This is a genomic window from Streptomyces sp. NPDC093085, assembly GCF_040683935.1.
Taxonomy (GTDB): Bacteria; Actinomycetota; Actinomycetes; order Streptomycetales; family Streptomycetaceae; genus Streptomyces.
The window spans coordinates 170,641-228,311 of the sequence record NZ_JBFBFB010000004.1; the positions used below are offsets into that span (position 1 = coordinate 170,641).

Sequence of the window (57,671 nt, forward strand, 5' to 3'; positions counted from 1 at the left end):
GCGGTTCGATCGTCAACGTCTCCTCGATCGCGGGACTCGTCGCGAACGTCGGGGCGCCGAACCTCGCCTACGTCGGCAGCAAATTCGCCTCCCGGGGCATGACCAAGCTGGTCGCGGTGGAGTACGGCCCCGACAACATCCGCGCCAACTCGGTGCACCCCGGCTACATCAAGACCCCCATGATGGTGGAGGCGACCGACGAGAACGGCGGCGGAATCGCCGATGCGGTCCCGCTGCGCCGGATGTCCGAGGCGGACGAGGTCTCCAGCCTCGTGCTCTTCCTCGCCTCCGACGACTCCTCGTACATCACCGGCACCGAGCAGGTCGTCGACGGGGGCCTGACCGCCCAGTGAGGCACCCGGGCCCTCCGCCGTGACACCGGGCCGGGCCGGGTCAGGTCAGGTCAGGGACGGCTCGAAGTCCCAGTAGGGGCGGTTACGGGAGCGGGCCGCGACCGTGTGGACATGCTGGGAGCCCAGGGTGGCGACCAGGTCGTCCAGCGCCTCCTGTTCGGCCTTCTCGGCGCGCCGGGTCTCCCGCAGGGCGCGCAGGTCGGCGGCGTACGCGATCCGCGCGGAGAGCGTCAGCGGGTGGGTACGGCCGAGGGCGTCGGCGGCCCGGCCCATCGTCATCCGGCTCAGCTCCGCGGCGCCCTCGGCGTCGCCGGTGATGTCGCGGAGCGCGGAGGCGTTGACGGCGCACCCCAGGGTCCACGGGTGGTCGGCGCCGACGGCCCGCTCCATGTCGGTGAGGGCGGACTCGGTGAGATAGCGGGCGTGGTCGCGCTCGCCGACGTTGCGCAGGATGAGCGCGTGGTTGGAGCGGGCGCCCGCGACATACGGGTGGCCCTCGCCCAGGGTGGCCAGATATCCGGCGACGACCTGGTCGCTTATGCCCTTGGCGTGGTCGATGTCGCCGTGCTGGCGGGCGAAGCAGCTCTGGCCCGCCGCGGCCATCATGGTCAGCGGGTTGGCCTCGCCGAGCACCCGCTCGCACCCTTCGAGCACCTGGGTGAAGAGCGCCTGGGCGCGGCCCCGTTCGCCCGCCCGGTAGTGGCAGAACGCCAGATTGAGATCGGCGCTCAGGGTCTTCGGGTTGTCCCGGCCGAGGACGGCGCGGTGGATCCGGGAGCTCTGCGCCTGGAGCGAGCCCGCCTCGGCGTACCGGCCGAGCAGGCGCAGGTCGGTCGCGTAGTTGATCTCCGAGGAGAGCGTCAGGTTGTGGCGGGCGCCGAGCAGGTGTCTGCGGGACTCCAGGGTGCGCCGGTTCAGTTCCAGGGACTCCCCGTACCGGCCGAGCAGCCGGAGCGAGACGGCGAGGTTGTTCTGGGCGCTGAGGGTTCTGGAGTCCTGCTCGCCGAGGAGGCCGGTGAAGGCGGTGAGGACGTCCCGGGAGAGCTGGTGCGCCTCCTCGTACCGGCCGAGGCCGCGCAGGTCGGCGGCGAGTCCGCCGGCCGCCCGCAGATGCTCCAGGTCCTGTTCGCCGCGCTCCTCGCGGAGGTGCTCGACGGCGGCGCGGTCGATGGCCTCCGTACCGGCGTAGTCCCCGGCGGCGCGGAGCAGGTTGGCGTAGTGGTGGCTGACGTCCCAGACCCTCGGGTGGGTCTCGCCCAGGAGCCGCTTCCAGGAGCGCAGGGCGCGGCGGCCGAGCTTGGTGCCCGCCGTGTACTCGCCGGAGAGGTACAGGTAGTTGAGGCAGTCGAGGACGAGGGTGTGGACCCCGGGGTCGGTGCTGGTGAGGACGTCGGCCCACTTGAGGTGCGGGGCGATCTCCGCGTACCGGGGCCAGAGCCGGGTGTCGTGCGGCCGGCCGGGGTCCGCCTGGACCAGGGCCCGGCGGACGACCTCCCGGAACTCCTCGTGGTCGCCCGGGGGCATGTCCTGGTGGACGATCTGGTGGACCATGCGGTGCATGTAGAGCGCGTCGCCCGCGGCGCCCGCGAGCCCGGGGTCGCCGAGCGTCTCGTGGCTCTCGCGCTCGCCCCCCGCGGCGGCCCGGACGACCGCGTACTGGCGGAGCTTGTTGATGGCGCGGGCCCAGCGCACCGGGTCGTCGACGAGGCCGCGCAGCTTCTCGGGGAGGGTGTCGGCGGGGAGTTCGCGCACCAGCCGTACGGGGATGGCGCCCGGTGCGAAGAAGGTGCAGAGGCGGAGCAGGTCGACCGATTCGGGGACGGTCTCGCGGAGCTTGTTGAGCAGTATCGACCAGCCGGTCTGGAAGGCGACCGGGAAGTCGCTGGCGACCCGGACGACGCTGGTGTCGACGCCGGAGGTGAGGAGTTCGATGTACTCCTCGACGGACATGTCGGAGTCGTTGAGCCATCCCGCCGTCTGGTCGAGGAGGAGCGGCAGGTCCTCCAGGGCCTCCGCGAGCCGGCCCGCCTCCGCGTAGCCGAGGCGCGGGGCGCGGCGGCGGATGAACGCCACCGACTCGATCCGGTCGTAGACCGGGACCTCCAGCAGGGTGCTGTTGTGCTGGCGCCACTCCGGGTTGCGGGCGGTGATCAGCACATGGCCGGGTCCGGTGGGGACGAGGTCCCAGATGTTCTCGGGTTCGTCGGCGCCGTCCAGGACGAGGAGCCAGCGGCCGTACGGTTCGCCCCGGCGCAGGGCCTCCCGGGCGGCGCGCAGCCGCTCGCCGTACTCGACGCCGGTGGGCAGGCCGAGCGCGGTGGCGAGTTCGGCGAGGCGCTGGCGGCAGGTGACGCGCTGGTCGGCGGAGACCCACCAGACCACGTCGTACTCGACGCCGAAGCGGTGCGCGTACTCGGCGGCGAGCTGGGTCTTGCCGACCCCGGACATGCCGTGGAGGGTGACGACGCCGGCGCCCCTGGCGGCGGACTGGAGGATGTGGTGGGCGGTGTCGAGGAGCGGCTCGCGGCCGGTGAAGCGGGTGTTGCGGCGGGGCACGCCGCCCCAGATGTCGGGCGAGTCGCCGGGGTAGCGGGCGCCGCGCAGGGGCCCTTCCTCGTCGCGGTCGCCGGCCGGTTCCGTGGGGAGGTCGAGCTGGGCGAGGAGGCGGCGTTCGGCCTCGGACTCGCCGACGGAGTCGAGGTTGACGGCGCCGAAGACGGAGCTGGCGATGGGGAGGGACTCCGCGTCGCTGGTGACGGAGACGCCGACGAAGCGGTCCCGTTCGGCGGCGACGACCTCGCGGAGGGCGGCGTTCCACTCCTCGTGCTCGCGGGGGCCGAGGGCGAAGTACCACTGGCTGAGGACGACCAGGACGGGGCCGGGGGCGAGGAGCAGATCGCGCAGGCACTGGGCGAGCGTCATCTCGTCCGGCGGGTCCCACCGCTGGTAGGAGACGGTCTGTCCGCGCCGTTCGAGGCATTCCCCGATCCAGGCCGCCCAGGGGCGGTTGTACCCGGCGAAGCTGATCGTGACGACCTGTCGGCCCACGGGCTCAACTGACGTGTGTGTACCGGGCATTCGACCGTCTCCCTGCATCGTCATACGCCCTTTTAACATACCCGCGCACCGTGTGGGCCGACCCTGGGCGCGCGCCGTTTCACGTCGCGTTCCGCTGGAGCCAGATGGAGCGGGCGGTCCGCACGTAGGAGACGGCCCGCGCCCGGTGGCCGGGGGGCGGGGGGTGGTCGGCGAGCCGGTGGTAGACGGCGATCATCTCGTTGACGAGGACGCGCCCCTCCCGGGTGAGCGCCCCGGATCCGGCGAGCACCGGGAGCACGGCGCCGACCTGTTCGGCGGCGCGCGCGTGTTCGGTCCACGCCCGGTCCCGTACGGCGAGCCGGTCCGAGGTGAGGGCGACGCGCTGCCAGTGGCGGGCGAGGGCGAGATGCGAGTACGCGCCCTGGAGGAGCCCGTCGAAGGGGCGCGGGTCGGGGCGCCAGGGGGCGAAGTGGCGGGGTGTGGCGTCCTCGTGGTGGAGGCGGGTGAGGGCGGCGAGCGCGGCGAGTTTGGTGTGCTGGAGTTCGTGGACCAGGGTCGCGGCGAAGGCGGTGGGGGTGGCGGGGTGGCTGGTGAGGACCGCGCCGAAGGCCTCGCGGCGGGTGCCGCTGCACTGGGCGGATCCCGCGCCGGGGGCCGATCCGGCGGGCGGCGCGAGCGGGACGAGGCAGCGCAGCAGGGCGGCGGCCTCCCCGGCCCGGTGCGCCCCGCCGGTCTCCAGCACCGCGGCGACCCCGTCCCAGGAGCGGGCCCACTCCGTACGGTGGCGGGGGTCGAGCCGGAGCACGGCGGAGAGCCCGAGCCGGGGTGCGGCGGGTCCCGCGCCCCGGTACGGGTCGATGTCGTCCAGGGGCACGGGGGTGCCGCCGGGCGCCGGCGCGGGCAGGGTGACCACGGGCCGCCAGCGCGCGTCGTGGCCCGCGCCGCCCCCTTCCTCCCCCAGGGCGACGGTGACGGGCGGGTCGTCCCGCACCCGGAGCGTCAGCACCTCCCCGGCGAGGGCGACCTCGACCGGCACGGGCTCCTCGCGCCCGGTGCGCAGGGCGCCCAGCGTGGGGAGGACCAGGGTGCCCCGGCGGGCGGTGAGCCGGACGGTGAAGTCCTCCCCGGCCCGGATCGCGGCGGCGGCGGCGAGCGCGCTGAAGTGGCCCAGGCCGGCGGCGAGTTCCGGCGCGCCGGCGGCCCCGCCCCCGATCAGCGCCCCCAGCGTCTGCTGGGCCCAGGGCCCGACGAGCGGATAGAGCAGCACGCTCCGTACGGCCGTACGGTCGCGCCGCTCGGCGGCCTCCAGCAGCCCCCAGTCGTCCCGGAGCCGGGCCGGGGCGGCGGGCGGGGAGAGCGCGGCGGGGGCGGCGGTCGCCGTGTCGAAGAGCGCCCGCAGCAGCGCGAGGCGCCGGGTGTGCTGGTCCCGTACGAGCAGCTCCAGCGCCCCGGGGCCGCCTTCGGTGCGCCCGAGTTCGCGCAGCGCGTCCTCGGGGAGGGCGGCGCTCACCGGGAGTTCCCGCGCACGGGGGCGGGGTTCACGGCGGGGGCCGGTGCGGGCGCGGGGGCCGGTGCGGGCGCGGGGGCCGGTGCGGTCGCGGGGTTCGCGGGGGCCGGTGCCAGGGCGGGGGCCGCCGCCTCCGCCAGCCTGGCCGCGATATGACGGATCAGCCGGGCCAGGTCCGCACAGTAGACGGAGCGTTCGGTGAAGCCGTGGCCCGCGCGGTAGCGGTGGGCGTAGTGGCCGCCGCCGCAGACCGTGAGGAGGGGGCAGGCGCGGCAGGCGGGGGCGAGCGCGGCGGCCCCGGCGTGCCGGGCGGAGATGCCGGGGTGGCGCAGGGCCTCGTCGAAGGAGTGGTGGTGCACGTCGAGCCCGGTCGCGGCGGCCGTGTCGTACGCGGACTTGAGCGAGTCGACCTGCTCGATCGCCCCGTCCGTCTCCACGACCACCGCGTTGACCGGGTCGAGGCCCAGCGACTCGGTGGCGCCCGGCAGCCCCAGCAGCAGCGCCAGGCACTCCTCGAAGAGCCGGACCCGGGTCTCCCTGCGCCCCGCCCGCCACCAGCGGTCGAAGACGGCGGTCAGCCAGTCGCCGTACGGGGTGGGGCGGCCGGGGTCGGCGAGTCCGGCGGCGGGGAGGCCGGGCGGCGGGGCGCTCCAGTTGCCGTGCGGCAGGAGGAGGTCGATCCTCGGCGGGGCCAGGGCGAGCAGCGACTCGTAGAGTTCGACGGGGTCGGTGCCGAGGTCGACGACGGTGAGGATGCCCGCGTACGCCTCCGGGTGGCGCGCGGCGAGCAGCCGGGCCCCGCGCGCGGCGGCGGCGAAGGAGGGCCGGCCCGCGTGGTCGACCCGGCGCGCGTTGTGCGCGGGGAGCCCGCCGTCGAGGCTGATGCCGACCCGTACCCCGTGCCGGGTCAGGGTGGCGGCGGCGCGGTCGGTGAGCAGGGTCGCGTTGGTCTGGACGGTGGCGTGCACCGTACGGCCGGGGCCCACCCGGTCGCGTACGGCGTCGGCGAAGGCGCCCAGCCGGTCCGCGCCGACGAGCAGCGGCTCCCCGCCGTGCAGGACGAGGGAGAGCGCGCGCAGCCCGTGGGCTCCGGCGTGTTCGGCGATCCGGTCGGCGGTGCGCGCCAGGGTCCCGGGGGAGGCGGCGGCGGGGCGGGTGCGCCAGGTGTGGTCGGGGCCCGCGTAGAGGTAGCAGTAGCGGCAGGCGAGGTTGCAGCGGCCGTGGACCTTCACGATGAACTGCGCGAAGGGGACGGGCCCGGGTAAGGGGCCGGTTACGGGCGCGGGCCCGGCTCCGCCCCGTATCCCGCTCGCGGACACCCCGTACCCCCTGCCGTACGCCGTCGCCGGGCGGCCCCGTACCGGCCCGGCCGCCCCGCCCTCGTCGCTCCTGTCCGGGAACGGGCGGTTCACAGCATGCTGGTGAAGCCCCAGAGCATTTCGCGGGGCCCCGCTGCCCGGTCGCGGAGGTCGTCCATCACCTCCGTGAGCACCGGATGGTCGAGGGTGCGCAGGGCCGCGAGGTCCAGGCCCAGCAGGTCGGGCAGGTCACCGGCGCCCCCGGGCGGCAGGTCCGCCCCGGTCCCCGTGGCGTGCGCGGCGTCGCTCATCACGTCTCCCCTTCAGGTCTCGTACGGCGCGCCGCCGCTCAGCGCTCCAGCTCGGCCAGCCGGTCCGTGGTCGTCCGGGCCCGCTCGCCGCCGCCGTCCGGCAGCTTGCGCCACTCCGTGCGGGCCGACCGGTACGCCTCTCGCGCGGCCCGGGGCCGACCCGCCTCCTCATAGGTCATACCCCGCCAGTGGCCCGCCTCAGCCCTCAGCGCGACGGCTTCCTGCCGCAGGACCGGATTCTCCTGTTCCTCCTCGGCGTTGCGGGCCGCGTCGACCGCGTCCCGGAACGCCTCCGCGGCGTCGTCGAGCCGGACCGGGATCCGCAGGGTGCGGTACGCCTCGAAGTGGGCGCGGCCCAGTTCGAGCCAGCAGCGCGCCGCGGTCAGCCGGTCGCGGGCCTCCTGCGCGGCGAGTCCGAAGAGGTGCGAGGCCTCGCGCAGGTCGATCCGGTCGCCGTTGATCCGGTGGCGCAGCATCAGCGCCTGGCCCAGCATCAGCAGCCGCTCCGCCTGGCGGGCGGTGCCGGAGGGGGTCTCCGTGCGGCAGTCGCGGAGCACCCGGACGGCCGCGCCGGTGTGCGGGGCGCCGTCGGGGAGCCCGGCGCGGCGCAGCAGGGTGGCGCCCCACTCGGCGAGCAGGTCGGCGCGGGCCCGGGAGTCGCGGGCCGTGGTGCGGGCGGCGCGGGCGAAGAAGTCGGCGGCCTCGTCGAGTTCGCGGGGGTCGGCGGGGGCCGGGGAGCCCTCGTACCGGGCCACCCTGACCCGGGCGGCGCGCAGCCGCAGCGAGCCGAGCAGCCGTTCGTCCCGTACGGTCGCGAGCGACTGGTCGACCAGGGTGCCGGCCTCCTCCAGGCCCTCGCCGGAGCGGAGCAGCGCGTCCACCAGGTCGAGGAGGATCCGGGCCTGGGTGCCGACGGTGTGGCCGCCGGGGGCGAGGGCGGTACGGAGCGAGCGGGCCGCCTGGGAGGCGTAGAGCTGGGCCTGTTCGGGGTCGGTGGTGGCGCCGGAGAGCCGGAGCAGGGTGCGGCCGTGGGCCAGGGGCAGCCCGGTCGGCCGGTTCTCCTGGTCGGGCCAGACGTCGGCGAACGCCTCCAGCATCCCGATGGCGCCCTGGAGGAGCGCGCTGTCGCCGCCGAGCTGCCACTGGGACTCCAGGGCGCGCACCCGGTCCAGGGTGAGCCGGAGCGCCTCGCCGGGGTCGAGCCCGGGGGCGACGCAGGCGACGGTGTACTCGCGGTCGGCGCGGCGCAGCAGCTCCAGGGCGCCGCGCCGGTCGCCCCGGCGGCGCCGGTCGTCGGCGGCGGCGTGCAGCACCTTGGCGAGGACGGCGCGCTCGCGGACGGCGCGCGGGTGCGACGCGGCGCGTTCGGCGGCGCGTTCGGCCTCGCCGAGGAGTTCGCCGCCGCCCTGGACCTCCCAGAGGCGGAGCAGACAGCGGGCGAACTCGGCCCAGAGCGCGGGGTCGGAGCCGCCGGCCGCCTCGCGTTCGGTGGCGCCGCGCAGCAGTTGGACGGCGTCGATCAGGTACTGGACCATGTGGTCGGTGTCGAACTGGGCGACCAGGTCGCGGGCGCTCTCGACGGCCGCGTTGACCGGCTGGTCGGCGCTCTCCGTACCGGTGGCGTCGAGTCCGTACGCGGTGAACTCGGCGGGCAGCGGCATGAACTGGCGGAGCACCCGGGAGGCGACCTCGGCGAAGGGGTGCGGGACGCGCGGGCCGCCGCCGCCCGGCTCCGGGTCGGTGCCGAACTCGTCGCCGAACTCGGGCTCCTCGTCCGGGTCGACGCCGGGGTGGAGCGGTGCGTGGCGTTCGTTGCCGAGCTGGGCGAGGGCGAGGGCGGGGAAGTTGGGGCCGCCCCGGCCGAAGCGCTGCTCTATGTACTCGGAGCAGTGTTTGAGGACGAGGACGGCCTCGTCCCGGCCGAGCGGGCCGAGCAGCGCCTCCTGGACGCCGGGCGCGAACTCGTACCAGGGCCCCTCGTCGTCGTCGGGCCCGTCCCCCTTGCCGCGCGTCAGGAGCCCGCTGAGCAGCACCTCGGCGAGTTCGGACGGCCCGGAGTCGGGGAGCATGGTGCGCTGGACGAGCTGCATGACGGGGAGACAGAGCGGGGCCGCGGCGAGGTAGACGGCGAGCTGCCCGGCGACCGGGGAGGCGGCCGAGCGGAAGCGGCTGACGAGCTGGAGCGAGGAGAGCCGCTCGCCGGGGCGGGGCGCGGGCGCGGGCGGCTGGTCGGCGCGGACCCAGCCGACGGCGCCGGAGATCCGGCCGGCGCCGGTGCCGGAGAGCAGCCGCGCCCAGGCGCCGAGCGCGCCCGCGACGGGCGGCAGGACGGGGACGGCGAGAGAGCCGGGGCGGGCGGGCGCGGCGGCGGCCGCGTCGCCGCCGACCTTGAGCACGGTGGCGCCGGCCGGGCCCTCGCCCCGGGAGAGCACCCCGTAGGTGACGGGGAGTCTGGTCCGGTTCCACATGCGCTGCGGGAGCGGCTGGAGGACGGCGGTGGGCGCCTGGCGGCCGAGCTGGTGGAGGAGGCGGTGGGCGTGTCCGCTGTGCCAGAGGGGGCCCGCGCAGTCGCTGACGAAGACGGTGACGCGGCGGCCGGTGGGGTCGCTGAGCCGGTCGGCGGAGCTGAGCGGGGCGGCGGCCGGGTCGGGGCTTCTGCTGACGGTGGGCGCGCCGTCCGGGCCCTGGTGGAGATAGCTGGTCCGCACATCGCGGAAGGCGCCCAACTGGCCGAAGATCTGCTGGAGTTCGGTGGAGAGCCGGTCCCAGACGCGCATCGACGAGGAGGCGTCCATGACGAACTGGAGGACGGCGTCCCGGCGCGGGACACCTCGGAACACCGGAATGATCAGGCCGCCTGCGCGGGCACTCAGCTCTACGGTCGCCACCTCGTCAAGGGTACGGCGCACGGGCGCCGCGACGGGCCGGTACCGCTGAAGCGGCCGAAGGACGCGCTGGAGTTCGAGGGGCGCGGGGAGCGCGGGGGCGGCCGGAACGCCCACCGCGATCCCGGTGGCGCCGCCGGGGCGCGGGCGGGCGGCGCGCGGGGTGCGCGGGGGAGGGGCGGCGTAGAGCGCGATACGGGCGTCGTCGGCGGAGGGGAGGGACGGCTCCTCGGGCGCGCCGGCCGGCTCCGTACCGTCGGCGGCCGGGCGGACGAGGGCGGCGCGCGGGTCCTCCCCGGCCGCCGCTTCCCCGGTGGGGGTGTGCGGCCCGCCCTCGGCGGGCGGGGCGCCGGTGCGGCCCCGGCTGGTCTGCTGGGCGAGCCAGAGGGCGTCACAGAGCTGCTCGGCGTCCGGGTCGAGGCCGGCGCCGCGCAGCCGGGCGACGAGCGCGGCGAGCCGCGAACCGTCGTACGCGGCCGGCTCCGGGGCGGGTCCCGGGGCGGCCGGGCCCCGGGCCGGTCCCGAGGGCGGCGGAGGCTGCTCGTCCGCCGGACCGTACCCCACCGTGACGTCGGGCATCAGCGCATCACCTCGGCCGGTCGAGTCGCTGGATCAGAAGGTCGGCGAGGCGGTCCCGGCCGGCGGGGGCCGCGGTGTCGGTGAGGTAGATCGCGTTCAGGAGCTGGTCGGTGGCGATCAGTTCGCTGCGCGAGCGCTCCAGGAAGTGCGCGATCAGGTCGTCGCCCGCGCGCGCCGCCTCGTCGCCGAGGTGGGCCCGTACGAAGGTGGCGAGCCGCTGGTGGTCGGGGCGGTCCAGCACCAGATGGATACAGCGGCGCATCAGGGGCGGCGGGAAGTCGCGCTCCCCGTTGCTGGTCAGGACGGTGAACGGGAAGGCCGCGCACTGCACCCGGCCGCCCCGGATCCGTACCTTCCGGCCGTCGTCGGTGAGCACCTCGGCCTCCCCGTCGGGCAGCCGGTCGGCGATCCGCTCCAGCTCGGGGATGGCGAACTCGCCCTCCTCCAGCACGTTGAGGAGGTCGTTGGGCAGGTCGATGTCGCTCTTGTCCAGCTCGTCGATGAGGAGGACGCGCGGCTTCTCCGAGGGGAGCAGCGCGGTGCCGAGCGGGCCGAGCCTGATGTAGCTGCCGATGTCCGCCGACGGGTCCTGGGCCGCTCCCTCGCCCGACGCCGCGGAGTGGGCGGCGATCTGGACGTCCTGGAGGCGGGCGATGGCGTCGTAGTGGTAGAGGCCGTCCTGGAGGGTGGTACGGCTGACGATGGGCCAGCGCAGCACCCGGCCGAGCCCCAGTTCGTGGGCGACGGAGTGGGCGAGGGTGGACTTGCCGGCGCCGGGGCTGCCGGTGACGAGGAGCGGACGGCGCAGGTAGAGCGCCGCGTTGATCATCTCCAGCTCCTCGGCGCCGGGGCGGTGCAGTTCCGCCTCGTGCCGGTAGCCGCCGAGGCGCCGGTCGGCGGAGCCGTCGCCGGTGGACTCCACGTCGCCGCCGCTGCCTTCGCCCTCGCCGCCGTCGCCGCCGCCTTCGCCGTTCTCACCGCCGCCGCCCCGGGCGGGCCAGGTGTCGCCGCGCCCGGCGAAGTCCCGCCAGGGCGGGGGCGGCGGGAGCTGGGCGATGCCGTCGTGCGGTTCGCCGGCGCCGCGGTAGATGAGCCACTCGCTGGGTTCACTCATGGTGATTCCTCGTCATCACTCGTCCGCCGGGGGCGGCAGCCGCCGAAGGTGTTCCACCGGGGCGCTCGGGACCGTGCCCGGCCGGGCCGCGCCGTGTGCCCGACTCCGGTCCTGGCCCGGCCGGAGTCCGCCGTGTGCCGGTCCATCTGCCCCTCGACCGGCCGGTCCATGCGCCCGTCCGGGCCGGCCGGTTCACGGCGCCTCCAGCAACTGGCCGTATCCCGGCAGGGGATGGAGCGGATCGTCGTAGAAGAGGGCGGTGCCGTCGGACCAGAACGCCTCCGCGCGCCCCTCGTGCACGTCCCGCCGCAGCTCCATCAGGATCCGGGGCAGCTCCTCCGCCCCGGCGGCCTCGGCGACCGTGTTGACGGCCCTGCGGTGGAACTCCGCGCAGACCGCCTCGGCCCCGCCGCCGCCCCGCCGCAGCAGGGCGACATGGAAGCCGCCGCGCACCAGCCGGCCGAGGCCCGCCGCGGTCTCGCCGTCCGGCCGGGCCGCGTACCGGCAGAGCACCGGCACCGTCTCGTACGCCAGGGAGCGCAGCCAGCCGTCCTGCGGTACGGGTACCCGTAATCCGTCCTCGCAGTCGACGACCTGGGCCCGTACCGCCGGATCCGCCGTACGGGTCCACCGCGTCCAGTGCTCCCGCGCCTCCTCCTCGGCGAAGGGCGGCTCCCGGTCGGAGGGGCGTACGACGACCGGACGGAGCGCGCCGAGCGGCGGTTCGTCGGGCGCGGTGCGCCAGTTCTCGACCTCCAGGCCGAGCTGGTGGTGGACGACGGCGACCTGGAGGACGGCCGGGGAGTCCGGCTCGTCGCTCCGCCGGAACGCCTCGGCCAGCGAGGCGGCGAGCCGCTCCGGGAGCGCGGGCCCCGGGGTGCCCCGGCTGTCCTCCCTGACCGGTACGACCTCCCCGCTGTGCCGGGCGACACCGACGCGCCAGTCGTAGCTGTCCTCCTCCCAGCCGCGCGGCTCCAGCTCCAGCAGGACGTACGAGCGCTCGCCGACCCGGGGGCGCGCCCCGTAGGCGGGGGCCGCCTTGCGCTGGGCCCGGTCGGTGCGGTGCCGGACGGTGGACCAGAGCCGTGCGATCTCGTTGCGGAAGTCGCGGGAGAGCCGGTCCTCCGCCGTGTAGTTGACCCAGTTCCAGAGCCGTTCCTCGGCCGCCGCGGTGTCCGCCGTGACATAGGGGCGCTCGGCGGCGAGGACGCTCATGCAGTAGCGCAGGACGAGTTCGAGCGCGGCGGCGCCGCCGCGTGTCTCGTAGAGCGCGCCGAGCCCGTCCCGCCAGCTCCGGGGTGCCGGGGTGCGCTCCACCCGGTGCATGCCCGGCAGCCGGACCAGGATGTCGAGCAGGCTGTGGGTGGAGACCGGCGGCGGCAGCTCGGCGAGCCGGCCGAGGAGCAGGATCCGCTGCTGCGGGCTGAGCGCCCGGCCGGCGCCCGCGCCCAGCGAGGTCTGGATGTCGGCCCAGGTCCAGTTGGTGTCCCTGCGGCTGGTCTGGAGGTCCGCGTGGTACCGGTCGTGGGCGTGGAAGACCGCCTGGTACGTGTCGTCGGTCTCGCCCTGGGCCATCGCGGCGGGCACCGGCAGCGAGCGGAGCCGCTCCACCCCGATGGACGTTCCGCCCATGCCCGCCTGAAGCTGCGACTTCAGTACGCCGACCACCTCGCCCCTGGCCAGGTCGACGGCGGGGCCGCCGGACATGCCCGGGGCGAGCACGTCCCCGCCGAGCCGGACCTGCTCGTCCGGGTCGGACCAGGCGCCGACGGTGCCCTGGACGGTGAGCTGGCCGCTGAGCCGCTTGATCCGGCCGCCCACCTCCGTCCAGCCGGAGTAGAGCACCGCGCCGCTGCCGAAGAACCCGGCGGGCCGCTCCGTGACGTACATACAGGCGTGCTCGACGGGCCGGCGGAGCCGGACGAGGGCGAGGTCGGGGGCGGGCCACTCGCGGCCCCCGCGGGGCGCGCCGGGGGGCGGCTCGGGCAGCGCGGCGACCACGGTGCCGGCCACGGCGGTCTCGCCGCTGCGGGGACCGGTTTCGAAGACCACGGTCACGTCCCGCCCCTCCCCCCGCAACGCCACGTGCGCGCATGTGAGAACCCAGCTCGGGGCGATGAAGAAGCCGCTCCCCAGGAAGCTTCCGCTCTGCCCTTCGGACGCTCCCCGAACCTGCCCGTCGGTCCGGTCGAAGGCCTGCGTGTAGGCGTGCTCGTAGGAGCGTCCCGGAGGCTGTCCATGGGCCTGTCCGTTCGGCCCGGGACCCCCCTCAGGGGCATACCCGCCCGCCGGGCGATGGATGCGCACGGTCGCCGCCATGACGAGGTCGTGGAGCGCGCTCCGGGTGTCCTCGGTAACGCCCGGCGCGAGCCTGCCGAGTCCGTCGATCATGCTCCGCCCCCGGCCGGGGGCGTGGAACCGCCGGGATGCGCCGGTGCGCCGGTCGACGCGCCCCCGGCGCTCCCGCCACCGTCCCCGGCGCTCCCTCTGCCGTCCCCGGCGGCCCCGGCGGCCCCGGCGCCGCCGCTGCCGTCGTCCCCGGCCGTCCGCGCCGGGGGCACCGCCTGAGGTGGCGCGGTGAGATCGGCGGGTGGTCCGCCGCCGGTCCAGGTGAGGGTGACCTTGATACCTCCGTTGGCCTCGCCGTCCGCCAGCAGTCCGACCACCTTTCCCGCTTTCGCGGTGAGTTCGATCCCGAATTCGACACTGACCTCGTCGGGCCTGACCGCGCGCAAGGGCCCGACGAGCGACCGCGCGACGCTGGTCACCACGGCTTGCAGACTCTCGACCCTGGCCTGTACCTGGTCGGCCACCTGGTCCGCGAATCCGATGTCCGAGTACCGCAGCCCGCCGCCGGCCGGCCGGGTCAGCTCCTCGGCGCCCGAGATCCGGGCCCAGACGGGCGTGCCGTCCGGCATTTCGATGCGCGTGACACTGGCCTCTCCGTCACCCATGACATCCTCATTTCCCCCAATTCCCCGCAGATTAGCGCCAGTACGGGGCCAATGCGAGGCACATAGGGGAGGACGACGCAGGTGGCCCGATCGGTTCTCTCCCCCTTACCCCTGATGACCAGGGATTAGGCTGATGGCCATGTATTTCACGGACCGCGGGATCGAGGAACTGGAGAAACGGCGCGGGGAGGAGGAGATCACCTTCGAGTGGCTCGCCGAACAGTTGCGCACGTTTGTGGATCTCAACCCCGACTTCGAAGTGCCGGTCGAGCGACTGGCGACCTGGCTGGCACGGCTGGACGACGAGGACGACGAGGACGACGAGGACGATGAGTAACGAGTAAGCGGACGAGGAGTGCGGAGCCCCCGGAACGACCGCCTCCACACCCGCCCTTGACTTCCCCCACCCGCGATATATCGTGTTCTCAAGAGAGACGCGATATGTTGCGTCGCGCCGTGTCCCGGGAGGTCAGCACCGTGACAGTCACGACATGGGAAGTCGCCGGTTCCCGGACGCTCACCCTCGACTCCCCGGTGCGCAGAGTGCACGTACGGATCGAGAACGGCGCGGTGAACGTGGTGGGCACGGACGAGGCGGTGCCCGAGGCGCCCGGCTCCACCCGGGTGGAGATCTCCGGCGTCGAGGGCGCTCCGCTCATCGTGACGCGTGACGGCGAGTCGCTGACCGTCGCGTACGAGGACCTGCCCTGGACGAGCCTGCTGGGGTGGCTGGAGCGGAAGGGACGGAAGGGGCGGCTGCGGAGCGCGGTCGTCTCGCTCGCGGTGCCGCCCGGCACGGACGTCGAGGTCGCTGTGGTCGCCGCCGAGGCGGTGGTCACGGGGATCCGGGGGTGTACGACGGTCCACGGGGTCAGCGGCGACACCACGCTGGTGGGCCTGGACGGTGAGGTGCGCGCCGGTACGGTCTCCGGGAACGTGGAGGCGCAGGCGGTCACCGGGGCCCTGACGTACCACTCGGTGTCGGGCAGCCTGACGGTGGTGGCGGGCTCCGGGCAGACCGTACGGGCCGACTCGGTCAGCGGCGACATGGTCCTCGACCTGGACCCGGCGGGCCGGCCCGCGGACATCAGCCTCACCACCGTCTCCGGGGAGGTCGCGATCCGGCTGCCGCACCCCACCGACGCGGAGGTGATGGCGAACACGGCCAGCGGCTCGGTGACCAACGCCTTCGAGGACCTGCGGGTCGGCGGCCGGTGGGGCGCCCACACGATCACCGGGCGGCTGGGGGCGGGCGCGGGGACGCTCCGGGCGAACACGGTGTCGGGCGCGATCTCCCTGCTCCGCAAGCCACCCTCCGAGGACGCCCCTTCCGAAGCCCCGGCCCCTTCCGAAGCCCCGGCCCCTTCCGACGCCCCGGGTCCGTCCGGCACTCCGGGTCCGTCCCTGGCAAAGGAGCTCTGAGATGCCCCCGGTCTTCGCCCACGGCCGCCTCCGCCTCTATCTGCTGAAGCTGCTGGACGAACGCCCGCGCCACGGGTACGAGGTGATCCGGCTGCTGGAGGAGCGCTTCCAGGGGCTGTACGCGCCGTCGGCGGGCACCGTCTACCCCCGGCTGGCCAAGCTGGAGGCCGAGGGGCTGGTCACGCACGCCACCGAGGGCGGCCGCAAGGTCTACTCGATCACCGAGGCGGGCCGCGCGGAGCTGGCCGGGCGCGGCGCCGAACTGGCCGATCTGGAGCTGGAGATCCGCGAGTCGGTCTCCGAACTCGCCGCGGAGATCCGGGAGGACGTACGGGGCGCGGCGGGCCGGCTCCGTAACGAGATGCGCGCCGCCGCCTCCCACACCCGCGCCACGGCCGCCCCGGCGGACTCCACGGGCGCCCGGGGCGAGAAGGAGTCCTGGCGCAAGGCCAACGAGGAGATGAAGCGCGCCAAGCAGGAGTGGAAGGAGCAGGCCCGCCGGGCGAAGGACGAGTCCCGCCGGGCCCGCGAGGACGCCCAGCAGGCCCGCCGCCAGGCCAAGGAGGCCCAGGAGAAGGCGCGCCAGGAGATGCAGCGCATCGCCCAGCAGGTCCAGGACCAGGTGCAGACCCACTTCGTACGGGGCGACTGGCCCAAGGGCGTCCGGGAGGGACTCTCCGAACTGGCCACCCAGCTCGGCGGCCTGACCAGCACGGCCTGGCCCCCCTACGGCCGGGACCACACCCCCCGCCCCGCCCCCGAGCCCCCCGCCGAACCCCAGGAGACCCCCGGGCCCCGGAGCGCCGCCGAGCCCCAGGAGGCCCCTGCCCCCTCCCAGGACGCCCCGGACGCCCCGGAGTGGGCCCAGGACACCCCCGACACCGGCGACCCCGCCCGCGACCTGGACCGGCTGCTGGACCGCTTCCGCGACGACATCCGCGACACGGCCCGGGACCACGGCGTGACCCAAGCCCAACTGACCGAGGCCCGCCGCCACTTGTCGAAGGCGGCGACCCGCATCGGCGCCCTGCTGAGCCCACCGGAGAAGTGAGGAGCCGGGTCCGAGATCCGGGTCCCAGGGCCGAGTTCGGGATCCGGGTCCGAGGACCGGGTCCGGGGCCGGGGTCCCGGTCCAGGGCCGGATCCGGGCCCGAAGACCCGGGCCGTAGTCCGGGTCCGGGGCCGGGGTCAGGACTCCAGGTGCTTCAGGGTGTTCCGCAGGCCCGGCAGCGTTTCGCGGGCCTCGTCGGTGTCGAGAGCCGACACCTCCTCGATCAGGGCGCTGACCCGCCGTACCGCCTCGGCCCGGAGGCCGAGCGCCTTCTCGGCCCAGGCCGCGCGGACCAGACAGCCCACCCGCTCCGACACCTCGCCGAGGGTGGCGAGCGCGGCGGCGCCCTTCTCCAGCAGCCGCACCGCCTCCCTGCGGACCTCGGCCTCCTCGCCGTCCGCGGCCCCCTCTCCGTCCACGGCCTCCTCGCCGTCTTCGGCGTACTCGTCGTCGTCCTCGGTGTCGAGGAGTTCGAGCAGCAGCTCGCCGGTCTGGTACCAGCAGCGGGCCCGCTCCAGCAGCAGCTCCCCGCCGTCGCCCTCGACCGTCGTCAGGGCCCGGGCCATCAGCTCCTTCGCGGCCTCCGCGTTCCCCTCCCGGGCTTCGAGCCAGGCCACGGAGCGCAGCGCGCGTACGGCGCCGACCGGTTCGCCGAGCCGCTGCCACACCTCGGCGGCCCGGTGGAACGCGGCGACGGCCTCGTCGTGGAGGCCCGCGCCCGCCAGGCACTCGGCGGCGAGGGTGGCCGACCGGGCGTGCGGCCGCTGGTCCTCCCACCCCTGGGTCGCCTCGGCGGCCCGCAGATACTGTTCGGCCGCCCCCCGCTGGTCGCCCAGCCTCCGCAGGATCGAGCCGAGGGCGTCCCTGGCCCGTACGGCCTGCCCCTCCCCCTGGCGGAGCAGGTCGGGCAGGGCGGACTCCAGCACCTCGGCGGCCTCGGCGGCGCGGCCCGTCTCGCCGTACGCCTGGGCGAGGAGCAGCCGGGCGTAGGCGCCCGCCCCGGCCGACTCGCCCGCCGCGTCCAGCCAGTGCGCGGCTTCGAGCGCGTACTCCGCGACCTCGGCCTCCTTGCCGTACCCCTGGTGGAGGAGGTCGGCGAGGGTGAGCCTGATCCGCCCGAGCTGGTCCGGGTCGACCAGCTCCGCGCCGTGCTCCACGGCGGAGCGCGCCGCCGCCTCCGCCTCCTCCGGGCGGCCGAGCGCCTGGAGGAGCGTGGCCCGCCGGGCGAGGGGCTCGGCGGCGGACCAGGGGCGTCCCTCGTCGAGGGCGTGCCGCACGGCCGCTGCGAAGTGCGACTCGGCCCGCTCCAGGTCACCGGCGTCCCAGGCCAGCCCCGCCCGCTGGTTCTCGGCCTCGGCGAGCAGGTCACCGATCCCGGCGTCCGGCTCCTCGGCGGCCCGCGCGGTGTACGCGGTGACGAACTCGGCCAGCTCCGTGCCGAAGCGCCGCTGGTCCGCCTCGGCGGTGGCGGGGTCGTGGCCGCTCTCCTGATGCCGCAGCAGGGCGCCGAGCCGGACCCCGGTCAGCGCCACGGTCGCGATCCGGCGGGTCCGCACGGGGTCCTCGGGCGCGAGCGCCTCCGCCGATCCGGCGGCGGTGGCGAGCAGCCCGCGTATCTCCTCGGGGGGCGCGCCGCCCTGGGCCGCGGCGATGGTCACCCGCAGCTCGCAGAAGGCGGCGCGGCCCGCGTCCCCCGCCGCCCGGTAGGCGGCGACGGTCTCATCGAGGAGCCCCCGGGCCTCCGCGTCGCCCGCACGCCCGGCCCGGACGGCGCGGTGCTCCAGCAACTCCGCTGCCAGCAGCGGCGGAAGGGCGCCACCGGCCGGTGCGCCGTCCGGCCCCGCCGCCCCGTCCCGCGCCACCAGGGCCGCGATCCGGTCCCAGACCGCCTCCGCGCGCGGGTGGCCCCGGAAGCGGAGCGCCCGTGCCTCCTCCGCGAGGTGCTCCGCCGTCTCGGCGGGCGCCGCGTCCTCCCGTACGGCCCGCACGGCCGGCTTCGCCGGGGCCGGGCGGAGCCGGGGTGCGCTGATCCCCAGCGGCAGGGCGTCCACCAGCGGTCGCCGCGCCAGCCGGCGGGCGAGCCCGGCGGAGACCACGTCGTTGCCGTTGCGCGCGTCGAAGCGGGCGGCGAGCCCGGCGGCGTCCTCGTCCAGCAGCGCGCGGAGTCCGCCGACCGTCCGCCGCTCCCCCGCGACCTCGCCGGGGACGGCGCGCTGGTCGGCGAGGCCGAGCTCCGTCAGCCGGCGCAGCAGGGTGAGCACGCCCCCGATGAACCGGAGCCGGGCCCGGGGGTCGCCGTGGGTGTCCAGGTGCGTGGCGTGCTCCGCGAGGATTTCGAGGCCCCGCCCCTCGTTGCCGGTGAGCGCGCAGAACTCGATGTGGAGGCCGATCGAGGGGAGCAGGCTCTCGTTCCCCCGGGCCAGCCGGTATCCCTTGAGGTGGTGGGAGCGCGCCTCGTCGAGCCGCCCGGTGCGCACCAGCGGGAGCAGCGACTCGGCCAGCGTGCGGTGCGGCTCCTCGGCGCAGGAGAGCCCGCCGGTGAGGACCGGCTCCCAGGTCTCCAGGGCCTTCGCGTCGTCGCCCCGGCGCATCCGGTAGGTGCCCTCGTCGTTGAGCTCGCAGGCGCGGCAGTTGGCCATCCGGTCGCGCTCGGCGGCGAGCCACGCGGTGAACGCGCCGGCCGCCCGCTCCGGGTCGCCGTGCTCCTCGGCCACCTCGGCCTCGGCCTGGCGCACGGGGCGCTCGGAGAAACCGGCGGTGCGGTAGCGCCGCGCCATCTCGGCGAGCCAGTGCTCGATGGTGGCGAGCGGGATCTCGGGCTGGCTCAGCATTCCGGAGCTGACCCATTTAAAAATCCAGTGGAAGGTGTGGGTGTCCCCCGCGTGGAAGCCGGACGGGTCCCGGTCCCACTCCTGGAGGAGCCGGGCGAAGGGCACCAGCATCTTGGCGCGCTCGCTGCTGTACTCGTACGCCTCGACGAGGCCGAAGAGCGCCCTGCGGAGCAGACCGGGGTCGCCGGTCCGCTCGGCGGCGGCGACCAGTTCCTCGCCGCGCGCGTTCCGCACCGGGCCGTTGGGGGCGTGGTAGTTCTCCCGGAGGGCGTCGTAGATCGCCTCGGTGGAGAGGTCGGCGGTCACTGGTCGCCCTCCTCGTGAGCGGCGCGCGGGGCGTCGGCGGATGGTGGCACGGTCGGGGCGGATGGCGCGGTCGGATGGGTGGCCCACTCCAGGAGGTCCAGGAAGGCCCGGTTGAGCAGGGAGGTGTCGGCGGGGCGGAGGGGGCGCTGGGACATCAGCAGGGCCTGCCCGTAGAGCGATTCGACGGCGGTGCCGGCCAGTTCGCCGTCGGTGACCGCGGCGATCCGGCGGACCAGCGGGTTGTTGTGGTTGAGCACCAGCCTGGCCCGGGGCGCCGAGCCGCGCAGGGCGCCGAGGATGCCGCTCCAGAGCTGGTCGGCGCCCTCCTCGGCGGCGGCGCGGTCCCGCTCGTGGCGGGCCTCCCGGTCGTCCAGGAAGAGCGCGGGCACGGTGAGCGGGTGGAAGGAGCGCAGCGCGACATCGCACCCCAGCGGGTCGAGCCGGGTCCGCGCGGTGGCGAGGAAGGAGGCGAGTGCCAGCTCCGCTTCGGGCGCGACCGGGTCGAGATGGGCGGTGACGGAGCCCGCGTCGAGTTCGGTGACGGTGACGCCCTCCCTGACCGTGGGGAGCAGGGCGAGCAGGTCGGCGTCGTATGTGTACCCGGCGTTGACGACACCGAGGCCATGCGCGGCGGCGATGGGCGCGACCTGCCGGAACTCCTCGACGGTCCGGGTGAAGTGGATCCGGGGGTGGGCGCGGGCGAAGTCGTCCAGGGTGACCTGTCCGTCGCTGGTCTCGAACGGCAGCCACGGCAGCATCAGGGCGAACAGGTCCGGGTCGTGCCGGGCCATGGACTTGACGCCCAGGTGGTGGACGGAGAGGAAGGCCGCGAGCCGGTCGGGGTCGCCCGCCGCCAGCTCGCCGAGCCAGCCCCGGATCCGGCCGCCGAGCGCCTCCCGTACGGCGGCGAGCGTGTCGTCGTCGTACAGGTTCTCGCGGGAGGCGGTGGGGCGCAGGGTGTCGGTGTCGAGGACGACCCGGACGAAGAACGCCCAGTCGGGCAGGAGGTTGTCGGCCCGCTCGGTGAGGAGCATGCCCTTGAGGTAGACGCGGTGGGCGGCGCGCTGGGCCGGGCTGGTGGCCGAGGGCAGCACGTACGCGACGCCGCGCACCCCGGCGACGGGCAGGTCCAGGTCGATGGAGTCGAGCGGGGTGAAGCCGAAGACCCGCGCGCAGTGCCCGGCGAGCGCGACCCGCCGGGCGGTGGGGGTCGGATACGGGCGGTCCCAGGCGGCGGGGCGCTCGGTGAGCGGCCGGCCGGTGGCGTCGGGCCCGGTGAAGGTGGTCTCGTACGGCAGCAGGGAGCCGAAGTCCGCGGCGAGCGCGGCGACACGGGCCGGTTCGGTCCACTCCTCGGCGCCGGGGCGCGGCGTGAGGTGGACGGTGGTGCCGGGCTCGGGCCGCGCCTCGTGCGGCAGGGTCCGTACGGTGTACGAGCCGTCGTCGCGGGCCAGCCACTCGACGGGCGGCGCTTCGGGGGTACGGGCGGACCGGGAGACGACCCGGATGGTGCGGGCCACGACGAAGCAGGCGAGGAGCCCGATGCCGAACTGGCCCAGGAACTCCTGCCGGGCGTTCTCCAGGCCGTCGCGCTTGGAGCTGCGGCCGATGGTGGCGAGCAGGGTGTGCACCTCGTCGGCGGTGAGGCCGATGCCGGAGTCCGCCATGACGACGGAGGAGCCGTCGGCGGTGAGCCGGATCCGCGCGGGCGCGCCCGGGTCGAGCCGGAGGCGGGCGGTGACGGCGTCCACCGCGTTCTGGAGCAGCTCGCGTACGTAGACGCGCGGGCTGGAGTAGAGGTGATGGGAGAGCAGGTCGACCAGGCCGCGCAGGTCCACCTGGAAGGTGTTGACCTCGGGCCCGGTGCCGGTGCCGGTGGCGGCGGTGCCGGTGCCGGCAGCGTCGGTGTCGGGTACGGATACGGAGGACTCGGGTGCGTCAGGGCTCATGGCTACAGGGGGCGTCCGCACGGCCCGGACGGGCGGCCGTGGGCGCGGGGTCGGGCGATCGCGGGGTCCCCCCCTCACGAATCGCGATGGGCCCGGCCCTGGCCCCGGTGGCGGCGCACGGGTGCCCGTACGCCGCCACCGGGGAGGACGCGGAATTGACCACCATCCTAGGGAGACCCACTGACAATGCCCACGCCGTTTCCCCGGCGCCAGGGCGTCAGGAGAGCGCGTCCGCCGGGGGAAACGCGGGTGTCAGGGCGTCAGGACCACCTTCCCGAAGAGACTCCCCGACGCCATCTTCTCGAAGCCCTCCCGCGCCCGGTCCAGCGGCAGCACCTCGTCGATCACCGGGCGCACCCCCTTGACCGCGCAGAACGAGAGCAGGCCGGCCAGTTCGTCCCGGGAGCCCATGGTCGAGCCGGCCACCTTCAGCTCCAGGAAGAAGATCCGGGTCAGCTCGGCGTGGTCGGGGCGGTCGCCGCTGGTCGCGCCCGCGATGACCAGGGTGCCGCCGGGCCGCAGGGACTTGACCGAGTGCGACCAGGTGGCCGCGCCGACCGTCTCGATGACGGCGTCCACCCGGTGCGGCAGCCGCGCGCCCGGTTCGTACGCCGCCGTCGCGCCCAGCGCCACCGCCCGCGCCCGCTTCGCGGCGTCGCGGCTCGTCGCGTACACCCGGAGCCCGGCCGCCGATCCGAGGACGACGGCCGCCGTGGCGACGCCGCCGCCCGCGCCCTGGACGAGGACCGAATCCCCGGGCCGTACCCCGGCGTTGGTGAAGAGCATGCGGTACGCGGTGAGCCACGCCGTGGGCAGGCAGGCGGCCTCCTCGAAGGTCAGCTCGGGGGGCTTGGGCAGCACATTGGCGGCCGGTACGGCGACCCGCTCGGCGAAGGTGCCCTGGTAGTGCTCGGTGAGGATCGAGCGCGGCTCGGTGGAGCCGGAGCCCGCCCCGCCGATGACGGAGTGGACGACGACCTCGTTGCCGTCCTCGTCGACCCCCGAGGCGTCGCAGCCGAGGATCATCGGCAGCTTCTCCGGCGCGAGGCCGACCCCGCGCAGCGACCAGAGGTCATGGTGGTTGAGGGAGGCGGCCCGGACCGTGACGGTGGTCCAGCCGGGGCGTGGCTCCGGGTCCGGGCGGTCGCCCAGCACCAGTCCTTCGAGGGGGCGGGCGGGGTCCGTATGGGCTGCGTAGGCGGCGAACATGCCCCGACGATAGGGCCCGGCGCATCCGTCCCGCAGCAGGGAGGGGGCGCCGGGCGGACCGTTCCCGGCCCGTCCGGCGCCCCCTGGCGCGCGTTTCGTATACGGCTGCGGACGCCCTCGGCGGACGCCCGCGACGGGACGCCCGCGACGGGGACGCCCGCGCCTACCGGCGTCCGCTCAGCGCCGCGCCACCCCCTCGGCGCGGGCCGCCGCCGCGACCGCGGCGGTGACGGCCGGGGCGACCCGTTCGTCGAACGGGGACGGGATGACGTAGTCGGCGGCGAGTTCGTCGCCCACCACGTCGGCCAGCGCGTTCGCCGCCGCGATCTTCATGCCCTCGGTGATCCGGGAGGCCCGGACCTGGAGGGCGCCGGCGAAGATGCCGGGGAAGGCGAGGACGTTGTTGATCTGGTTCGGGTAGTCGCTGCGGCCGGTGGCCACCACCGAGGCGTACCGGTGCGCGACGTCCGGGTGGACCTCGGGCGTCGGGTTGGCCATGGCGAAGACGAACGCGCCGGGCGCCATCGAGGCGACGGCCGGCTCCGCGACCGTACCGCCCGAGACGCCGATGAAGACGTCCGCGCCGGCCAGCGCCGCGTCCAGCGTGCCGGAGAGCCCGGCGCGGTTGGTCAGCTCGGCCAGCTCGCGCTTGACGTCCGTCAGGTCCGTACGGTCGGTGGAGACGATGCCCTTGCGGTCGGCCACCGCGACATCGCCGACCCCCGCCGCCAGCAGGAACTTCGCGATGGCCACGCCCGCCGCGCCCGCGCCGGAGATGACGGCGCGCAGGTCGCCGAGGGGGCGCCCGGTCAGCTTCGCCGCGTTGCGCAGGGCGGCGAGGGTGACGACGGCGGTGCCGTGCTGGTCGTCGTGGAAGACCGGGATGTCCAGCCGCTCCTGGAGCCGGCGCTCGATCTCGAAGCAGCGCGGCGCCGAGATGTCCTCCAGGTTGACCCCGCCGAAGGAGGGCGCGAGCCGCACGACGGTCTCGACGATCTCGTCCGTGTCGGTGGTGTCGAGCGCCAGCGGCACCGCGTCCACCCCGCCGAACTGCTTGAACAGGATCGCCTTGCCCTCCATCACGGGGAGCGAGGCCGCGGGCCCGATGTCGCCGAGGCCGAGGACCGCCGTGCCGTCCGTCACCACGGCGACGACCTGCGAGGTCCAGGTGTAGTCGTGCACCAGCTCGGGGCGCTCGGCGATGGCGCTGCACACCTTGGCGACGCCGGGGGTGTAGGCGAGGGACAGGTCGTCCTTGTCCCGCACCGGAACCGTGGCCTGGATGGCCATCTTGCCGCCCCGGTGGAGCGCGAAGGCCGGGTCGAAGGGCTCCTCCGGGGAGCCCTCCGGGCTCTCCGTATTGCTGCTGTCACGCTGATTGACGATCTCCGCTGCCATGTGGGTGACCCCTTGTGTCTTCATCAGTTGAGGGTGTGCACTCCCCTGCCAGGGAGGAGTGCCGGGCACCGTGTCCGTGCGTACGGGCATCCGTGCATGGATACGCATGCGGGGATACGTACGTACGGAGCGGGCGCGTCGCACAAGCGCGCCACGGCGGTGTCCGTGCGCGGTCCCTCGCCGTGAGATGACTCATAGCGGTGTGATGCCGACGATATGCCGACCAATCCCGACAGATCAGGAAAGCGCCATGATTCACACCCGGCAAGGGATGCGGACCGAAGATTCTACGGCCGCAGGAAAGCGTTTCGACAGAAGGTCCGGCCGTGATGGGCTGCCTCGTCGATGGCGGCGATGCGAAGGGGGTTTCCCGTTACCCGATTTTGACATGCCCGGCGACCTTGGGAGGACCGTCCGAATGGCAAGATGCCACTCATCACACTCGGTCGCGACACTCGAAGAAGCGTGCTCGGCCATTGGCAGCAACCTCACCGCCGGAGGACCCCGATCATGACCGCTAGCACGACCTGTCGTACGACCACCGCGAAGTCCCGGATGGCCGCGGCCGGCGCGATCGCGGTCGCGGGCGCGCTGCTCCTGACCGGCTGTGGCGACCAGACGAAGAGCGGGTCCTCGGGCGACTCCTCCGCGGCGGCGGAGAAGGCGCCGCTCTTCGACAAGCTGCCCAAGGAGATCCAGAGCAAGGGCGTCATCAAGGTCGGCTCGGACATCTCGTACGCCCCGGTGGAGTTCAAGGACAAGGACGGCAAGGTCGTCGGGATCGACCCGGACCTGGCCGACGCCATGGGCAAGCAGCTCGGTGTGAAGTTCGCCTTCGAGAACGCGACCTTCGACACCCTGGTCACCGGTCTGCGGGCCAAGCGGTACGACATCGCCATGTCCGCGATGACCGACACCAAGGACCGGCAGGACGGCGTCGAGGACGGCAAGAAGGTCGGCGAGGGCGTCGACTTCGTCGACTACTTCACCGCCGGGGTCTCCATCTACACGCCCAAGGGCAAGGACCAGGGGATCAAGACCTGGTCGGACCTGTGCGGCAAGAAGATCGTCGTACAGCGCGGCACGGTCTCCCAGGACCTCGCCAAGAAGGAGGCCGCGAAGTGCCCGGCCGGCGAGAAGCTGACCATCGAGGCCTTCGACAACGACCAGCAGGCCCAGACCCGGCTCCGCGGCGGCGGCGCGGACGCGGGCTCCTCGGACTCCCCGATCGCGGCGTACGCGGTGAAGACCTCGGGCGGCGGCAACGACTTCCAGCTCGTCGGCGAGCCGGTCGAGGCGGCCCCGTACGGCATCGCGGTCTCCAAGGACAACAAGCAGCTCTCCAGCGCGCTCCAGGCGGCGATGGACACGATCATCAAGAACGGTGAGTACGCGAAGGTCCTCACCAAGTGGGGAGCCGACGCGGGCGCCGTCACCGAGGCCACCCTCAACGGCGGTTCGTGAGCGGACGGCGGACAGGGCGCGTGAGCAACCGCGTGAACAGCCGCTTGAACAGCCGCGTGAACAGGCCGCTGAGAGGCATACATCTGTGACTACCGACATCGACACGGCGGGCCGGCCGGAGCCGGCGGGCCCGCCGCCGGCCGCCGTACCCGAGGCGATCAAGGCCATCCCGGTCCGGCACTACGGGCGGTACGTGGCGGGCACGGTCGCCGTCGCCCTGCTGGCGCTGCTCGTCTACGCCTTCTCCCAGGGGAAGGTGAACTGGGGCGCGATCCCCGACTTCTTCTTCAACGACCGGATCCTCTCCGGCGTGGGCCACACCCTGCTCCTCACCGTCCTCGCGATGGTGATGGGCGTGGTGCTGGGCGTGATCCTCTCGGTGATGCGCCTGTCGAAGAACCCGGTGACCTCGTCCATCGCCTGGTTCTACATCTGGTTCTTCCGCGGCACGCCGGTCTATGTGCAGCTCCTGGTCTGGTTCAACCTGGGCCTGGTCTTCCAGTACATCAACCTCGGCCCGATCTACAAGGACTACTGGTCCTCGTTCATGACGCCGTTCCTGACGGCGCTGCTGGGGCTCGGCCTCAACGAGGCCGCGTACATGGCGGAGATCTGCCGGGCCGGGCTGCTCTCGGTCGACGAGGGGCAGAGCGAGGCGGCGCACGCGCTCGGCATGAGCCAGGGCAGGACGCTGCGGCGGGTGGTCATCCCGCAGGCGATGCGGGTGATCGTGCCGCCGACCGGCAACGAGGTCATCAACATGCTGAAGACCACCTCGCTGGTCTCGGCGGTCCAGTACCCCGATCTGCTCCGCGCCGCGCTGGACATCGGGCAGACCTCGGGCGCCGCCGCGGAGATGCTCTTCCTCGCTGCGGCCTGGTATCTGATCCTGACCACGGTCTTCAGCATCGGGCAGTTCTATCTGGAGCGGTACTACGCGCGTGGCTCCAGCCGCAGCCTGCCGCTCACGCCGTGGCAGAAGGTACGGAAGAACGTCTCCGCGCTGTCGACCTTCCGCACCTCCTCGACCTCTTCGACCTCCTCCGCCTCCCCGTCGTCCAAGGTGGCCTCATGAACGCCATGGTGCAGGCCCAGGCCGTCCACAAGTCCTTCGGCGCCGCGCACATCCTCAAGGGCATCGACCTGGAGGTGGCGCCGCGCGAGGTGTTCTGTCTGATCGGCCCCTCGGGCTCGGGGAAGTCGACCTTCCTGCGGTGCATCAACCACCTGGAGAAGATCAACGCCGGGCGGCTGTACGTCGACGGCGAGCTGGTGGGGTACCGGCAGAAGGGCGACAAGCTGTACGAGCTGAAGGACAGCGAGGTCGCCAGGAAGCGCCGGGACATCGGCATGGTCTTCCAGCGCTTCAACCTGTTCCCGCACATGACGGCGATCGAGAACGTCATGGAGGCGCCGGTGCAGGTGCGGGGCGAGGCGAAGGCCGTCGCCCGGGCCCGCGCCGAGCGGCTGCTGGACCGGGTGGGGCTGGCCGACAAGGCCGCCAACTACCCCTCGCAGCTCTCCGGCGGCCAGCAGCAGCGGGTGGCGATCGCCCGCGCGCTGGCGATGGAGCCGAAGCTGATGCTCTTCGACGAGCCGACCTCGGCGCTCGACCCGGAGCTGGTCGGGGACGTGCTGGACGTGATGCGGGACCTCGCCGCGGACGGCATGACGATGATCGTGGTGACGCACGAGATGGGGTTCGCCCGCGAGGTGGGCGACGCGCTGGTCTTCATGGACGACGGCGTGGTGGTCGAGTCGGGGCATCCCCGCGACGTACTGACCGATCCGCGGCACGAGCGGACGAAGTCATTCCTGTCGAAGGTCCTCTGACGGGGAGAGGGGGTGCCGGCCCCGGCCACCACCCGCCGGACACCCCCTCACGCCCCCGCTTGTCCCTCCGTTCCCGCGCCTCCCTCCGTCCCCGCTTCCCCCGTCTCCGCGTCTCTCCCCGTCCCCGCCTCTCCCCCCGCGCCGGCTACTTCAGGGCGAGCACGAGCGAGTCGCTGGGCGAGGCCCAGACGGCGCGGGCCTCTCCGAACCCGGCCGCGCGCAGGGCCCGTACATGCCACTCCAGCGACGGCGCGTCCCCCTCCTCGTGCTCGCCGAAGATCCGGAAGCGCTCCTCGGCGGGGCCGGCGAGGACCGGGTCGCGGCGGGCCAGCTCCCACCATCCCGGCCAGTCGACGGCGCCCGCGGCCCTGGCCCGCTCCATGGCGCCGAGCCGGTGGACCCGTTCGGCCTCGTTGATCCGGGGGGTGGCCGGGTCCGGCATATGGTCGGCGTTCATGAGCACGCCGCCCGCCCCGACCACCCCGGCGAGCCGCCCGTACAGCGCGGCCAGCGGCTCCTCGGGGATCCAGTGCAGCGCGGTGGCGGTGAGCACGGCGTCGTACGTCGCGTACGGCAGCAGCCCCGGCCAGCCGGGGTCCGTGAGGTCGGCGGTGACGAAGGAGACGCGCTCGTCCCCGGCGAAGGTCCCGCGCGCGATGGTGAGCAGCGCGGGGTCGAGGTCGACTCCCGTGCAGACGGCTCCGGGGAACCGATTCACCACTCTGGCCGTGATACTTCCCGTACCGCAGGCGAGGTCCAGCACCCTCGGTGCGGGGCCCACGGTGGCCTCGACCATGTCCAGCATGATGCGGAAACGCTCCTCCCGGTCCGGGAGGTACCACTCCTGCTGCCGGTCCCAGCTCTCCTGCCAGCCCCGCCACTCGGCCGCCGTCCGCGCCCCCGCTCCCGTACCCGCCGTCCCCGTCGTGCCCGTCCCGGTATCCGCCATGGAAACCCCTCCCGCCCTCCGGTAATACCCTGGGGCCGTAACGGTCCATTACCACCCCCGACGCCCCCCGACCCTAGACCGCTTCCGTAAGGACTACAAGTGGAACTGGCCTCTTACTCGGACTATGCCGTACGCCTGGTGAACACCGAGGAACCGGCCCGCGGCACGGACACCCTCACCTCGGTGGAGACCGTTCGCTCGCTCTTCGCGGCCGGTTCACCGGCGGCCCGCCGCGCCACCGAGGCGGACGTGACGCGTCTGCGCTCCGTACGGACCCGGCTGCGCGCCGTCTTCACCGCCGCCGACACGGGCGAGCCGACCGGGGCGGTGGACCTGCTCAACTCGCTGCTGCTGGAGTTCCCCGTGAGCCCGCAGATCTCCGGGCACGACTATCTGGACGACGAGGGCCGGCCCCGCTGGCACATGCACCTCGTGGAGCACCCGTCCAACGCGACGGCGGGGTACGCGGCGATCGCGGCGATGGGGCTCGCGTTCCATCTGACGGAGTACGGGGTGGACCGGCTCGGCCTCTGCCAGGCCGCGCCGTGCCGTAACGCGTATCTGGACACCTCCACCAACCGCTCCCGGCGCTACTGCTCGGACCGGTGCGCGACCCGCGCCAACGTGGCCGCCTACCGGGCGCGCAAGCGCCGCGAGAGCGAACGCCGCCTCACCGACGGGGCCCCGGACCCGGCGAGCACCGGCCGTACGCCCAGGAGCAGCCAGGAGAGCACCGCGCGCGCCGACCGCTGATCCCCCAGCGGCCGGTACCGCGCCCGGACCACCCCGAGCAGCAACTCGTCGGGCACCGCCCCGAAGACCCGGCTGTCGCCCTCGGCCCCCGGGTTGTCCCCGAGCACCCACCAGCCGCCCTCGCGCCGCTCGGCCAGCCGCTTGACGATGAGCAGGTCCTGCTGGAGCGGATGCCGGAGCACGGCCACCTGCCCGGCCCTGACCGGAGCGCCGTAGCGCACGAGGAGCTGATCGCCATGCCTGAGCGTGGGATACATGGAAGGCCCGGTCACCTCCGCGATCCCCCAGGGCACCCGGGCCTCCCGCCCCGGCACCCCCCCGGCCTCCCCGAGCCCACCCCCCGGCACCCGCTCCGGCTCCTGCCCCAGTCCCGTCATCCGGCACCTCCCGGTCCCACGGTACGTTCCGCCCCCGGTCCCCCGTGGCCCCGGACTTTTGTCCTAAGCCCTGGGGGCCCCTCGCGAAATCCGACCTCTCACGGAGTAATCTCCCACCTGAGAAGACGATCACGAGGAAGGACCGCTCCATGCTCTCCCGCCTGTTTGCGCCCAAGGTGAAGGTCAGCGCCCACTGCGACCTGCCCTGCGGCGTGTACGACCCCGCCCAGGCCCGCATCGAGGCCGAGTCCGTCAAGGCCGTCCAGGAAAAGATGGGCGCCAACGACGACGCGCACTTCCAGGCCCGCGCCACCGTCATCAAGGAGCAGCGCGCCGAGCTGGCCAAGCACCACGTCTCGGTGCTCTGGAGCGACTACTTCAAGCCCCCGCACTTCGAGAAGTACCCGCAGCTCCACCAGCTCGTCAACGACACCCTCAAGGCCCTCTCCGCCGCGAAGGCGTCGACCGACCCGAAGACGGGCGAGAAGGCCCTCGAACTCATCGCCGAGATCGACCGCATCTTCTGGGAGACCAAGAAGGCCTGAACCCGGCCCTTCCCGGCCCGCACCCGTCCCCCGGCCGCCCGACGCGGCGTGCCCGAGGGGGCGGGTGCGGTCTGTTTTCCGGCCGCGCTGTCTCCAGCCGGTCAGGACGGGGGAGTTCGCGCGGGCCGCCGCCCGTGTCAGGTCACCCCATGCCGTACAGGTAGCCCTCGTGCAGGCACGTGCCGAAGAACATCAGGTGGGCCAGGAGCGGCAGGTGGGCCGCCAGCCGGAGGCCGAAGCGGGAGAGGGCGGTGGGCTCCAGGGCGGCGACGGTGCGGGCCTTGAGGGAGTAGCGGAAGCCGAGGATGGCGAAGAGCGCGCTCACGAGGAGGAACGGGCCGCCGATCCCCAGGGACAGGAAGGACGGCAGGATCATGGCGTACGCCCAGACCAGCGGGCGCTGGAGCTTCCAGCCCGGCTGGCGCGTCCCGCCGGGCCGCAGCGCCGCCGGGGCGGAGCCGGGCCCGGAGCCCGGTAGCTTGGTCGCTCCGGGGGACGGCGTGGTCGCCGGGGTGGCCCGGGCGGGCCCGGCCGCGTACGGCGGGTAGCCGTACCCCGGGCGGGCCGGGGCCGCCGGGGGCGGCGGGGCCGCGGGCGGGCGCGCTGCCGGGAACGCCGGGGCGGGGGCCGGGGATACGGGGGCCGAGGCGGGCCGTACCGGGTGCGCCGCCGGCCGTACGGGGACCGGGGCCGCCCCCTCCTGGTCCGGGACGGTCGCCGGGGCCCCGGCGAGGCGTGCCGGGTCGAGGGTCGTGGCGGCCCCGCGCAGGTTCTCCCGTACGCGGACGACCTCGTCCCGCATCGACCTGGCGTCCGGGAAGCGCTCGGCCGGGTCCTTCCGCAGCGCCCGCGCGATCACCGCCTCGACCTCCGCCGGCACCCCGATCCCGCGCGAGGCCAGCGTGGGCACCTCACCCGTCACATGGAGGAAGCCGATGGAGATGTGCGACGCGCCGTCGAACGGAACGTTGCCGCTGACGAGTTGGAAGAGCAGCACACCGACCGCGTACAGGTCGGTCCTGCCGTCGACCGTCAGGCGCCCCTCGAACTGCTCGGGCGACATGTACTGGGGTGTCCCGATCGCACTGCCCGCCATGGTGAGCGCCGTCCGCGCGCCCTCCTGGCCCGGCGCGTCCAGGATCCGGGCGATGCCGAAGTCCATGACCTTGACCGCGCCGCCCTCCGCCACGATGACGTTGGAGGGCTTGATGTCCCGGTGCACGATCCCGGCGGTGTGACTGGCGATCAGCGCGGAGAGCACCTCGGCGGTGAGTTCGAGGGCCCGGTCGAGACCGACCGCGCCGGGGATGCCGCCGGGCCCCACCGAGCGGGCGAGCAGCATGTTGAGCGGGTCGCCGTGGACGAACTCCATGACGAGGTACGGGATCACCTGGCCGTCGGCGAACCGCTCCTCGCCGGTGTCGTGCACCGCGACCACGGAGGCGTGGCTGAGCCGGGCCACCGACTGGGCCTCGCGGCGGAACCGTACCCGGCACTGCTCGTCATGGGCGAGCTCGGTGAGCATGCTCTTGACGGCGACGGTCCGGTTGAGCGCGGTGTCGTGCGCCCGGTGGACGGTGGCCATGCCGCCCTGGCCGACCTGTTCCCCGATCCGGTAGCGCCCGCCGGCCAGCGCCACCCCTGTCCGGATCGGTCCGGTTACGCCCACCATGCCGCGCCGTTCTCCCTCCAGTCACCCGGCCAGTTCACCCGTACCGCCGTCACCTTCAACTGCCGAACGGTGAAAGGCCATACGGGCCAGAGGGTATCCGATCGCGCCCTCACTCCCTGGCGGGCAGTTCCGCCACGGCCGTGATCTCCACGAGCTGCCCGGTGTACCCGAGGCAGGCCACGCCGAGGAGCGTGGAGGCGTGCGGCCCCAGGGTGAGTCCGCCCGCGCGGACCACCTCCCAGACCCGGCTCAGGTCCGCCGGGTCCGAGGTCGCGACGGAGACCGTGGTGGACACGACGTCACCGAGGCCGCATCCGATGGCCTCCAGGGCGCTCTCCAGGTTGGCGAGGACCTGTTCCGTCTGGGCCACGAAGTCCTCCGGGCCGACCAGCTTGCCGTCGCCGTCGAGCGGCACGGCCCCGGCCAGGAACGCCAGTTCCCGCTCCGGCGCCACGACCGCGACATGCGCGTAGTCCGGCGGCGGGAAGAGGCCGGGCACGGTCATCCGGTGGGCCATCTCGCATCGCTCCTCGTATCGCCCCAGGGGTGTCTGCCTGCTGATACGTTCCAGCACCCCGCCCTGCTCAGCGTGATCGCCGCCACTCGTCCCGGCAGAGGGTTTCCCTCTACGCTGCGGGCCGCGGAACCGGCGGGGGAAGGACGGGGAACGGACCATGGGGTTGCGGATACGGGGCGTCGTGCTGCCCGAACGTGTGGAGCGCGTCTTCCGGACCGACGGCGAGGTGCTCCGCGAGGACCCGGCGCCCGGCTCCGGTGAGTTCGCCGTCGACGGCGGCTGGCTGCTGCCCGGCCTGGTCGATGTGCACACCCATCCCGGTACGGAGGGGCTCGCGGATCCGTTCGACGACGCGGTCTTCCGCCGTCACCTCGCCGAGCACCGCGACGCGGGCGTCCTGCTGGTCCGTACGCCCGGAACCGCTGCCCGTGTTCCCGGCTGGACGGCCCACGACCGCGCCCTGCCCCGGGTGCGCTCCGCCGGGCGGTGGCTGGCGACGCCCGGGCGGTTCTTCCCGGGCGTCGGGCGCGACATCGGGGAGGACGGACTCGTCGCCGCCGCCGTGGAGGAGGCGACGGCCGCCGACGGCTGGTGCAAGGTGGTCGGCGACTGGCGGTGGGACGAGCCGGCCGTACCGCTGGAGCTGCTCACCGCGACCGTACGGGCCGTCCACGCGGCCGGCGGCCGGGTCGCCGTGCACTGCCAGACCGCCGAGGGCAGCCGCAACGCCGTGCTCGCCGGGGCGGACAGCCTGGAACACGGGATGCACCTCGACCCGGATCTGCTGGACCGGATGGCCGCGCAGGGCACCGCCCTCGTCCCCACGCTGAGCGTCTTCGCGGCCGGGGCGGACCGGCGGCGGGCCGACGCGCCGTCCGCGCGCCGGGACGACTGGCTCGCCGGCTGGGCGGCGCTGCCCGGCACCGTACGGGCCGCGTACGAGGCGGGGGTCACCGTCCTCGCCGGTACGGACAGCCTGCCCTGCGGGACGGTCGCCGCCGAGTCGTCCTGGCTGGTACGGGCCGGGCTGCCGCCGGAGGCCGCGCTCGGGGCCGCGTCCTGGGCGGCGCGGGAGTGGCTGGGGCTGCCGGGGCTGGTGGACGGGGCCCCGGCGGATGTCGTCGCGTACGACCGGGACCCGGTGGCGCACCCGGAGGTCCTGGCGCACCCGAGCCGGATCGTGCTCAAGGGGCAGGTCGTGCGCTGAACCCTCCGGCCGGGCTCAGGCCGCGCCCGCGTGGAGCAAGGGGCTCTTGTGGCGGGTGAGCCAGCGGCGGTAGTCCGCCGACCGCAGCGCCGCCTCCCGGTACGCCGCCGTCAGATCCGTGAACACCTGTGCGTCCAGGGCGGGTTCGCCGGGGCCCCCGAGCCCGGAGGCCCGCGAGAAGAGCAGCAGCCGTACCGCCAGCGGGTCGTCCCGCAGCGGACGGATCGCCATGTCGTCGCGCGGGCGCGAGGTGGGCTGGCAGGGGGCGACCGCCTCGCCGACCGCGATCAGCGACGCGGCGGTCAGATAATCGCCGTGCAGTACGCGGGGGTTGAGCCCGGCCGCGCCCAGCACCCGGCGCACCCCGTCCCACTCGCCGTCCACCGCGGGGTCGACCATCCACCGGTCCCCGGCGAGATCGGCCAGCTCCACGACGGTGGAGCCGGCCGCCGGATGGTCCCGGGCCATGGAGATGAACTGCGGCTCCCGCTCCACCAGGACGCGCCGGACCAGCCCGTCGGGGACGGTCAGCGGGCACCCCTCCACCTCGTGCACGAACGCCACGTCGAGCTGGCCCGCCGCGACCATCCGCAGCAGCGCGCCCGGCGAGACGTCCATATGGAGCGAGATGTCCGTACCGGGCATCCGCTGGCGCAGCCGGCGCAGCCAGCCGGCGAGCGCGCGGCTGGCGGTGGAGCCGACGCGCAGCCGGGGCCCGGCGCTCCGGTCGGCCGCCGCGCGCGCCTCGGCGACCAGGGTGGCCATCCCGGCGACCAGCGGCCGGGCCCGGCTGAGCACGGAGCGGCCCAGCGGGGTCGGCCGGCAGCCGGTGCGCTCGCGGGCGAAGAGCTCGGCCCCCAGCGCCTTCTCGATCCGGCGCAGTTGGGTGGTGAGGGAGGGCTGGCTCATACCGAGTTCCCGGGCGGCTTTGTGCAGGCTGCCGGTGTCGGCGATGGCGCACAGGGCGCGCAGGTGTCTCACCTCCAGCTCCATGTACCAGAGAGTAGAACGGCCTCCAGGGCCGCACCAGATGGTCAGACCGCCGCAATCACGCCCGATCCGATGAAATACGGCCGCGCCCGTGGTGCGGGTGATGCTCTGGTGCTATCGGCGACTGACATCATCCGCCCCGGGGCGAACTCATCGAGACTCTGCGGTACCCGAAATCCCGTGCACGGACGAGCAGGAAGCAGGAGCCCCCCACATGCGACACCCCAAGTCCGTTCTCTCCGCGGTGTGCACCATCGGCCTCACCCTCACGACGGCCCTCGCCCTCGCCCCCACCGCCTCCGCCGCCGACACCGAGCGCTCCGTCGCCCCCGGCACCGCGCCCGCCGCGACCACGCACGCCGCGTACGCGGGCTCGGCGGAGGAGGCCGCGAACAACAAGGCGTTCTTCGACGCCGTCCTGAAGTCGGTCGCGGAGAAGCGCGCGGCGAACCCCGGCATCCAGGCCGTCACCGTCGTCTACAACGCCTCCGCCGCGCCGACCTTCGCCAGTCAGATAGCGGCGAGCACCTCGATCTGGAACAGCGCCGTCTCCAATGTGAAGCTCCAGGCCGGCACCAGCGGCGTCGACTTCACCTACCGGGAGGGCAACGACTCGCGCGGCTCTTACGCCAGCACCAACGGCCACGGTTCCGGCTATATCTTCCTCGACTACGCGCAGAACCAGCAGTACAACTCGACGCGCGTGACCGCCCACGAGACCGGGCACGTCCTCGGCCTCCCCGACCACTACTCGGGCCCGTGCAGTGAGCTGATGTCCGGCGGCGGCCCCGGCACCTCCTGCCAGAACGCCCAGCCGAACGCCGCCGAGCGGGCCAGGGTCGAGACCCTGTGGGCGAACGGCCTCGCCGCCGCGCTGGCCAAGCTCTCCTGACCGCACCCCGCACCGCACGGGAAGGGGCGTCCACCGCAAGCCACCCCCCACGGGACGCCCCTTCCCGTGTTCCTCCCACGGACTCGACGCGCCGTACGGGCTTTGCGCGCCGTACAGGCCTTACGCGCCGCCCGGGGTTCGCGGGCCGTACGGGCTTTGCGGGCCGTACGGGTCCTGCGCGCCGCCCGGCGGGACGCCCCGGCCGCCGGTCAGGACGCGCCCACCAGCGGCCGGTCCGACAGCTCCGTGTCGGTCGGGAGCTGGCGCTTGATCCGGCCCAGCGCCTCCTCGAAGCCGGCCCCGGCTATCCCCGACGCGTACGCCGTCCCGCCGCAGTGCAGGGTCAGGCTCAGCTCGGCCCGGCCGGCCGGGCCCTCGCCGTCCCGCTCGCCGAGCGCGAGCAGGCAGCTCAAGGTGGCCTGTTCGACCGCGCCGTCGGAGTTGACGGGCAGCGGGATGTCCCACTCCATGACGCAGGAGGACAGCTTCGCGCCCGCGTCCTTGCCCACCGCTTCGAGTACGGCGAAATCCGCCCCTTCGTACTCGACCCCCCTGATCTGGGTCCGTACCTGACGCCCACCCGCGGTGAGAGTGATCGCTTCCGCACCCTGGCGGTCCCGGTACCAGCCCGCCCATGTATCCGTCGACTCCGCTGTCATGGCGCGGACTGTAGCGGTAGCCCAACTTCCGCCGCACCGCGGGGAGTCGCCCCGGTGCGTAGTTCCTGACGAGTGCTCCGTTTTCGCGCGCCCGTACGGGCCCGTACGGCCCCCTCCCGGTGGCGAAATCGCTCGCGCCGCCCCGCCGGCCCCGCCGCCCGGACCAGCGGGTTCCGCCGTACGTGACCAACGCGACCCGGGTCGGGACCGGCTGCCCGACTGGACCGGTCACCTCGCGGGGCCGGAGGTGGGGACCCCCGGCCGCCGCTCGGGGCCATAGCGGCTTTCCGGCCAATTCTCAGCGGGGACGCGGCTCGCGCCACATCGGCCACATGTGCGGCCCGTCCGGGAGGTCGACCGTGGTGCCGGTGAACCGGAAGCCGAGCCGTTCGTAGAGCCGCCTGCTCCGCGCGCTGCTCGCCTCCAGATACGCGGGCACCCCGTCCCGGTCGCACCGCTCCAGCACCGATTCGATCAGCCGCCGTCCGAGGCCGCGCCCCTGGTGCTCCGGGGAGACCGCGATCATCAGCAGATACTCGTGCGCCCGGTCGTGCGGGTGTACGGCACCGGTCAGCCGCCCGACCAGCTCGGCCCGTTCGTTCTCCGGGTCGGCGATCTCCCGCATCCGGGCCGGGGTGTCGTCCTCCTCCTCGGGGATCCCGGCCGGCTCCTGGAGCCAGAGCGCCATGCCCGTGCCGTCCTCCAGCAGCTCCACCCGGCCCTCCGTCAGCGCGGCGTCCGCGAAGACACCGAAGAAGAGCCCGCACACCTTGCGGCGGTGGTCCGCCTCGGGGAAGACCCACCGGGTCACCGGGTCGGCCTCGAACGCCTCCTCCAGCAGCCGGATCAGCGTCGGCCGGTCGGCCGCATCCCCCCGTCTGATGGCGACACCCCCGCCGCCCCCGCCCGTACCGTCCGTGGTGCCCGTGCTGTCCAGGTTGTTCACGCTCACGTTCCGGTCCTCCAGATACGGCGTCAACTCGACGCCCAGATCTTAGAGTTGACCCATACGCGGAACGTAAGCGGGCCGCACCCGTCAGCGACTGCGGCGGGTGACGAACTCCGCGAGCGCCAGCAGATCGCCCGCGGCGCCATGGTCGGGGACGGCCCGGGAGAGCTGCTGCACGGCCCGGGACATCCGCTCGGCCGCCTCGTGCTGCGCCCAGTCGCGGCCCCCGGCCCGTTCCACGGCGTCGGCGGCGCGCCGTACCCCCTCCGCGTCCAGCGGCCGGCGGTACAGCTCGGCCAGCTCCCCGGCGGCGGGGGTACCGGAGACCAGCGCCGCGACGACCGGCAGCGACTTCTTGTGGGCGGCCAGATCGGCGCCGGCCGGCTTCCCCGTACGGTCGGGGTCGCCCCAGATCCCGATCAGGTCGTCGATGAGCTGGAAGGCGAGCCCCGCCTCCCGGCCGAAGGCGTCCATGGCCCGCGCCTGCTCGGGCCCCGCCCCCGCGTAGAGCGCGCCCACCGCGCACGAGGTGCCCAGCAGCGCCCCGGTCTTGGCGGTCGCCATGGCCAGGCACTCGTCCAGGGTCACCTCCCCCGGGTCGCGGGACTCCAGGGCGCAGTCCGCCTGCTGGCCCCCGCACAGCTCCATCACACAGCTCGCCAGATGTGCCGAGGCGGCGGCCGAGGCCGGGTGCGGGTCCTCCGCGAGGAGGCGCAGCGCGAGGGCGAGGACGGCGTCGCCCGTCAGGATGGCGTCCGGGGCCCCGAAGACCGTCCACGCGGTGGCCCGGTGGCGCCGTACCGGGTCCTCGTCGATCACATCGTCATGGAGCAGGGTGAAGTTGTGGGCCAGCTCGACGGCGACCGCCGCCCGGACGGCGGTGCCGGGATCCCCGCCGAAGGCCCTGGTCGCGGCGAGCACCAGCGCGGGCCTGATCGCCTTGCCGGCCCGCGCGGCGCCTCCCGGGGACGGGGTGCCGTCGGCCCCGGCCCAGCCGAAGTGGTAGAGCCCGACGCCGCGTATCGGGGTGGGCAGCGACTCGACGGCGGAGCGGAGCGCGGGATCGACCGCGGTACGGGTGCGCTCCAGGAAGGCCACGGCCTCGTGCCCTTCGGTGGCGGCACCGTTGCTGGTCATGGTCACGGGTCAACTTCCTCTGACGGCAGGGCGGAACGACGGGGAACGGCGCGGGGCGCCGGGGCGCCCGGGGCCGGCCGGCCCCGGGCGCCGGCCGCTCACCGCCAGCGGCCCACCTCCACGTTCTCCAGCACCCCGAGCGCGTCGGGCACCAGGACGGCCGCCGAGTAGTACGCCGTGACCAGGTACGAGATGATCGCCTGCTCGTCGATGCCCATGAAGCGGACCGACATGCTCGGCTCGATCTCGTCCGGGATCCCGGTCTGGTGCAGGCCGATGACGCCCTGCTCGGTCTCGCCGGTACGCATACAGATGATCGAGGAGGTCCGGGCGGAGGAGACGGGGATCTTGTTGCACGGGAAGATCGGCACCCCGCGCCAGGCCGGCACATGGGTCCCGGCGACCTCGACGGTGTCCGGGTAGAGCCCGCGCTTGCTGCACTCACGGCCGAAGGCGGCGATGGCCCGGGGGTGGGCCAGGAAGAGCTTCGAGCCCCGGCGGCGCGAGAGCAGTTCGTCCATGTCGTCCGGGCCGGGCACCCCGTCGTGGGGCTGGAGGCGCTGCCCGTAGTCGCAGTTGTTGAGCAGACCGAACTCGGGGTTGTTGATCAGCTCGTGCTCCTGGCGCTCCCGGAGCGCCTCGACCGTGAGCCGCAACTGCTGCTCGGTCTGGTTCATCGGCTGGTTGTAGAGGTCGGCGACCCTGCTGTGCACCTTCAGCACGGTCTGCGCGACGCTCAGTTCGTACTCGCGCGGGGCCCCCTCGTAATCCACGTAGGTGTGCGGGACGACGGCTTCCCCGACATGCCCGGCGGAGAGGTCGATGGCGGCCTCGCCGTACTTGTTGGTCTCGTGCTCCGGGGTCGCGCTCCACTCCTCCAAGTGGGTGCGGAGCGAGTCCTCGCGCTCCGCCAGGTTCCGTACGTCCTGCCGGGTCAGCACGAGCACCGTGCACTTCGTCGCGGCGCGCGCGGTGAACTCCCAGGTGGCCTCCCCGTCCACCAGGGCCTGCTCGCCGAAGTAGGAGCCGTCGGCGAGCACACCGAGCTCCGTCTCGTCCCCGTAAGGACCCGTGCCGGTCTTCTCCACCCGGCCGTGTGCCAGCAGGAAGACCTCGTCCGCCGCGTCGCCGGAGGCCGCGAGCACCTGGCCGGGCTCGAAGTGGCGCTGCTCGCACCGGCGCGCCAGCTCGGCCAGCACCTCCTCGTCCCCGTATGTGCGCAGGGCGGGCAGCTCGCCCAGCTCGGCGGGGATGACGGAGACCCGGTCGCCGGTCTGCACGAAAGTGACCCGCCCGTCCCCCACCGCGTAGCTGAGCCGGCGGTTCACCCGGTAGGTGCCGCCCTGCACCTGGACCCACGGCAGCATCCGCAGCAGCCACCGCGAGGTGATCTCCTGCATCTGCGGCGCCGACTTGGTGGTGGTCGCCAGGTTCCGAGCGGCGTCCGTCCCAAGACTCTGCTGGGGCGGCTGCACCGCGCGGACCTCGTCACCAACCGAAACCGACATGAAGTCTTCCTCTCACGCATTCGATCTTGTATCGACCTGCGAGGAAAATGGTTCCATCACGGTGCGCTTTTGCGCCATTACACAAACGAGTGGGACTGAACCGCGCGAAACGGGGCAGGGCACGAAGAAATTCACCCCGACGGCGCATCGCGAGGGCCGCTGGAGACCACCGGAGCCCGCCCGAACCCCTCCGGAGCCCGCCCGACGCGCCGGTCCGGACCGGCCGGGAGCGGCCGAGACCGGCCAGAACCCCGGCCCCCGCCCGGTCACTCCGCGCCGTCCTCCCGGTACGCCGCCGCCTCCTCCAGGTCGAGCCGGCGCAGCAGCGTCCGCAGCATCTCGTCGTCGATGCGCCGCCGGTCGCGCAGCGCCACGAAGACGGCGCGCTCCGCCTCGATCATCTCGCGGGAGAGCCGCCGGTAGGTCTCGTCGGCCGACTCCCCGGTGATCTCGTTGACCGCGCCGAGCCGTTCCCACACCGCGTTGCGGCGCCGCTCCAGCACCGTACGGAGGCGTTCGGCGAGCGGCTGCGGCAGCGCGTTGCGCTCGTCCGCCAGCAACTCGTCCAGCCGCCGTTCCGCCGCCGCGGACGCCTCGCTCTGCGCCTGCGCCTCGGCGAGCGTCTCGCGCTGCGGGTCGCGGCCCGGCAGCGGCAGCATCCGGATCAGCGGCGGCAGTGTGAGTCCCTGGACGACCAGGGTGCCGATGACGGTGGTGAACGCCAGGAACAGGACGAGATTGCGCCCGGGGAACGGTGTGTCGTCCTGGGTCACGGCCGGGATGGAGAAGGCGATGGCGAGCGAGACCACACCGCGCATCCCCGCCCACCCCACGATGAGCGGCGCGGTCCACGTCGTGTCGGGCTCCCGCTCCCGGATCCGCGCGGAGAGCCTGCGGGGCAGGAACGTCGCCGGGTACACCCAGAGGAACCGTACGGCGACCACGGCGGCGAAGACCCCGAGCGCGTAGAGCGCCGCCTCGCCGACCCCGTACTCGCCGAGCCCCCGGACCACCACCGGCAGTTGGAGCCCGATGAGCGCGAACACCGCCGACTCCAGGACGAACGCGACCATCTTCCACACCGCGGCCTCCTGGAGCCGGGTCGCGAAGTCCACCTGCCAGGAGTGGTGTCCGAGGTGGAGTGCCACCACCACGACGGCGAGCACGCCGGAGGCGCCGACCTGTTCGGCCGCCGTGTACGCGACGAACGGGATGAGCAGCGAGAGTGTGTTCTGGAGCAGCGCCTCGGTGAGGTGGGTGCGGAGCCACTGGAGTGGGAGCATCAGGACGAGTCCGACACCGACACCGCCCAGCGCGGCGAGCGCGAACTCGCGCACCCCGCCGGCCCAGCTCGCGCCCGCGCCGACGGCGGCGGCGAGCGCCACCTTGAAGGCGGTGATGGCCGTCGCGTCGTTGAGCAGGGACTCACCCTGGAGGATGGTGGTGATCCGGCCGGGGAGCCCCAGTCTGCGGGCGATGGCGGTGGCGGCCACCGCGTCGGGCGGCGCCACGACCGCGCCCAGGACCAGCGCGGTGGTCAGCGGCAGACCGGGGACGAGGAGATAGGTGAGCCACCCCACCGCGACGGTCGCGAACAGGACGTATCCGACCGAGAGCATCGCCACGGGGCGGATGTTGGCCCGCAGGTCGAGGTAGGAGCTGTCCACGGCGGCGGTGTAGAGCAGCGGCGGCAGGATCAGCGGCAGCACGATGTGCGGGTCCAGTGTGTACTCCGGCACACCGGGCACGTACGAGGCGCCGAGACCGGCGGCGACCAGCAGCAGTGGCGCGGCCACCGGTGTCCTGCGGGCGGCCCCGGCGATCGCGGCGCTGGCCGCCACCAGCGCGATCAGCGGCAGTACGTCCATTCCCGGCTCCCTCCGCACCCGGCCCGGGCGCCGCGCCGCGCGGCCCCGCCCGTCCCCGTCCTACCGTCGTCAAGTCGCCCTGCCGCTTCATCCATCCCGGAAACCCTGTGACATCCGGAACCCCGTGACATCCGGAACCCTGCGGCATACGGAACCCTGCGAACCCTGCGGCATACGGAACCCTTGCGACATCCGTCCCGGATACGTCCCGGCCGCGCACCGGTCGTGTCACCGTGCCCGGCGCCGTGCCGCCCGGCCGTGTGCGGGCGGGTGTGTTCGGCGCGAACACGACGACCGGCCCGGTGGGAACGGTTCGACCGTGTGGTGACTGGGTACGTCAACCCTCCTCCGGTTCTTCTCAATTGGATGCCGCAGACCCCTAGCCACTTTCCGTGGTCATATGCTTACCATGAGTGACGGCATCGGATGGGGGTCCCGGCGACACGGCACTATGGATCGCGATAGCGTCGCCCCCCAGACCGGCTACGTAATGACACGTACCGCAAGGCTCCTCGACACGCCCTGTCGGGAGCCCCGAAGAGCTTGTGCCACCTTGGAGGTGAGGGTGTCCCAGATCGCAGGCGAGCCCGGGACCCAGGACTTCGTGGAAGTCCGGCTGCCCGCTGCGGGTGCCTACCTGTCTGTGCTGCGTACGGCCACGGCCGGCCTCGCGGCGCGCTTGGACTTCACCCTCGACGAGATCGAGGACCTCCGCATCGCGGTGGACGAAGCCTGCGCGATCCTGCTCCAGCAGGCCGTCCCCGGCTCCGTTCTCAGTTGCGTCTTCCGGCTTGTCGAGGACTCGCTCGAAGTGACCGTCTCGGCCCCCACCACCGACGGGCGCGCCCCGGAGCGCGACACGTTCGCGTGGACGGTGCTCTCCGCGCTCGCCGGCAAGGTCGAGTCGACGGTGTCCGAGGACCGTACGGTCACCATCAGCCTCTACAAACAGCGCGGCGCGGGACCCGGGCCGGCGTGAGGAGCGGGGACGGTCCGGTGCGCGACGAGGGGCGCATCCCACCAGAGCCGCGGGGAGGGCACGAGGCTCCTGCGGAGCCGGTGCTCGCCCCCGCGGGCATCCCCGAGCAGCAGGCCCGTCCCCATCCGGAGGACGGACTCGACGGCCAGACGACCGCGGCTGACCAGCCGCGGGCAGAGCGGGTGCGGGCAGAGCGGGCGGCCTATATGAGCGAGCAGCACAGCGAGCCGGAGCGCGAGCGGGAGACCGCTTCGCGGGGCGACGCGCGGCAGGACCCACATGACCGCAGCGGTGCGCGGGCCATGTTCATCGCGCTGCGCTCCCTGCCGGACGGTTCGCCGGAGAAGGCGGATCTACGGAATCAGCTCGTCCGGATGCATCTGCCGCTGGTCGAGCATCTCGCGCGGCGGTTCCGCAACCGCGGGGAGCCGCTGGACGACCTGACCCAGGTCGCCACCATCGGCCTGATCAAGTCGGTGGACCGGTTCGACCCGGAGCGCGGGGTCGAGTTCTCGACGTACGCGACGCCGACGGTCGTCGGGGAGATCAAGCGGCACTTCCGGGACAAGGGCTGGGCGGTACGGGTACCGCGCCGCCTCCAGGAGCTGCGCCTCGCCCTGACCACCGCCACGGCCGAGCTGTCGCAGCAGCACGGCAGGTCGCCGACGGTGCACGAACTGGCCGAGCGGCTGGCCATCTCGGAGGAGGAGGTCCTGGAGGGCCTGGAGTCCGCCAACGCCTACTCCACACTCTCCCTGGACGTCCCGGACACGGACGACGAGTCCCCGGCGGTCGCGGACACACTGGGCGCGGAGGACGAGGCCCTGGAGGGCGTCGAGTACCGGGAGTCGCTCAAGCCACTGCTGGAGGACCTGCCGCCCCGGGAGAAGCGGATCCTGCTGCTCCGGTTCTTCGGCAACATGACGCAGTCACAGATCGCGCAGGAGGTCGGCATCTCGCAGATGCACGTCTCCCGGCTGCTGGCGCGCACACTGGCGCAGTTGCGCGAACGCCTGCTCGTCGAGGAGTAGCCCCCGGGCAAGGGGACACGGCGCCCGAAGGGGCGGGCTGACCGGAGGTGCTGGAGCGCGGTGGGCGCGTGGTGGGTCAGGGCGCGTCGTCGGGGCCCGGGCCCCGGATGCCCAGGGCCTCGGTGGTCGTCGGGTTGACGAGCAGGACGAGCCCGGTCACGGCGAGGGCCGCCAGGACGATCCCGGCGGGGATCCCGGCGCCGTCCGAGGTGAGCAGGGTGTACGCCACGGGCAGCGCGATGATCTGCGTGATCATCGCGGGCCCCCGGCTCCAGCTCCGGCGCAGCAGCAGCCCGCGCGCGGCGAGCAGCGGGATCACCCCGAGGGCGATCAGGGTCAGGCCGCCCATCTCGGCCTGCTGCGGGGAGTCCGGGCGCCCGAGCAACCCCATCACCAGCAGATATCCCCCGCCGGTGAAGAGCGCCAGGGCTTCCACGGCGCTGACGGCTGCGGCCCCGGTCAGCCGGGCGGGGCGCGGCCCCGGCTCGGCGGTGGACGCGGGGTCGGGGGCTGCGGGGTCCGGACGTGTCGCTCTGCTCACCCTGGCAGGGTAGCCGCCCCGGGTACGGCGCCACCGCCCCGCCCGCGCATCGCCGCCGTACCGCTGAGGGAGCGCCGAGGGAGCATCGCCGCCGCACCGCCGGAACCCGCGCGCCGTACCGCGGGGGCGCGTCGCACCGTACGTCCGGAACCCGTCGCGCCGTACCCCCGGCAACCCGGCACCGTACCCCCGGGGCCCGGCGCCGTGCCTGTGACGCCCGAGGGCGACCGGCCGGCACCCGGCCGGTAATCTGCTGGGCATGCGCGCACTTCTCGTGGTCAATCCGGCAGCAACCACCACCAGTGCCCGCACCCGTGACGTACTCATCCACGCGCTCGCCAGCGAGATGAAGCTGGAGGCGGTGACGACCGAGTACCGGGGGCACGCCCGGGACCTGGGCCGGCGGGCCGCCGACTCGGACGACGTCGAACTGGTCGTGGCGCTGGGCGGGGACGGCACCGTCAACGAGGTCGTCAACGGCCTGCTGCACGGCGGCCCGGACCCGGACCGGCTGCCGCGCCTCGCGGTCGTCCCCGGCGGCTCCACCAATGTGTTCGCCCGCGCGCTCGGACTCCCCAACGACGCGGTGGAGGCGACCGGCGCGATCCTCCAGGCGCTGGAGGAGAAGAGCGAACGCACGGTCGGACTCGGCCTCGCCGCCGGGACGCCGGGCACGGAGGACGAGTCGGTGCCGGCGCGCTGGTTCACGTTCAACGCGGGGTTCGGCTTCGACGCGGGGGTCGTCGGGCGCGTGGAACAACACCGGGAACGGGGAAAACGTTCGACGCACGCACTCTACGTACGACAAGTGATACGCCAGTTCCTGGAGGAACCGCACCGCAGACACGGAATGATCACTTTGGAGCGGCCCGGTGAGGATCCGGTCACAGATCTCGTTCTGGCGATAATCTGCAACACCGCTCCTTACACTTATCTCGGGAATCGGCCGCTGTACTCGTCGCCCACCGCGTCCTTCGATTTGGCACTGGACGTCCTCGGACTGACCAGGATGTCGACCCCGGCGGCGGCCCTGCACGGCACCCAGCTGCTGACCTCCACCCCTGACCGGGGGCCTCATGGGCGCCATGCGGTGTCCCTGCACGACCTGACCGACTTCACCTTGCATTCGAAGGCGCCTCTCCCCTTCCAGATGGACGGCGACCATCTCGGAGTGCGTACGAGCGTGACGTTCACAGGCGTTCGCCGTGCACTGCGTGTGATTGTGTGAGTGGAAGACCTAAAACTCCTTTCAGTCGAACGTTTAGGCTGCCATCCACCCCATGGAAGTACGGCTGTGACCTAGTCGACACCGAGGAATCAAAAAAAACTTTCCAGAAGGGGTTGTATCCGCCGCCGAGGTTTGCGAATCTCTACATGGCGCTCGGGACGGCCCGCTTCACCGGCCTCCCTGAGAGCCAGAACCCCTCCTCGAAGCAAGGACCCCGTCGGTTCCCCCGGCGGTCGACCCTTCCCTTGTCGAGGGATTCGTGAAAGCGTTCACATTCACAAGCAACCTGCACGACATACGACATACCAAGAGAGGTAGCAGCCATGGACTGGCGTCACAACGCCGTTTGCCGCGAGGAAGACCCCGAGCTGTTCTTCCCCATCGGCAACACCGGTCCTGCGCTGCTGCAGATCGAGGAAGCCAAGGCCGTCTGCCGTCGCTGCCCCGTCATGGAGCAGTGCCTGCAGTGGGCGCTTGAGTCCGGCCAGGACTCCGGCGTCTGGGGTGGACTCAGCGAGGACGAGCGCCGCGCGATGAAGCGTCGCGCCGCTCGCAACCGGGCGCGCAACGCGACCGCCTGAACCACCCTGGTAACAGCCTCAGCCGGCGGAGCGTACAGCGCGTACGCATAGCCCCGCCCCCGAAACGCAGCGCGCAGTACCCCCCGATGCGCATCGCACAGCGAGATTCGACCGAGCCCCGGACCGTAGAACGGTCCGGGGCTCGACGCTTGTCGTCGGTACGTTCGTACGCGGCGGGGCCGGCCCCCGCGCGAGTACGGCGCCGACCCCCGCCCCTCCTGCTTCTGCTACTTCTGCGGCTCCACGGGGATGTCGAGCAGCACCCGCGTGCCCCGCACCGGCGCCGGCACCATGTCGAACGTGCCGCCCAACTCGCCCTCCACCAGCGTCCGGACGATCTGGAGCCCGAGGTTCCCGGCCTGCTTCGGGTCGAACCCCTCGGGCAGCCCGCGCCCGTCGTCCTGAATCGTGATCATCAGCCGGACATCGGAAGCGTCCGGCCCCCCGGGCCCGCCGCCGGGGCCGTACCCCGGCCCGCCCCGCCCGGAACGCGCCCCTCCGTTCCGCCGCTTCCCTCTCCCCTTCCCCGGCGCGCCCCCGCTCCGTACGGCGGAGACGTCCACCCGGCCCTCCTCCCCCGGCGCGAAGGCGTGCTCCAGCGCGTTCTGGAGGATTTCGGTGAGCACCATGGAGAGCGGGGTGGCCACCTCGGCGTCGAGGATGCCGAACCGTCCGGTGCGGCGGCAGAGGACCTTGCCCGGCGAGATCTCCGCCACCATGGCCAGCACCCGGTCGGCGATCTCGTCGAACTCGACCCGCTCGTCCAGATTCTGAGACAGCGTCTCGTGGACGATCGCGATCGAACCGACGCGCCGTACCGCCTCGTTGAGCGCCTCGCGGCCCCGTACCGAGTCCATCCGGCGGGCCTGGAGGCGCAGCAGCGCGGCGACCGTCTGGAGGTTGTTCTTCACCCGGTGGTGGATCTCCCGGATGGTGGCGTCCTTGGTGATCAACTCCCGTTCGCGGCGGCGGAGTTCCGTCACGTCCCGGAGGAGGACCAGGGAGCCGATCCGGGTGCCCTTGGGCTTGAGCGGGATGGTACGGAGCTGGATGACCCCGCCGTCCCCCTCGACCTCGGTCTCCCGGGGCGCGTAGCCGCTGGCGAGTTTGACCATGGCCTCGTCGACCGGGCCCCGGGCCGGGGCGAGGGCGTCGGTGGCCTGGCCGAGGTGCTGTCCCACCAGGTCGGACGCGAGTCCCAACCGGTGATACGCGGAGAGGGCGTTGGGGCTGGCGTACTGGACCACCCCGTCGGCGTCGAGCCGGATCAGCCCGTCCCCGACCCGGGGCGAGGCGTCCATGTCGACCTGCTGGCCCGGGAAGGGAAACGTTCCCGCCGCGATCATCTGGGCCAGGTCGGAGGCGGACTGGAGGTAGCTCAGCTCCAGCCGGCTCGGGGTGCGGACGGTGAGCAGGTTGGTGTTGCGGGCGATGACCCCGAGGACCCGCCCCTCGCGCCGTACGGGGATCGACTCGACCCGTACGGGTACTTCCTCACGCCACTCGGGGTCACCCTCCCGGACGATCCGGCCCTCGTCGAGCGCGGCGTCCAGCAGGGGGCGCCGGCCGCGCGGCACCAGGTGGCCGACCATGTCGTCCTGGTAGGAGGTGGGCCCGGTGTTGGGGCGCATCTGGGCGACGGAGACATAGCGGGTGCCGTCCCGGGTGGGGACCCAGAGGACCAGGTCGGCGAAGGAGAGGTCGGAGAGGAGCTGCCACTCCGAGACCAGCAGATGGAGCCACTCCAGGTCGGATTCCCCGAGGGCGGTGTGCTGGCGTACGAGTTCGTTCATGGAGGGCACACCAGCGAGCGTACCCGTGGAACGGATCAGTGCGGTCCGCGGTCTGTACTGGAGGGTAGGCGAGAATTAGGCTCTGCGTAGGCGTCACGGGCATGGACACCCAGGAATGGTCTAGTCCAGAATGGCGCTACAGACTTCCGCCCTCTCGCACAAGGGGGCGGAGCGAGGTACCGGCGCTCTCTGCCCTGACTGCGGCGGAACCTCTCCCCACGGCCGCCGGGACCGCACGCCTGTCGGCCGTTGCAACTCCGGGCTGCGGTGCCGTACGGGTTGAGGGTCCCGTCGCGGCGCCGCGGCCCGCGGGTGTCTCAGGGCTTTCCCCGACAGGGTGCCCCTGACACAGAAGCCCGCCCCACTCTCGACTCGGCTCAACTCGGCTCGACTCAAGTCGACTCGGCTCGACCCGGTCCAACTCGGCTCGGCTCGGCTCGGCTCAACTCGACTCCGGGGTCTTGGCCATGGTCCGGGGCGCGTCCGGGTCGTACCCCCGGGCGACGGAGATCTCGTACGCCAGCAGATGGAGCGGGAGGATCTCCAGGACCGGCTGCAACTCCTCCCCCACCCCCTCCACCGGCAGGACGAACCCGGCCGAGGCCCGCCGTACCTCGTCCGCCGGACCCACGACACAGAGGTCGGCGCCCCGGCCGCGCAGCCGGTCGAGCACCGGGCGCAGCGCCTCGCCGCCGGGGCCCTCGGGGACGACGGCGAGCACCGGCGAGAGGTTGTCGATCATCGCGAGCGGGCCGTGCAGCAGGTCGGCGCCGGAGTAGGCGAGGGCGGGGAGGTAGCTGGTCTCCATGAACTTGAGCGCGGCCTCCTGGGCGGTGGGGTAGCCGTAACCGCGCGAGATCGCCACCATCCGGGGGGCGAAGCGGTAGCGGGTGGCGAGCGCCCGGACCTCCTCGCGGCGGGCCAGGATCTCGTCGGCGAGCTCAGGCAGCAGACCCGCCGCCCCGGCCCCGTCCACACCCCCCAGCCCCTCGCTGAAGAGATAGAGCGCGAGCAGGGAGGCGGTGTACGACTTAGTGGCCGGAAGCGCCCGTTCCGAGCCGGCCAGGACGTCGATGTGGAACTCGGCGACGGCGGCGAGCGCGGAGTCGGGGTTGTTCGTCACGGCGAGCGTGATCGCGCCGGCCTCGCGGGCCGCCCAGGTGGCGGCGACCAGGTCCGGGGAGCCGCCCCACTGGCTGACGCTGATGAAGAGGACCCCGGTGAGGTCGGGGCGGGCGCCGTACGCCGTGATGGTGGACATGGAGGTGAGCCCGCAGGGCAGTTCGCGCCGGATCTCCAGCAGATACTTCGCGTAGAGGGCCGCGTGGTCGGAGGTGCCGCGCGCGGTGAGCAGCACGAAGCGGGGCTCGCGCGCCGCGACGGCCTCGGCCACCTCACGGATCCGGTCGGCCCCGTCGGCGAGGAGCCGCCGCAGCACGGCGGGCTGGTCCAGCACCTCGGCGGACATGACGCACCCCGAGGACTCGCTCGGCCCGGCAGGGAACGCGGCAGCCATGCGGGAGCCTCCCGTCACCGACATCCTCCCCGCCCACCCAGTCGACCACGCCCCCGCCCCCACCCGCCACCGGGCACACCCCACAAGCCCCACCCTTGTCACCCCCTTGACACCCGGACCTCTCCCCCGCCGCCAGACACCCGAACACCCCCTCTCCCTCCCTCTCTCCCCTCCCCTCCCTTCCCCGGGCATCTTCGAAGTCCAGCCCTGGACCGCCCACCCCTCTGCTAGAATTGGTCTATACCACATTCCGGCCCCATCCCCGGATCCGCCCCCACCAGACATCAGCCTCACCTCACCAGATCGGCAGGCCCCAGCGTGGAAGTGGTCATCGTCCAGGACGCCGCCGAGGGCGGCGCGCTCATCGCCGACAGCATCGCCGCACTGCTGCGCCGCAAGCCGGACGCCCTGCTCGGGGTGGCCACCGGCTCCACCCCGCTCCCCGTCTACCAGGCCCTGGCCGACCGGGTGCGGTCGGGCGCGGTGGATGTCTCGGCGGCGCGGATAGCCCAGCTCGACGAGTACGTGGGGCTGCCCGCGGGCCACCCCGAGTCGTACCGTTCCGTCGTCCTGCGCGAGGTGGTCGAGCCGCTGGGCCTGGACCCGAGCGCCTTCCTCGGCCCGGACGGCACCGCCACCGACATCCAGGCGGCGTGCGAGGCGTACGACCGGGCGCTGGCCGAGGCGGGCGGCGTGGACCTCCAGCTCCTGGGGATCGGCACGGACGGCCACATCGGCTTCAACGAGCCCTGCTCCTCCCTCGCCTCCCGTACCCGCATCAAGACCCTGACCCGCCAGACCCGCGAGGACAACGCCCGCTTCTTCGCCACCCCCGACGAGGTCCCCCACCACGTCATCACCCAGGGCATCGGCACCATCCTGGAGGCCCGCCACCTCATCCTCCTCGCCACCGGCGAGGGCAAGGCGGACGCGGTGGCCCAGGCGGTGGAAGGCCCGGTGGCCGCCCTGGTCCCCGCCTCGGCCCTGCAACTCCACCCGCACGCGACAGTGGTGGCCGACGAGGCCGCCGCCTCCCGCCTCAAACTGGCCGACTACTTCCGCGCCACGTACGCCTCGAAGCCGGACTGGCAGTCCATCTGACGGGCTCCCTGACACATCCCCGCCGGCTCCGCCGCACGTCAGAGCCCCTGCCGGACCCCCCGGACGACGTCCCGAATCCCCATTGACAACCCTTCGCGATGAACTGTTAACCCTGCGAAGTTGTGAGTTACCTGTGAGGGATGGGGCGGGGATCCATAAGCGGTGTGTGGGGAATTCGTGATGCCCGGAGGGGGAGGCGCGGTCGCGGCCACCCCTCCGGCAGGGCACTCGCAGCCGGGCTCACCGTACTGCTGGCGGCGGTCCTGGCCCCCCTGAGTACCCTCCCCACCGCCGCACGGCCATCATCCGGACACTCCGCCACCGCACCGACCACCGCACCGACCGCAGCGCCGGCCCCCGACACCGGGCAGGACTCGGCCGGGGTTCCGGCGGAGGCCACCACGGACGGTGCGCTCGCCGAGGCGAAACGCTCCGGCAGGCCCGTCGAAGTCGCCTCCCTCCGGAGCGAGCACAGCGATGTGTTCGCCACCCCCGACGGCGCGCTGGAGGCGCGGGAGTATCTGCGCCCTGTCCGGGCCCGGGTCGACGGTGCGTGGCAGGACATCGACACCGAGCTGGCCACGGCTTCGGACGGCACGGTCGCCCCGAAGGTCTCCACCGTGGAGCTCCGCTTCTCCTCGGGCGGTTCCGAGCCGCTCGTACGGATGGCCAAGGCCGGGCGCGAGGTCGCACTCTCCTGGCCGGACCCGCTGCCGGCGCCGGAGCTGAACGGTGCGACGGCCACGTACCGGGACGTGCTCCCGGGCGTCGATCTGCGGATGGGGGCGCAGGAGGACGGGTTCACGCAACTGCTCGTCGTGAAGACGGCGGAGGCGGCGGCGAGCGAGCGCCTCGCCACCCTGCGGCTCGGGCTCGCGACGGCGGGGGTGGACGTACAGGAGACCTCCGAGGGTGGTCTGGAGGCGGTCGACCAGGGCGCGCTGGGTGCCGTGTTCGAGGCGCCGGAGCCGCTGATGTGGGACTCCAGCACCCCGGCCGGTGACGGCACGGGAACAGTCGCCCGGCAGCGGACGGCCGGCGAGGCGGCGCCCGGGGCGGAGGGCCGGGCGCCGGGCGAGGCGGCGGGCGAATCCGAGGGCCGGGCCCGGGAGCCCGGCGCGGGCGAGTCGGGCAGGCTGGCCGCCGTCGGCGTGACCGTACCGACGGCGGGCGACGCCCTGGTGCTGACCCCGGACGCGGAGCTGCTGTCGGGCGGGGACACGGTGTACCCGGTCTTCATCGATCCGCAGTGGTACTCGCCGAGGGCGTCGGCCTGGACGATGGCGTCGAAGTACTGGGCCTCGTCGCCGCAGTGGAAGTTCAACGGTGAAGCGGACGCGGGGATGGGGTTCTGCAACTGGTCGTACTGTCAGCCCAACGACACCAAGCGGCTCTTCTACCGGATCCCGACTTCGAAGTTCGCGGGGAAGACGGTGTTGTCGGCCGAGTTCGTGGTGCGCAACACCTGGTCGGCGTCGTGCGACAAGCGCAGCGTGGAGTTGTGGCGTACGAAGGACATCTCGTCCTCGACGACCTGGAACTCCCAGAACGCCTCCGGCTTCTGGATCAAGCAGCTCAGGTCGGAGTCCTTCGCGTACGGCTATGACGGCTGCTCCGCGAAGGACGCGGAGTTCGACGTGAAGTCCGCCGTGCAGGAGGCCGCGAACGGCAAGTGGTCCACGATGACATTCGGGCTGCGGGCGGGCAGCGAGGCGGACGGGTACGGCTGGAAGCGCTTCTCCGACAAGGCGTATCTGCGGGTCCGCTACAACCGCCCGCCCCCGCAGATCAAGATGTCGCAGCTCTCGATGGAGTACGGCGGGACGTGCAAGAAGCCGGCGAACGCGGCCAAGGTGCGCACCCTGGGCAAGATCTACGCGAACAAGGTGACCGACCCGGACGGCGACAACGTCTCCGTACAGTTCCAGGCGTCCTGGGACACCGGGGACGGCAAGGGGATGGTGGCCCGCTGGAGCCCCGCCCGCACCACGGCGAAGAAGTCGGGGTCGAGCTTCTCGGTCGCCCTGCCGTCGTCGATCCCGAAGAACAAGCAGGTGGCCTGGTACGTGCGTTCGTACGACGGGGCGCAGTACTCCCCCTGGTCGACCGCCGGGTCCCCGACGGGGTGCTACTTCGTATACGACACGAGCGTGCCCAAGGCCCCGGCCATCGCTTCCGGGGAGTACCCCGCCTCCGATCCGGAGGACCCTGAGGACCCGTGGTCGGACGGGGTCGGCAAGTACGGCTCGTTCGAGCTGAAGGCCGCGGACAGTGACGTGGTCGCGTACTGGTTCGGGATCAACACCGACCCGTCGTCGAAGAACAAGGTGACCACCACGGGCGGGGCGGCGCGGACCGCCCGGGTCCTTCCCTCGGAGCCTGGGCTGAACTTCGTCACGGCGCAGGCCTTCGACGCCGCGGGGAACGGCAGCGAGATCCGTACGTACCAGTACCGCGTCAAGGCGGGCCAGCCCGAGCGGGCGGCCTGGAACCTCGACGACCCGGCGGGCGCCACCGCGGCCGAGGGGACGGCCGGTGCTCGCGTCGCCGAGCTGCGCGGCGGGGCGACCCCGGGAGTGGCGGGCGCGATCGGCACGGCGGTCTCGTTCGACGGGGTCGACGACTACGCGCAGACGGACATCCCCACCGTGGCCACCGAGAGCGGCTTCTCCGCGGCGGCCTGGGTGAAGCTGTCCAGGATGCCGGAGGCGGCGGCGATCATCGCCACCCAGCCGGGGAACCACAGCCCGGGCTTCGAGCTGTACTACTCCAAGGCGTACGACCGCTGGGTCTTCAACCAGTACCTCGCCGATACCGCCGACTCGAATGCGGTACGGGTGATGGCGGCGGCCCCGGGCGACGCGCGGGCCGGGGTGTGGACGCACCTCGCCGGTACGTACAGCCAGACCGACGGCGAGCTGAAACTGTATGTCCAGGGCAAACTGGTCGGCACGACTCCGTACACCACGCCCTGGGACGCGCGCCGTGGTCTCCAGATCGGCGCGGGCTCGTACAGCGGCCGGCCCGCCTCGTTCTTCCCCGGGACCATCGACGACGTACGGATCTACGACAAGCCGCTCACGGCGACCGAGGTCACCCGCCTGTACAACAAGCAGCCCATCGGAACAGGCCGCCCGGCCCGCGCGGTCTTCCCCCTCGACGAACCCGCCGACGCCACCCGCGTCACCGGCCGCGCCGATGTCCACCCGGCCGTCCTCAAGGGCGGCGCCACTCCGGGGCGCCCCGGTATGAGCGGCGGGTCGCTGACGCTGGACGGCAAGGACGACTACGCCGTCGCCGCGGCCCCGCACATCAACAACCGGCGCAGCTTCACGGTCTCGGCCTGGGCGAAACTCTCCAGGACCAAGCCCGGCCACGCCGCGATCATCGCCACCCAGGCGGGCACCCACAAGTCCGGCTTCGAGCTGTACTACTCCAGCGCCTACGACCGCTGGGTCTTCAACCAGTACATCTCCGACACCCCCGACTCCAACGCAATCCGCGCCATGCAGCCCGAGGGAAAGACCGCGCAGGGCGGCGAATGGACCCACCTGGTAGGCGTCCACGACACCGTCGCCAAGCAACTGACCCTGTACGTCAACGGCGTCGAGGCAGGCCAGGCGGCAGTCCCCCAGACCTGGTACGCGGGCGGCCCGGTCCAACTCGGCGCCGGTTCCTACGAGGGCACGCCGGATTCGTTCTTCCCCGGCCAGATAGACGAGGTGAAGATCTTCGACCGGCCGGTCTCGGCGGACGAGGTACGGCAGTTGTTCCGGCAGAGTCCGGTGGTCAAGGGGCGCTGGACCTTTGAGCAGCAGTCCGGGAGCATCACACCGGATTCCTCCGAGGAGCGCAACGACCTGACCCTCGGCGGCGGTGCCCTAACCGGGTCGGGCTGGGTCGACGGCGGACTCGTCCTGGACGGTGTCGATGACTACGCGACCACGGCTTCGGTGCCCGTGGACACCGGCACCAGCTTCACCGTCACCGCCTGGGCGCAGGCGGCGGCGCCACCGAAGTCCGGAGCGGCCCTGTTCAGTGTGGCCGGCGCACAGAAAAACGCCTTCTCCCTCCGTTATCTGCCAAGTGCCACACCGGATACGGATGCCGGGCGATGGCGCATCTCCATGGCCGACCAGGATGCTTCTTCCGCGGTATCCACCGAGGTCGAGAACGGGCAGTTCTACGGCCCCACCGACTGGACGCATCTGGCGGTGGTCTACGACGGGTTCACCAAGGAACTACGGCTCTACGTCAACGGTGAACTGGAAGAAGTCGCCTGTTCGGACGAGGACGGGAGCGGGGAGACCAGCGGCTGCGCGGACCGGGTCTCCTGGGCGGACGACGTGCTGTCGTTCAAGGCGAACCAGCCTCTCCAGATGGGCCGTCTCAAGAACGGCTCCGCCTGGGGGGAGTTCTGGCCCGGGGCTCTCTCCGACGTATGGGCGTTCCAGGGCACATTGACGGACGCGCAGATCAGCCAGCTCGCTGTCGGTGCCCCCGGAATGGCTACGGAAGTACCCGCCGGCTGACCAGTGGAACGGGTAGGGGGCGTGACTGCCCATGCCCGAGACAGAACTTTTCCCTTCGCTGAGCAACTTCCGCTCCGCCTTGCGCGACGCCTGTCGCCGGGTGGCAGTAGTGAGAGGTCGAAAAAGAAGAATGAACGGCAGAAATGGGCCACGGTTCCGTGCTCTGCGGCGCCGTGTCGCCCTCGCTTCCTCGGTCGTCATGGTCGCGACGCTCCTCCAGGGGGTGTTCCAACCGGCCGTCGCCGTGGCCGAAGAGGGGATCGAGGGGGTCGGTCTCCCCCGGTCGGAAGGGGTTGTGCCGGGCAGCCCTGGCGCGGTGAAGCCGCGCGCGGTAATGAAGGGGCCACGGACCCCTGCGGAGCGTCCCGACGACGCGTGGCCGACGGCTGCTTCCGCTCGGGTCCGGCTGCCCGACCCGGCAGTGCGTGACCTTCGGGCGGGCGCGGTGGCAGCCCCTGGCATCCCCCTGTCCTTGGCGGCTCCCGCAGAGGATGAGCACCGTGCCGCCCGTGGCGAGGTCGAGGTGCGCGTGCTCGATCACTCCGCGTCGGAACAGGCCGGGGTGGACGGCCCCCTGTTCACGCTGCGTCCCGTGTCCGGCGCCCGGAAGCAGTCCTCGGACGCTTCCGCCGTGCAGGCGGCGGCGGAGCCGGGATCGGTCCGGGCCCAGGTCGACTACTCGTCCTTCGGCCGGGCGTACGGCGGCGGTTACGCCTCCCGGCTGCGCCTTGTCGAGCTGCCCACGTGTGTACTGACGCGTCCGGACGACATGAAGTGCCGTACGGGCACAGTTCTCCCCGCCGCCCATGACGCCGAGCGGAACACGCTCACCGCCGACGCGGTCTCCCTCAGCTCGGCCCGGACGACCGTGCTCGCCGTCCAGGCCGACACCGCTGGTGACCAGGGCAATTACAAGGCCACGTCGCTGTCACCGTCCGGGGCGTGGAACACCAATCTCAACACCGGCGACTTCACATGGTCGTATCCGCTGCCTGCTCCGGAGGTACCCGGCGGGCTGAAGCCCAGTGTCGGGCTCTCGTACTCGTCCGGTGGCATCGACGGCCGTACCGCCAACACCAACAACCAGTCGTCCTGGGTCGGCGACGGCTTCGATCTCTCCCCCGGTTTCATCGAGCGCCGTTACAAGCCGTGTGCGGACGACGGGGTGAAGAACAGTGACGGCAACAAGCCGGGCGACCAGTGCTGGGGCTACGACAACGCGTTCATCTCGTTCAATGGCAAGGGTGGTGAACTCGTTCCCGCGGGCGGCGACAAATGGAAGCTGAAGGACGACGACGGCACCATCATCGAGCGCAGGAAGTCCACCAATCGCGGTAACGGCGACAACGACGGCGAATACTGGCAACTCACCGACCCGGCGGGCATCCGTTACTACTTCGGTTTCAACCGGCTGCCCAACTGGGTCGAGGGAAACGCGACGACGGACTCCACCTGGACGCTGCCCGTGTACGGCAACGACACCAACGAGCCCTGCCACGCTGCGGCCTTCGCCGATTCCTGGTGCCAGCAGGCATGGCGATGGAATCTCGATTACGTCGTCGACACCCACAGCAACGCTGTCGGGTACTACTACAAGAAGGAAGCGAACTCGTACGGCCGGAACCTGAAAGCCGACGACAACACCCCCTACACCCGCGGCGGTTACCTCGACCGGATCGAGTACGGCCTGAAGTCCTCCGCGATGTACACCTCCAAGGCGCTGGGCAGGGTGGTGTTCACCAGTGGCGAGCGGTGTCTGCCCAGTTCTCAGACGACTTGCGGCTCGATCGACAAGGACTCGGCCTACTGGTATGACACTCCGTGGGATCTCAACTGCGATACGGGGAAGAAGTGCGACGCAGGCAGGCTCTCGCCCTCCTTCTTCACCCGCAAGCGGTTGACGGCCGTCGACTCACAGGTGTGGGACGGCAGCGCCTACCAGAAGGTCGACTCGTGGGCATTCGGCCACCGCTGGGGCATGGCGGACACCGACTATCAGCTCTTGCTCGACTCGGTCCAGCACACCGGCCACTCCGCGACCCCCTCGATCACCCAGCCGAAGACAACCTTCGCGTACACCCAGCTCACCAACCGCCTCGACAAGACCGGTGACGGCTACGCACCGTTCATCAAGAACCGTCTGTCATCGATCGACGACGAATCGGGCGGCCAAGTCTCGGCCGTCTACTCGAACGCCGCCTGCGACGGGAACGCCCTGCCCACCCCGCAGTCGAACACCACCCGCTGCTTTCCCCAGTACGTGGGCGGCAGCACCACCGAGGACCCGACGCTCCAGTGGTTCAACAAGTACGTCGTCGCCTCTGTCACCTCCACCGACCGGACCGGTGGCGCCCCCGACCAGGTCGCCCGGTACGAGTACCTCGGCGGTGCCGCCTGGCATTACGACGATGACGACGGCCTAACGGAGGAGAAGCACAAAACCTGGTCGCAGTGGCGCGGCTACGGCCAGGTCCGGGTTCAGACCGGCGGGCAGGGGGGCGCCGTCGCGATGAAGTCGCAGACCGACACCTTCTTCCTGCGCGGTATGGACGGCGACCGCAAGGACACCCAAGGCGGCACGAAGACCGTCTCGGTGCCGCTCGACCCGGGCGAGGGCGACGCGATCACGGATCACCGGTCCGCGGCCGGGTTCGCGTACAAGAACATCACGTACTCCGGGCCCTCCGGGAAGATCCTGAGCAGGACCGTGAACCGGCCGTGGCATCACGAGACCGCGAAGAAGGTACGGGACTGGGGCACCGTTACCGCGAATTTCACCGGAAGCGCCAGTTCCAAGGAATGGACATCGCTCGACGACGGGGCAGGTGCGGCGTGGCGGGTCA

At 73.0% G+C, this 57,671-nt stretch carries 42 protein-coding genes and 1 pseudogene (2 of these 43 only partly in view); 18 read left to right on the forward strand and 25 right to left on the reverse strand.

All coding sequences use genetic code 11. The features are described from left to right. Positions 1–353, forward strand: the 3' end of a protein-coding gene (locus AB0O07_RS14510) for a glucose 1-dehydrogenase (protein WP_365631947.1). 394 nt of this gene lie to the left of the window's left edge; 353 of the gene's 747 nt are visible here — the last part of the coding sequence; its start codon lies beyond the left edge, outside the window; the stop codon is at positions 351–353. 45 nt (positions 354–398) lie between these two features. Here AB0O07_RS14510 and fxsT read toward each other — a convergent pair whose 3' ends face one another. The 8 genes from fxsT to AB0O07_RS14550 form a co-directional block, all read right to left on the reverse strand. After that, positions 399–3,431: an FxSxx-COOH system tetratricopeptide repeat protein gene (fxsT, locus tag AB0O07_RS14515; RefSeq protein ID WP_365631950.1), complete on the reverse strand. Its 3,033-nt coding sequence runs from the start codon at positions 3,429–3,431 to the stop codon at positions 399–401. Positions 3,432–3,510: 79 nt separating this feature from the next. After that, entirely contained in the window at positions 3,511–4,902 is a 1,392-nt protein-coding gene (locus tag AB0O07_RS14520; protein ID WP_365631953.1) for an HEXXH motif-containing putative peptide modification protein, read from the reverse strand. After that, positions 4,899–6,203, reverse strand: a complete 1,305-nt coding sequence (locus AB0O07_RS14525) for an FxsB family cyclophane-forming radical SAM/SPASM peptide maturase (protein ID WP_365633015.1) — start codon at positions 6,201–6,203, stop codon at positions 4,899–4,901. The genes AB0O07_RS14520 and AB0O07_RS14525 overlap by 4 nt, the downstream gene beginning before the upstream one ends. Before the next feature lie 104 nt (positions 6,204–6,307). After that, complete coding sequence (gene fxsA, locus AB0O07_RS14530) at positions 6,308–6,508, reverse strand: FxSxx-COOH cyclophane-containing RiPP peptide (RefSeq protein ID WP_365631956.1); 201 nt, start codon at positions 6,506–6,508, stop codon at positions 6,308–6,310. Between the two features lie 38 nt (positions 6,509–6,546). Continuing rightward, entirely contained in the window at positions 6,547–9,972 is a 3,426-nt protein-coding gene (locus AB0O07_RS14535) for an SAV_2336 N-terminal domain-related protein (protein WP_365631959.1), read from the reverse strand. A gap of 7 nt (positions 9,973–9,979) precedes the next feature. After that, the gene (locus tag AB0O07_RS14540; protein WP_365631962.1) at positions 9,980–11,086 is read right to left on the reverse strand and encodes a MoxR family ATPase; all 1,107 of its coding nucleotides are present in this window, start codon (positions 11,084–11,086) and stop codon (positions 9,980–9,982) included. Between the two features lie 192 nt (positions 11,087–11,278). Continuing rightward, the gene (locus tag AB0O07_RS14545; protein ID WP_365631965.1) at positions 11,279–13,477 is read right to left on the reverse strand and encodes a trypsin-like peptidase domain-containing protein; all 2,199 of its coding nucleotides are present in this window, start codon (positions 13,475–13,477) and stop codon (positions 11,279–11,281) included. Beyond that, complete coding sequence (locus AB0O07_RS14550; protein ID WP_365631968.1) at positions 13,474–14,040, reverse strand: CU044_2847 family protein; 567 nt, start codon at positions 14,038–14,040, stop codon at positions 13,474–13,476. The genes AB0O07_RS14545 and AB0O07_RS14550 overlap by 4 nt, the downstream gene beginning before the upstream one ends. A gap of 139 nt (positions 14,041–14,179) precedes the next feature. Here AB0O07_RS14550 and AB0O07_RS14555 point away from each other — a divergent pair, with 139 nt between their 5' ends. The 3 genes from AB0O07_RS14555 (at position 14,180) to AB0O07_RS14565 (ending at position 16,513) form a co-directional block, all read left to right on the forward strand. Continuing rightward, a complete protein-coding gene (locus AB0O07_RS14555; RefSeq protein ID WP_365631970.1) occupies positions 14,180–14,377 on the forward strand; it encodes a DUF6104 family protein in 198 nt (65 codons plus the stop codon). Between the two features lie 140 nt (positions 14,378–14,517). Further along, positions 14,518–15,462, forward strand: coding sequence for a hypothetical protein (locus AB0O07_RS14560; protein WP_365631973.1), 945 nt, complete (start codon positions 14,518–14,520; stop codon positions 15,460–15,462). Between the two features lies 1 nt (position 15,463). After that, a complete protein-coding gene (locus tag AB0O07_RS14565; protein ID WP_365631977.1) occupies positions 15,464–16,513 on the forward strand; it encodes a helix-turn-helix transcriptional regulator in 1,050 nt (349 codons plus the stop codon). A gap of 137 nt (positions 16,514–16,650) precedes the next feature. Here the strand turns inward: AB0O07_RS14565 and AB0O07_RS14570 are convergent, their stop codons facing one another. From AB0O07_RS14570 to AB0O07_RS14585, 4 genes are all read right to left on the reverse strand, one after another. After that, positions 16,651–19,650 (reverse strand): tetratricopeptide repeat protein, encoded by a 3,000-nt coding sequence (locus AB0O07_RS14570; protein ID WP_365631980.1) that lies wholly within the window; start codon positions 19,648–19,650, stop codon positions 16,651–16,653. Continuing rightward, a complete protein-coding gene (locus tag AB0O07_RS14575) occupies positions 19,647–21,599 on the reverse strand; it encodes an HSP90 family protein (RefSeq protein ID WP_365631983.1) in 1,953 nt (650 codons plus the stop codon). The genes AB0O07_RS14570 and AB0O07_RS14575 overlap by 4 nt, the downstream gene beginning before the upstream one ends. 252 nt (positions 21,600–21,851) lie before the next feature. Further along, the gene (locus tag AB0O07_RS14580) at positions 21,852–22,808 is read right to left on the reverse strand and encodes a zinc-binding dehydrogenase (protein WP_365631986.1); all 957 of its coding nucleotides are present in this window, start codon (positions 22,806–22,808) and stop codon (positions 21,852–21,854) included. Positions 22,809–22,985: 177 nt separating this feature from the next. Beyond that, on the reverse strand, positions 22,986–24,206 hold the full coding sequence (locus AB0O07_RS14585; protein WP_365633018.1) for an NADP-dependent malic enzyme: 1,221 nt from the start codon (positions 24,204–24,206) through the stop codon (positions 22,986–22,988). Positions 24,207–24,716: 510 nt separating this feature from the next. On the opposite strand from AB0O07_RS14585, the gene AB0O07_RS14590 reads away from it, so the two are divergent. The 3 genes from AB0O07_RS14590 to AB0O07_RS14600 all read left to right on the forward strand — a co-directional run bounded on the left by AB0O07_RS14590 (position 24,717) and on the right by AB0O07_RS14600 (position 27,503). Then, positions 24,717–25,670: an ABC transporter substrate-binding protein gene (locus AB0O07_RS14590; protein ID WP_365631989.1), complete on the forward strand. Its 954-nt coding sequence runs from the start codon at positions 24,717–24,719 to the stop codon at positions 25,668–25,670. A gap of 85 nt (positions 25,671–25,755) precedes the next feature. Then, a complete protein-coding gene (locus tag AB0O07_RS14595) occupies positions 25,756–26,745 on the forward strand; it encodes an amino acid ABC transporter permease (protein WP_365631992.1) in 990 nt (329 codons plus the stop codon). Positions 26,746–26,750: 5 nt separating this feature from the next. After that, positions 26,751–27,503, forward strand: a complete 753-nt coding sequence (locus tag AB0O07_RS14600; protein WP_365633021.1) for an amino acid ABC transporter ATP-binding protein — start codon at positions 26,751–26,753, stop codon at positions 27,501–27,503. Between the two features lie 145 nt (positions 27,504–27,648). Here AB0O07_RS14600 and AB0O07_RS14605 read toward each other — a convergent pair whose 3' ends face one another. Continuing rightward, positions 27,649–28,452: a class I SAM-dependent methyltransferase gene (locus tag AB0O07_RS14605; protein ID WP_365631995.1), complete on the reverse strand. Its 804-nt coding sequence runs from the start codon at positions 28,450–28,452 to the stop codon at positions 27,649–27,651. Positions 28,453–28,551: 99 nt separating this feature from the next. Between AB0O07_RS14605 and AB0O07_RS14610 the strand changes: the two are divergent. Next, positions 28,552–29,199 (forward strand): annotated as a pseudogene (locus tag AB0O07_RS14610) (CGNR zinc finger domain-containing protein); the annotation flags it as partial. On the opposite strand, the gene sodX reads toward AB0O07_RS14610, so the two are convergent. Further along, the gene (gene sodX / locus AB0O07_RS14615; protein ID WP_365633024.1) at positions 29,085–29,519 is read right to left on the reverse strand and encodes a nickel-type superoxide dismutase maturation protease; all 435 of its coding nucleotides are present in this window, start codon (positions 29,517–29,519) and stop codon (positions 29,085–29,087) included. The pseudogene AB0O07_RS14610 and the gene sodX overlap by 115 nt on opposite strands. Positions 29,520–29,731: 212 nt before the next feature. On the opposite strand from sodX, the gene sodN reads away from it, so the two are divergent. After that, positions 29,732–30,127, forward strand: a complete 396-nt coding sequence (sodN, locus tag AB0O07_RS14620; RefSeq protein WP_365631998.1) for a superoxide dismutase, Ni — start codon at positions 29,732–29,734, stop codon at positions 30,125–30,127. Between the two features lie 142 nt (positions 30,128–30,269). On the opposite strand, the gene AB0O07_RS14625 is transcribed toward sodN, so the two are convergent. After that, positions 30,270–31,799, reverse strand: coding sequence for a protein kinase (locus AB0O07_RS14625; protein WP_365632001.1), 1,530 nt, complete (start codon positions 31,797–31,799; stop codon positions 30,270–30,272). Positions 31,800–31,908: 109 nt separating this feature from the next. After that, the gene (locus tag AB0O07_RS14630; protein ID WP_365632004.1) at positions 31,909–32,316 is read right to left on the reverse strand and encodes a RidA family protein; all 408 of its coding nucleotides are present in this window, start codon (positions 32,314–32,316) and stop codon (positions 31,909–31,911) included. A 157-nt stretch (positions 32,317–32,473) separates the two neighbouring features. Here AB0O07_RS14630 and AB0O07_RS14635 point away from each other — a divergent pair, with 157 nt between their 5' ends. Next, a complete protein-coding gene (locus AB0O07_RS14635) occupies positions 32,474–33,523 on the forward strand; it encodes an amidohydrolase family protein (protein WP_365632007.1) in 1,050 nt (349 codons plus the stop codon). A 15-nt stretch (positions 33,524–33,538) separates the two neighbouring features. Here the strand turns inward: AB0O07_RS14635 and AB0O07_RS14640 are convergent, their stop codons facing one another. Then, positions 33,539–34,516 (reverse strand): LysR family transcriptional regulator, encoded by a 978-nt coding sequence (locus tag AB0O07_RS14640; protein ID WP_365632010.1) that lies wholly within the window; start codon positions 34,514–34,516, stop codon positions 33,539–33,541. Between the two features lie 211 nt (positions 34,517–34,727). Between AB0O07_RS14640 and snpA the strand changes: the two genes are divergently transcribed. Next, the gene (snpA, locus tag AB0O07_RS14645; RefSeq protein ID WP_365632013.1) at positions 34,728–35,405 is read left to right on the forward strand and encodes a snapalysin; all 678 of its coding nucleotides are present in this window, start codon (positions 34,728–34,730) and stop codon (positions 35,403–35,405) included. A gap of 209 nt (positions 35,406–35,614) precedes the next feature. On the opposite strand, the gene AB0O07_RS14650 is transcribed toward snpA, so the two are convergent. From AB0O07_RS14650 to AB0O07_RS14670, 5 genes are all read right to left on the reverse strand, one after another. Beyond that, positions 35,615–36,064 (reverse strand): DUF6304 family protein, encoded by a 450-nt coding sequence (locus AB0O07_RS14650; protein WP_365632016.1) that lies wholly within the window; start codon positions 36,062–36,064, stop codon positions 35,615–35,617. A gap of 298 nt (positions 36,065–36,362) precedes the next feature. After that, a complete protein-coding gene (locus AB0O07_RS14655; protein WP_365633027.1) occupies positions 36,363–36,914 on the reverse strand; it encodes a GNAT family N-acetyltransferase in 552 nt (183 codons plus the stop codon). Between the two features lie 186 nt (positions 36,915–37,100). Next, positions 37,101–38,150 (reverse strand): family 2 encapsulin nanocompartment cargo protein polyprenyl transferase, encoded by a 1,050-nt coding sequence (locus tag AB0O07_RS14660; RefSeq protein WP_365633030.1) that lies wholly within the window; start codon positions 38,148–38,150, stop codon positions 37,101–37,103. A 98-nt stretch (positions 38,151–38,248) separates the two neighbouring features. Next, a complete protein-coding gene (locus AB0O07_RS14665) occupies positions 38,249–39,658 on the reverse strand; it encodes a family 2B encapsulin nanocompartment shell protein (protein ID WP_365632018.1) in 1,410 nt (469 codons plus the stop codon). A 266-nt stretch (positions 39,659–39,924) separates the two neighbouring features. Then, a complete protein-coding gene (locus AB0O07_RS14670) occupies positions 39,925–41,526 on the reverse strand; it encodes a Na+/H+ antiporter (protein WP_365632021.1) in 1,602 nt (533 codons plus the stop codon). Positions 41,527–42,091: 565 nt separating this feature from the next. Between AB0O07_RS14670 and AB0O07_RS14675 the strand changes: the two genes are divergently transcribed. Beyond that, the gene (locus AB0O07_RS14675) at positions 42,092–42,505 is read left to right on the forward strand and encodes an anti-sigma regulatory factor (RefSeq protein ID WP_365632024.1); all 414 of its coding nucleotides are present in this window, start codon (positions 42,092–42,094) and stop codon (positions 42,503–42,505) included. 35 nt (positions 42,506–42,540) lie between these two features. Next, complete coding sequence (locus AB0O07_RS14680) at positions 42,541–43,536, forward strand: RNA polymerase sigma factor SigF (RefSeq protein WP_365633033.1); 996 nt, start codon at positions 42,541–42,543, stop codon at positions 43,534–43,536. A 76-nt stretch (positions 43,537–43,612) separates the two neighbouring features. On the opposite strand, the gene AB0O07_RS14685 is transcribed toward AB0O07_RS14680, so the two are convergent. Then, complete coding sequence (locus tag AB0O07_RS14685; RefSeq protein ID WP_365632026.1) at positions 43,613–44,077, reverse strand: hypothetical protein; 465 nt, start codon at positions 44,075–44,077, stop codon at positions 43,613–43,615. Between the two features lie 259 nt (positions 44,078–44,336). Here AB0O07_RS14685 and AB0O07_RS14690 point away from each other — a divergent pair, with 259 nt between their 5' ends. Together AB0O07_RS14690 and AB0O07_RS14695 are read left to right on the forward strand one after the other, a co-directional pair. Further along, complete coding sequence (locus AB0O07_RS14690) at positions 44,337–45,305, forward strand: diacylglycerol kinase family protein (protein WP_365632029.1); 969 nt, start codon at positions 44,337–44,339, stop codon at positions 45,303–45,305. Positions 45,306–45,628: 323 nt separating this feature from the next. Beyond that, a complete protein-coding gene (locus AB0O07_RS14695) occupies positions 45,629–45,886 on the forward strand; it encodes a WhiB family transcriptional regulator (protein WP_004937597.1) in 258 nt (85 codons plus the stop codon). A 227-nt stretch (positions 45,887–46,113) separates the two neighbouring features. On the opposite strand, the gene AB0O07_RS14700 is transcribed toward AB0O07_RS14695, so the two are convergent. Next, positions 46,114–47,679 carry a PAS domain-containing sensor histidine kinase gene (locus tag AB0O07_RS14700; RefSeq protein WP_365633036.1) on the reverse strand — a complete coding sequence of 522 codons (1,566 nt, stop codon included), beginning with the start codon at positions 47,677–47,679 and terminating at the stop codon, positions 46,114–46,116. A 442-nt stretch (positions 47,680–48,121) separates the two neighbouring features. Beyond that, positions 48,122–49,195: an SIS domain-containing protein gene (locus AB0O07_RS14705; protein WP_365632032.1), complete on the reverse strand. Its 1,074-nt coding sequence runs from the start codon at positions 49,193–49,195 to the stop codon at positions 48,122–48,124. Between the two features lie 318 nt (positions 49,196–49,513). Between AB0O07_RS14705 and nagB the strand changes: the two genes are divergently transcribed. From nagB to AB0O07_RS14720, 3 genes are all read left to right on the forward strand, one after another. Beyond that, the gene (gene nagB, locus AB0O07_RS14710; protein WP_365632035.1) at positions 49,514–50,296 is read left to right on the forward strand and encodes a glucosamine-6-phosphate deaminase; all 783 of its coding nucleotides are present in this window, start codon (positions 49,514–49,516) and stop codon (positions 50,294–50,296) included. A 164-nt stretch (positions 50,297–50,460) separates the two neighbouring features. Then, on the forward strand, positions 50,461–54,828 hold the full coding sequence (locus tag AB0O07_RS14715; RefSeq protein WP_365632038.1) for a LamG-like jellyroll fold domain-containing protein: 4,368 nt from the start codon (positions 50,461–50,463) through the stop codon (positions 54,826–54,828). Between the two features lie 529 nt (positions 54,829–55,357). Then, on the forward strand, positions 55,358–57,671 hold the 5' end (the start) of the coding sequence (locus tag AB0O07_RS14720) for a polymorphic toxin-type HINT domain-containing protein (RefSeq protein WP_365632041.1). 4,223 nt of this gene lie beyond the right edge of the window; 2,314 of the gene's 6,537 nt are visible here — the first part of the coding sequence; it begins with the start codon at positions 55,358–55,360; its stop codon lies beyond the right edge, outside the window.

Excerpts from the sequence above, each read along its gene's own strand:
- fxsT (WP_365631950.1), bottom strand. The coding sequence starts at position 3,431 with ATGCCCGGTACACACACGTCAGTTGAGCCCGTGGGCCGACAGGTCGTC.
- fxsA (WP_365631956.1), bottom strand. The coding sequence starts at position 6,508 with ATGAGCGACGCCGCGCACGCCACGGGGACCGGGGCGGACCTGCCGCCC.
- AB0O07_RS14535 (WP_365631959.1), bottom strand. The coding sequence starts at position 9,972 with ATGCCCGACGTCACGGTGGGGTACGGTCCGGCGGACGAGCAGCCTCCG.
- AB0O07_RS14540 (WP_365631962.1), bottom strand. The coding sequence starts at position 11,086 with ATGAGTGAACCCAGCGAGTGGCTCATCTACCGCGGCGCCGGCGAACCG.
- AB0O07_RS14545 (WP_365631965.1), bottom strand. The coding sequence starts at position 13,477 with ATGATCGACGGACTCGGCAGGCTCGCGCCGGGCGTTACCGAGGACACC.
- AB0O07_RS14550 (WP_365631968.1), bottom strand. The coding sequence starts at position 14,040 with ATGGGTGACGGAGAGGCCAGTGTCACGCGCATCGAAATGCCGGACGGC.
- AB0O07_RS14555 (WP_365631970.1), top strand. The coding sequence starts at position 14,180 with ATGTATTTCACGGACCGCGGGATCGAGGAACTGGAGAAACGGCGCGGG.
- AB0O07_RS14565 (WP_365631977.1), top strand. The coding sequence starts at position 15,464 with ATGCCCCCGGTCTTCGCCCACGGCCGCCTCCGCCTCTATCTGCTGAAG.
- AB0O07_RS14575 (WP_365631983.1), bottom strand. The coding sequence starts at position 21,599 with ATGAGCCCTGACGCACCCGAGTCCTCCGTATCCGTACCCGACACCGAC.
- AB0O07_RS14580 (WP_365631986.1), bottom strand. The coding sequence starts at position 22,808 with ATGTTCGCCGCCTACGCAGCCCATACGGACCCCGCCCGCCCCCTCGAA.
- AB0O07_RS14585 (WP_365633018.1), bottom strand. The coding sequence starts at position 24,206 with ATGGCAGCGGAGATCGTCAATCAGCGTGACAGCAGCAATACGGAGAGC.
- AB0O07_RS14590 (WP_365631989.1), top strand. The coding sequence starts at position 24,717 with ATGACCGCTAGCACGACCTGTCGTACGACCACCGCGAAGTCCCGGATG.
- AB0O07_RS14600 (WP_365633021.1), top strand. The coding sequence starts at position 26,751 with ATGGTGCAGGCCCAGGCCGTCCACAAGTCCTTCGGCGCCGCGCACATC.
- AB0O07_RS14605 (WP_365631995.1), bottom strand. The coding sequence starts at position 28,452 with ATGGCGGATACCGGGACGGGCACGACGGGGACGGCGGGTACGGGAGCG.
- sodN (WP_365631998.1), top strand. The coding sequence starts at position 29,732 with ATGCTCTCCCGCCTGTTTGCGCCCAAGGTGAAGGTCAGCGCCCACTGC.
- AB0O07_RS14625 (WP_365632001.1), bottom strand. The coding sequence starts at position 31,799 with ATGGTGGGCGTAACCGGACCGATCCGGACAGGGGTGGCGCTGGCCGGC.
- AB0O07_RS14630 (WP_365632004.1), bottom strand. The coding sequence starts at position 32,316 with ATGGCCCACCGGATGACCGTGCCCGGCCTCTTCCCGCCGCCGGACTAC.
- AB0O07_RS14635 (WP_365632007.1), top strand. The coding sequence starts at position 32,474 with ATGGGGTTGCGGATACGGGGCGTCGTGCTGCCCGAACGTGTGGAGCGC.
- AB0O07_RS14640 (WP_365632010.1), bottom strand. The coding sequence starts at position 34,516 with ATGGAGCTGGAGGTGAGACACCTGCGCGCCCTGTGCGCCATCGCCGAC.
- snpA (WP_365632013.1), top strand. The coding sequence starts at position 34,728 with ATGCGACACCCCAAGTCCGTTCTCTCCGCGGTGTGCACCATCGGCCTC.
- AB0O07_RS14650 (WP_365632016.1), bottom strand. The coding sequence starts at position 36,064 with ATGACAGCGGAGTCGACGGATACATGGGCGGGCTGGTACCGGGACCGC.
- AB0O07_RS14660 (WP_365633030.1), bottom strand. The coding sequence starts at position 38,150 with ATGACCAGCAACGGTGCCGCCACCGAAGGGCACGAGGCCGTGGCCTTC.
- AB0O07_RS14665 (WP_365632018.1), bottom strand. The coding sequence starts at position 39,658 with ATGTCGGTTTCGGTTGGTGACGAGGTCCGCGCGGTGCAGCCGCCCCAG.
- AB0O07_RS14670 (WP_365632021.1), bottom strand. The coding sequence starts at position 41,526 with ATGGACGTACTGCCGCTGATCGCGCTGGTGGCGGCCAGCGCCGCGATC.
- AB0O07_RS14690 (WP_365632029.1), top strand. The coding sequence starts at position 44,337 with ATGCGCGCACTTCTCGTGGTCAATCCGGCAGCAACCACCACCAGTGCC.
- AB0O07_RS14695 (WP_004937597.1), top strand. The coding sequence starts at position 45,629 with ATGGACTGGCGTCACAACGCCGTTTGCCGCGAGGAAGACCCCGAGCTG.
- AB0O07_RS14700 (WP_365633036.1), bottom strand. The coding sequence starts at position 47,679 with ATGAACGAACTCGTACGCCAGCACACCGCCCTCGGGGAATCCGACCTG.
- AB0O07_RS14705 (WP_365632032.1), bottom strand. The coding sequence starts at position 49,195 with ATGGCTGCCGCGTTCCCTGCCGGGCCGAGCGAGTCCTCGGGGTGCGTC.